60 protein-coding genes (2 of these 60 cut by a window edge) are annotated in these 55,721 nt (G+C 54.8%); 32 read left to right on the plus strand and 28 right to left on the minus strand.

The annotated features are described in order from the left end of the window. Positions 1–212, plus strand: the end of a protein-coding gene (gene gmk, locus GGE09_RS04455; RefSeq protein ID WP_309744253.1) for a guanylate kinase. Its footprint begins 436 nt before the window's first position; the window shows 212 of its 648 coding nt (coding positions 437–648); the start codon falls outside the window, past its left edge; it ends in the stop codon at positions 210–212. Further along, positions 209–742, plus strand: a complete 534-nt coding sequence (locus GGE09_RS04460) for a gamma carbonic anhydrase family protein (RefSeq protein ID WP_309744255.1) — start codon at positions 209–211, stop codon at positions 740–742. The genes gmk and GGE09_RS04460 overlap by 4 nt, the downstream gene beginning before the upstream one ends. On the opposite strand, the gene GGE09_RS04465 is transcribed toward GGE09_RS04460, so the two are convergent. Then, positions 739–1,341 (minus strand): histidine phosphotransferase family protein, encoded by a 603-nt coding sequence (locus tag GGE09_RS04465; protein ID WP_309744258.1) that lies wholly within the window; start codon positions 1,339–1,341, stop codon positions 739–741. The genes GGE09_RS04460 and GGE09_RS04465 overlap by 4 nt on opposite strands. Positions 1,342–1,374: 33 nt before the next feature. Here GGE09_RS04465 and GGE09_RS04470 point away from each other — a divergent pair, with 33 nt between their 5' ends. The 3 genes from GGE09_RS04470 (at position 1,375) to GGE09_RS04480 (ending at position 3,244) form a co-directional block, all read left to right on the plus strand. Further along, positions 1,375–1,539 carry a DUF3553 domain-containing protein gene (locus tag GGE09_RS04470; protein WP_309744260.1) on the plus strand — a complete coding sequence of 55 codons (165 nt, stop codon included), beginning with the start codon at positions 1,375–1,377 and terminating at the stop codon, positions 1,537–1,539. A 128-nt stretch (positions 1,540–1,667) separates the two neighbouring features. Then, positions 1,668–2,444, plus strand: a complete 777-nt coding sequence (locus GGE09_RS04475) for a GNAT family N-acyltransferase (RefSeq protein WP_309744262.1) — start codon at positions 1,668–1,670, stop codon at positions 2,442–2,444. Next, positions 2,441–3,244, plus strand: coding sequence for a lysophospholipid acyltransferase family protein (locus GGE09_RS04480; protein ID WP_309744264.1), 804 nt, complete (start codon positions 2,441–2,443; stop codon positions 3,242–3,244). Before GGE09_RS04475 ends, GGE09_RS04480 begins: the two co-directional genes overlap by 4 nt. Here the strand turns inward: GGE09_RS04480 and GGE09_RS04485 are convergent. The 6 genes from GGE09_RS04485 to GGE09_RS04510 all read right to left on the minus strand — a co-directional run bounded on the left by GGE09_RS04485 (position 3,227) and on the right by GGE09_RS04510 (position 8,527). Further along, positions 3,227–3,850, minus strand: a complete 624-nt coding sequence (locus GGE09_RS04485; protein WP_309744266.1) for a thiamine phosphate synthase — start codon at positions 3,848–3,850, stop codon at positions 3,227–3,229. The genes GGE09_RS04480 and GGE09_RS04485 overlap by 18 nt on opposite strands. Before the next feature lie 119 nt (positions 3,851–3,969). Continuing rightward, positions 3,970–5,484 carry a DUF2235 domain-containing protein gene (locus tag GGE09_RS04490; RefSeq protein ID WP_309744268.1) on the minus strand — a complete coding sequence of 505 codons (1,515 nt, stop codon included), beginning with the start codon at positions 5,482–5,484 and terminating at the stop codon, positions 3,970–3,972. 104 nt (positions 5,485–5,588) lie between these two features. Continuing rightward, entirely contained in the window at positions 5,589–5,807 is a 219-nt protein-coding gene (locus GGE09_RS04495; protein ID WP_309744270.1) for a DUF6500 family protein, read from the minus strand. 54 nt (positions 5,808–5,861) lie between these two features. Next, positions 5,862–7,139 (minus strand): phosphopyruvate hydratase, encoded by a 1,278-nt coding sequence (gene eno / locus GGE09_RS04500; RefSeq protein ID WP_309744272.1) that lies wholly within the window; start codon positions 7,137–7,139, stop codon positions 5,862–5,864. Positions 7,140–7,175: 36 nt separating this feature from the next. Further along, positions 7,176–8,111: a DMT family transporter gene (locus tag GGE09_RS04505; RefSeq protein WP_309744273.1), complete on the minus strand. Its 936-nt coding sequence runs from the start codon at positions 8,109–8,111 to the stop codon at positions 7,176–7,178. Then, positions 8,108–8,527, minus strand: coding sequence for a Fur family transcriptional regulator (locus GGE09_RS04510; protein ID WP_309744275.1), 420 nt, complete (start codon positions 8,525–8,527; stop codon positions 8,108–8,110). Before GGE09_RS04510 ends, GGE09_RS04505 begins: the two co-directional genes overlap by 4 nt. Before the next feature lie 218 nt (positions 8,528–8,745). On the opposite strand from GGE09_RS04510, the gene GGE09_RS04515 reads away from it, so the two are divergent. Continuing rightward, on the plus strand, positions 8,746–9,300 hold the full coding sequence (locus tag GGE09_RS04515) for a manganese efflux pump MntP family protein (protein ID WP_309744277.1): 555 nt from the start codon (positions 8,746–8,748) through the stop codon (positions 9,298–9,300). A 41-nt stretch (positions 9,301–9,341) separates the two neighbouring features. On the opposite strand, the gene GGE09_RS04520 is transcribed toward GGE09_RS04515, so the two are convergent. The 3 genes from GGE09_RS04520 to GGE09_RS04530 form a co-directional block, all read right to left on the minus strand. Beyond that, entirely contained in the window at positions 9,342–10,592 is a 1,251-nt protein-coding gene (locus GGE09_RS04520) for a sodium:proton antiporter (protein ID WP_309744279.1), read from the minus strand. 465 nt (positions 10,593–11,057) lie between these two features. Next, positions 11,058–11,303 carry a DUF1127 domain-containing protein gene (locus GGE09_RS04525; RefSeq protein WP_309744281.1) on the minus strand — a complete coding sequence of 82 codons (246 nt, stop codon included), beginning with the start codon at positions 11,301–11,303 and terminating at the stop codon, positions 11,058–11,060. A gap of 4 nt (positions 11,304–11,307) precedes the next feature. Further along, positions 11,308–11,538 (minus strand): DUF1127 domain-containing protein, encoded by a 231-nt coding sequence (locus GGE09_RS04530; protein WP_309744282.1) that lies wholly within the window; start codon positions 11,536–11,538, stop codon positions 11,308–11,310. A gap of 377 nt (positions 11,539–11,915) precedes the next feature. Between GGE09_RS04530 and GGE09_RS04535 the strand changes: the two genes are divergently transcribed. Further along, entirely contained in the window at positions 11,916–12,815 is a 900-nt protein-coding gene (locus GGE09_RS04535) for a DMT family transporter (protein ID WP_309744284.1), read from the plus strand. A 32-nt stretch (positions 12,816–12,847) separates the two neighbouring features. On the opposite strand, the gene GGE09_RS04540 is transcribed toward GGE09_RS04535, so the two are convergent. Next, positions 12,848–13,777 carry a nucleoside hydrolase gene (locus tag GGE09_RS04540; protein ID WP_309744286.1) on the minus strand — a complete coding sequence of 310 codons (930 nt, stop codon included), beginning with the start codon at positions 13,775–13,777 and terminating at the stop codon, positions 12,848–12,850. Between the two features lie 334 nt (positions 13,778–14,111). On the opposite strand from GGE09_RS04540, the gene GGE09_RS04545 reads away from it, so the two are divergent. Then, a complete protein-coding gene (locus tag GGE09_RS04545) occupies positions 14,112–14,588 on the plus strand; it encodes a hypothetical protein (protein ID WP_309744288.1) in 477 nt (158 codons plus the stop codon). A gap of 216 nt (positions 14,589–14,804) precedes the next feature. Here GGE09_RS04545 and GGE09_RS04550 read toward each other — a convergent pair whose 3' ends face one another. After that, complete coding sequence (locus GGE09_RS04550) at positions 14,805–15,809, minus strand: Fe(3+) ABC transporter substrate-binding protein (protein WP_309744290.1); 1,005 nt, start codon at positions 15,807–15,809, stop codon at positions 14,805–14,807. A gap of 160 nt (positions 15,810–15,969) precedes the next feature. Here GGE09_RS04550 and GGE09_RS04555 point away from each other — a divergent pair, with 160 nt between their 5' ends. Continuing rightward, positions 15,970–16,716 carry a sulfite exporter TauE/SafE family protein gene (locus GGE09_RS04555; RefSeq protein ID WP_309744292.1) on the plus strand — a complete coding sequence of 249 codons (747 nt, stop codon included), beginning with the start codon at positions 15,970–15,972 and terminating at the stop codon, positions 16,714–16,716. Between the two features lie 24 nt (positions 16,717–16,740). Here the strand turns inward: GGE09_RS04555 and mazG are convergent, their stop codons facing one another. Beyond that, the gene (gene mazG / locus GGE09_RS04560) at positions 16,741–17,583 is read right to left on the minus strand and encodes a nucleoside triphosphate pyrophosphohydrolase (RefSeq protein WP_309744294.1); all 843 of its coding nucleotides are present in this window, start codon (positions 17,581–17,583) and stop codon (positions 16,741–16,743) included. A gap of 44 nt (positions 17,584–17,627) precedes the next feature. Between mazG and GGE09_RS04565 the strand changes: the two genes are divergently transcribed. The 6 genes from GGE09_RS04565 to GGE09_RS04590 all read left to right on the plus strand — a co-directional run bounded on the left by GGE09_RS04565 (position 17,628) and on the right by GGE09_RS04590 (position 22,547). Beyond that, positions 17,628–18,797, plus strand: coding sequence for a M20 aminoacylase family protein (locus GGE09_RS04565; RefSeq protein WP_309744296.1), 1,170 nt, complete (start codon positions 17,628–17,630; stop codon positions 18,795–18,797). 169 nt (positions 18,798–18,966) lie between these two features. Further along, positions 18,967–19,842: a glutathione-dependent disulfide-bond oxidoreductase gene (yghU, locus tag GGE09_RS04570; protein WP_309744298.1), complete on the plus strand. Its 876-nt coding sequence runs from the start codon at positions 18,967–18,969 to the stop codon at positions 19,840–19,842. Positions 19,843–19,927: 85 nt separating this feature from the next. Then, complete coding sequence (msrA, locus tag GGE09_RS04575; protein ID WP_309744299.1) at positions 19,928–20,575, plus strand: peptide-methionine (S)-S-oxide reductase MsrA; 648 nt, start codon at positions 19,928–19,930, stop codon at positions 20,573–20,575. Further along, positions 20,562–21,137 (plus strand): AAA family ATPase, encoded by a 576-nt coding sequence (locus GGE09_RS04580; RefSeq protein ID WP_309744301.1) that lies wholly within the window; start codon positions 20,562–20,564, stop codon positions 21,135–21,137. The genes msrA and GGE09_RS04580 overlap by 14 nt, the downstream gene beginning before the upstream one ends. 28 nt (positions 21,138–21,165) lie before the next feature. Further along, complete coding sequence (locus GGE09_RS04585; RefSeq protein WP_309744303.1) at positions 21,166–22,038, plus strand: 50S ribosomal protein L11 methyltransferase; 873 nt, start codon at positions 21,166–21,168, stop codon at positions 22,036–22,038. Between the two features lie 191 nt (positions 22,039–22,229). Next, on the plus strand, positions 22,230–22,547 hold the full coding sequence (locus tag GGE09_RS04590; RefSeq protein WP_309744305.1) for a hypothetical protein: 318 nt from the start codon (positions 22,230–22,232) through the stop codon (positions 22,545–22,547). A 134-nt stretch (positions 22,548–22,681) separates the two neighbouring features. Here GGE09_RS04590 and GGE09_RS04595 read toward each other — a convergent pair whose 3' ends face one another. Next, positions 22,682–22,891 (minus strand): DUF1127 domain-containing protein, encoded by a 210-nt coding sequence (locus GGE09_RS04595; protein WP_309744307.1) that lies wholly within the window; start codon positions 22,889–22,891, stop codon positions 22,682–22,684. A 464-nt stretch (positions 22,892–23,355) separates the two neighbouring features. On the opposite strand from GGE09_RS04595, the gene ruvC reads away from it, so the two are divergent. The 16 genes from ruvC to folD all read left to right on the plus strand — a co-directional run bounded on the left by ruvC (position 23,356) and on the right by folD (position 39,056). Then, the gene (ruvC, locus tag GGE09_RS04600) at positions 23,356–23,880 is read left to right on the plus strand and encodes a crossover junction endodeoxyribonuclease RuvC (protein WP_309744309.1); all 525 of its coding nucleotides are present in this window, start codon (positions 23,356–23,358) and stop codon (positions 23,878–23,880) included. After that, positions 23,877–24,563, plus strand: a complete 687-nt coding sequence (ruvA, locus tag GGE09_RS04605) for a Holliday junction branch migration protein RuvA (RefSeq protein ID WP_309744311.1) — start codon at positions 23,877–23,879, stop codon at positions 24,561–24,563. The genes ruvC and ruvA overlap by 4 nt, the downstream gene beginning before the upstream one ends. A gap of 84 nt (positions 24,564–24,647) precedes the next feature. Continuing rightward, positions 24,648–25,676, plus strand: a complete 1,029-nt coding sequence (gene ruvB, locus GGE09_RS04610; protein WP_309744313.1) for a Holliday junction branch migration DNA helicase RuvB — start codon at positions 24,648–24,650, stop codon at positions 25,674–25,676. Between the two features lie 69 nt (positions 25,677–25,745). Further along, on the plus strand, positions 25,746–26,402 hold the full coding sequence (locus tag GGE09_RS04615; protein WP_309744315.1) for a hypothetical protein: 657 nt from the start codon (positions 25,746–25,748) through the stop codon (positions 26,400–26,402). Then, positions 26,392–26,784: a tol-pal system-associated acyl-CoA thioesterase gene (gene ybgC / locus GGE09_RS04620; protein WP_309744317.1), complete on the plus strand. Its 393-nt coding sequence runs from the start codon at positions 26,392–26,394 to the stop codon at positions 26,782–26,784. The genes GGE09_RS04615 and ybgC overlap by 11 nt, the downstream gene beginning before the upstream one ends. A gap of 140 nt (positions 26,785–26,924) precedes the next feature. Then, positions 26,925–27,620 (plus strand): protein TolQ, encoded by a 696-nt coding sequence (gene tolQ / locus GGE09_RS04625; RefSeq protein ID WP_309744319.1) that lies wholly within the window; start codon positions 26,925–26,927, stop codon positions 27,618–27,620. A 2-nt stretch (positions 27,621–27,622) separates the two neighbouring features. Continuing rightward, complete coding sequence (gene tolR, locus GGE09_RS04630) at positions 27,623–28,108, plus strand: protein TolR (RefSeq protein ID WP_309744321.1); 486 nt, start codon at positions 27,623–27,625, stop codon at positions 28,106–28,108. A gap of 12 nt (positions 28,109–28,120) precedes the next feature. Beyond that, entirely contained in the window at positions 28,121–29,362 is a 1,242-nt protein-coding gene (locus GGE09_RS04635) for a hypothetical protein (protein ID WP_309744322.1), read from the plus strand. Beyond that, positions 29,362–30,684 (plus strand): Tol-Pal system beta propeller repeat protein TolB, encoded by a 1,323-nt coding sequence (tolB, locus tag GGE09_RS04640; RefSeq protein ID WP_405048524.1) that lies wholly within the window; start codon positions 29,362–29,364, stop codon positions 30,682–30,684. Before GGE09_RS04635 ends, tolB begins: the two co-directional genes overlap by 1 nt. A gap of 102 nt (positions 30,685–30,786) precedes the next feature. After that, positions 30,787–31,302 carry a peptidoglycan-associated lipoprotein Pal gene (gene pal, locus GGE09_RS04645; RefSeq protein WP_405048525.1) on the plus strand — a complete coding sequence of 172 codons (516 nt, stop codon included), beginning with the start codon at positions 30,787–30,789 and terminating at the stop codon, positions 31,300–31,302. A gap of 86 nt (positions 31,303–31,388) precedes the next feature. Next, positions 31,389–32,225, plus strand: a complete 837-nt coding sequence (ybgF, locus tag GGE09_RS04650; protein ID WP_309744324.1) for a tol-pal system protein YbgF — start codon at positions 31,389–31,391, stop codon at positions 32,223–32,225. A gap of 16 nt (positions 32,226–32,241) precedes the next feature. Further along, positions 32,242–33,468, plus strand: coding sequence for a tRNA lysidine(34) synthetase TilS (tilS, locus tag GGE09_RS04655; RefSeq protein WP_309744326.1), 1,227 nt, complete (start codon positions 32,242–32,244; stop codon positions 33,466–33,468). 80 nt (positions 33,469–33,548) lie between these two features. Next, positions 33,549–35,480 carry an ATP-dependent zinc metalloprotease FtsH gene (ftsH, locus tag GGE09_RS04660; RefSeq protein ID WP_309744328.1) on the plus strand — a complete coding sequence of 644 codons (1,932 nt, stop codon included), beginning with the start codon at positions 33,549–33,551 and terminating at the stop codon, positions 35,478–35,480. Positions 35,481–35,630: 150 nt separating this feature from the next. Continuing rightward, positions 35,631–36,212, plus strand: a complete 582-nt coding sequence (locus GGE09_RS04665) for an MOSC domain-containing protein (RefSeq protein WP_309744330.1) — start codon at positions 35,631–35,633, stop codon at positions 36,210–36,212. A gap of 160 nt (positions 36,213–36,372) precedes the next feature. Continuing rightward, positions 36,373–38,049 (plus strand): formate--tetrahydrofolate ligase, encoded by a 1,677-nt coding sequence (locus tag GGE09_RS04670; RefSeq protein ID WP_309744332.1) that lies wholly within the window; start codon positions 36,373–36,375, stop codon positions 38,047–38,049. 107 nt (positions 38,050–38,156) lie between these two features. Next, positions 38,157–39,056, plus strand: coding sequence for a bifunctional methylenetetrahydrofolate dehydrogenase/methenyltetrahydrofolate cyclohydrolase FolD (folD, locus tag GGE09_RS04675; protein WP_309744334.1), 900 nt, complete (start codon positions 38,157–38,159; stop codon positions 39,054–39,056). Positions 39,057–39,263: 207 nt separating this feature from the next. On the opposite strand, the gene pdeM is transcribed toward folD, so the two are convergent. The 4 genes from pdeM to GGE09_RS04695 all read right to left on the minus strand — a co-directional run bounded on the left by pdeM (position 39,264) and on the right by GGE09_RS04695 (position 44,572). Continuing rightward, entirely contained in the window at positions 39,264–39,929 is a 666-nt protein-coding gene (gene pdeM, locus GGE09_RS04680; protein WP_309744336.1) for a ligase-associated DNA damage response endonuclease PdeM, read from the minus strand. Positions 39,930–39,965: 36 nt separating this feature from the next. After that, complete coding sequence (locus GGE09_RS04685) at positions 39,966–42,365, minus strand: ligase-associated DNA damage response DEXH box helicase (protein ID WP_309744338.1); 2,400 nt, start codon at positions 42,363–42,365, stop codon at positions 39,966–39,968. Positions 42,366–42,462: 97 nt separating this feature from the next. Beyond that, positions 42,463–43,287, minus strand: coding sequence for an NAD(P)-binding domain-containing protein (locus GGE09_RS04690; RefSeq protein ID WP_309744340.1), 825 nt, complete (start codon positions 43,285–43,287; stop codon positions 42,463–42,465). Further along, a complete protein-coding gene (locus tag GGE09_RS04695) occupies positions 43,274–44,572 on the minus strand; it encodes an ATPase (protein ID WP_309744841.1) in 1,299 nt (432 codons plus the stop codon). The genes GGE09_RS04690 and GGE09_RS04695 overlap by 14 nt, the downstream gene beginning before the upstream one ends. A gap of 148 nt (positions 44,573–44,720) precedes the next feature. Here GGE09_RS04695 and GGE09_RS04700 point away from each other — a divergent pair, with 148 nt between their 5' ends. Continuing rightward, complete coding sequence (locus GGE09_RS04700) at positions 44,721–46,322, plus strand: hypothetical protein (RefSeq protein WP_309744342.1); 1,602 nt, start codon at positions 44,721–44,723, stop codon at positions 46,320–46,322. A gap of 40 nt (positions 46,323–46,362) precedes the next feature. Here the strand turns inward: GGE09_RS04700 and GGE09_RS04705 are convergent, their stop codons facing one another. The 10 genes from GGE09_RS04705 to cpaB form a co-directional block, all read right to left on the minus strand. After that, positions 46,363–46,860, minus strand: coding sequence for a prepilin peptidase (locus GGE09_RS04705; RefSeq protein WP_309744344.1), 498 nt, complete (start codon positions 46,858–46,860; stop codon positions 46,363–46,365). Next, positions 46,860–47,717 carry a tetratricopeptide repeat protein gene (locus tag GGE09_RS04710; RefSeq protein WP_309744346.1) on the minus strand — a complete coding sequence of 286 codons (858 nt, stop codon included), beginning with the start codon at positions 47,715–47,717 and terminating at the stop codon, positions 46,860–46,862. The genes GGE09_RS04705 and GGE09_RS04710 overlap by 1 nt, the downstream gene beginning before the upstream one ends. 25 nt (positions 47,718–47,742) lie before the next feature. Then, the gene (locus GGE09_RS04715; protein WP_309744348.1) at positions 47,743–48,204 is read right to left on the minus strand and encodes a tetratricopeptide repeat protein; all 462 of its coding nucleotides are present in this window, start codon (positions 48,202–48,204) and stop codon (positions 47,743–47,745) included. Between the two features lie 127 nt (positions 48,205–48,331). Beyond that, a complete protein-coding gene (locus GGE09_RS04720) occupies positions 48,332–49,315 on the minus strand; it encodes a type II secretion system F family protein (RefSeq protein ID WP_309744350.1) in 984 nt (327 codons plus the stop codon). Positions 49,316–49,325: 10 nt separating this feature from the next. Next, on the minus strand, positions 49,326–50,288 hold the full coding sequence (locus GGE09_RS04725; RefSeq protein ID WP_309744352.1) for a type II secretion system F family protein: 963 nt from the start codon (positions 50,286–50,288) through the stop codon (positions 49,326–49,328). Between the two features lie 12 nt (positions 50,289–50,300). Beyond that, complete coding sequence (locus GGE09_RS04730; protein ID WP_309744354.1) at positions 50,301–51,773, minus strand: CpaF family protein; 1,473 nt, start codon at positions 51,771–51,773, stop codon at positions 50,301–50,303. A 13-nt stretch (positions 51,774–51,786) separates the two neighbouring features. Then, the gene (locus tag GGE09_RS04735) at positions 51,787–53,019 is read right to left on the minus strand and encodes an AAA family ATPase (protein WP_309744355.1); all 1,233 of its coding nucleotides are present in this window, start codon (positions 53,017–53,019) and stop codon (positions 51,787–51,789) included. A 156-nt stretch (positions 53,020–53,175) separates the two neighbouring features. Then, on the minus strand, positions 53,176–53,820 hold the full coding sequence (locus GGE09_RS04740) for an OmpA family protein (protein WP_309744357.1): 645 nt from the start codon (positions 53,818–53,820) through the stop codon (positions 53,176–53,178). 5 nt (positions 53,821–53,825) lie between these two features. Further along, complete coding sequence (locus GGE09_RS04745) at positions 53,826–55,235, minus strand: type II and III secretion system protein family protein (RefSeq protein ID WP_309744359.1); 1,410 nt, start codon at positions 55,233–55,235, stop codon at positions 53,826–53,828. A gap of 238 nt (positions 55,236–55,473) precedes the next feature. Then, positions 55,474–55,721 carry the end of a Flp pilus assembly protein CpaB gene (gene cpaB / locus GGE09_RS04750; RefSeq protein ID WP_309744361.1) on the minus strand. 586 nt of this gene lie beyond the right edge of the window, so only the last 248 of its 834 coding nucleotides appear in the window; its start codon lies off the right edge, out of view — the gene reads right to left on this strand; it ends in the stop codon at positions 55,474–55,476.

Consider the following 55,721-nt stretch of genomic DNA (forward strand, 5'->3'; position numbering starts at 1 on the left):
GCGCCGAAGTTGTGGCGAACCGTATGGCCAAAGCCCGCGATGAAATCAGCCATTGGCCGGAATACGATTATGTTTTGGTGAACGCGGATTTAGAGACCTGCGAATCCCAACTGCGTGCTATCGTCACCGCAGAACGTTTGCGGCGTGATCGCCAGCCTGGCTTGGTAGAACGGGTTCGCAAATTGAATTCTGAATGTGAGGCAATGTTATGATTTATGCACTCGATGGTGTGACACCGGAACTGGCGGCAGACGGGGACTATTGGATTGCGCCAAACGCGCAACTAATGGGCCGCGTGCGGCTGGAAAGCGGGGCGTCGGTGTGGTTCGGGGCCGTTTTACGTGGTGACAACGAACTGATTCTAGTGGGTGAGGGTTCTAATATTCAAGAAAACTCGGTCCTGCATACGGATATCGGGTTTCCCTTAACAATCGGAAAAAACTGTACCATTGGCCATAAGGCCATGCTGCACGGTTGTACCATCGGGAATAATTCGCTGATTGGTATGGGGGCGACTGTGCTGAACGGGGCGGTTATTGGCGACAACTGTTTGATTGGTGCCAATGCGTTAATTACAGAGGGAAAAGTCATTCCAGACGGCTCTCTTGTCATGGGCGCACCGGGGAAGGTCGTTCGCGAACTGGATGATGCCGCGAAACTGGGTTTGCAAAAGTCTGCCGAAGGGTATCAGATGAATATGCGCCGTTTCCGCAAAGGTCTTGTTGCGATCGAAGTGGGCTAAACCACACTTATGTCGAGCGTTGTTTCGCTGGCGCGCACTTCAATCTTACGCTTTAGGCGCGTGGCTTGTTGGCGGGCCAGTTCGAAATGCACCTGTGCAGAGGTCATATCAACTGGCATGGCATCGTTTGACAGGCAGGCCCAAAGCGTTGGGTCATGGCGCACTGCCTTTGCATTCGTGTGAATATCGTATTTTCCGTTTCTTTCGGTAATATCCACCTCTCCGCCGTAGGGGAGGGCGGTTTCCACGGATTGCACCAGTAAAAACAACAGCTTGATCATTGGTTTTGGTGTTTCTTGCGACACCCGCCATTGGACCATGATTTTCTTTTCTGAAAAATTCCCCGCAAGTATCTTTTGCGCTTTGGATGCGCCAACCATTGTTGTCATCTGCGCCGAACCATAGGCCATACGGATAAACGCCATTCGGGCCGTGGCGGCAGTGACACTATCCGCCAGCAAGATCGATTCGGGGGTATCCGCCATTCCCGACAGCTCTAACAATTCCACCCCATTTGCGATGGCGCCCAGCGGGCTGGCCAGATCATGGCAAATTCTAGCGCTGATAAGGGCTGTAATATCGGGCGAATTATCATACATAAGCGTCACCTGCAGTCGAACAAAAGGCACCTTATGATTGAATTTCTGACACCCGGTCAGTTGGTTCGCAACCCTGCACACCCCGAATGGGGTGTGGGGCAGGTTCAATCAGTTGTGCGCGGAAAAATTACCGTTAATTTTGAAGAGGTCGGAAAAATAGTTATTAATGGAGACCAAGTGGTCTTGGAATTGGTGTAGCTGGCGTGTTGTCCTTTGAGTATGCTACTTTCAGTTGAGTTTTCAAGGTTAAATCCAGATGGGCCGGATATTTCCATTTTTCCGCTTATTGGATTAATATTCTCTTAACTGGCAGGCGAGACTCTCTGATGATCCTGAATAAAAGTCATTTCACTCTAAAACTCGCTGAATCCGAGGCAGAGTTGGCGGCGGCCCAGCGGCTGCGGTATCGGGTGTTTGTGCAGGAATTGGGGGCGCGGCCCGCTTATGGCGGGGCTGCGGACCATCGTGAAATTGATGCTTTTGACCCGTATTTCGACCACTTGATCCTGAAAGATACCCGCATTTGCGATGACGCAAACAATGTGATCGGCGCATATCGCTTGATGCGCAGTGAAACAGCCCAAACAGGGCCCGGTTTCTACGGTGCGGGCGAATATGATCTGGGCGCGATCACCCGCTCCGGCCGCCCCGCGGTAGAGCTTGGCCGCAGCTGTGTTGATGCCGCCTATCGCAATGGAATTGCGCTGCATCTTCTTTGGCAGGGTGTGGCTGATTATGTTCTGCGCAACAAGATACAGCTGTTGTTCGGCGTTGCGTCCTTTAACGGAACCGATCCGAAAATCTATGCGGACGGCTTGTCCTTTTTGCATCACAATCATCTGGCCCCCAAGGATCTGCGCGTCCAAGCACGAGCTGGCGGAAGCGTTCCGATGGCACTGAAACCCTGTGAGGACATTGATCGTACCGTCGCGGTGCGCCAAATTCCCGCGCTGATAAAAAGTTACATTCGATTGGGTGGCTGGGTCGGTGAGGGCGCATTTATTGATTGGGATTTTAATACGATAGATGTGTGTCTGGTTCTGGATCAGGCCAATATTCCGCAAAAACAGCGGGCGCAACTGGCTCAGGGTCTGGCTGCATGATCCCCTGGGATGATGGCACCCGCATCGCTGGCGCGCCTTTCGGATTTGCCGGTTGGACCCGCTGTGTCATGCGCGTTCTGGCAATGGCGGCGATCATTTTCGGGCTGATGGGGCCGATGGTTCTACTGCGGCTGACAGGGTTCAAGGCCGCGGCGCAATGGGTTGTGCGACTGGCCTGCCGCGCCGTCCTACGGGTGATGTCATTGCCGATCACCTGTTCTGGGTCGCCAATGTCTTACCCTGGTGCTGTGGTGGCAAACCATTGTTCTTGGCTGGATATTTTCTCTCTTAACGCCGTGCAGCGGGTTCTGTTCGTCGCTAAGGCCGAGGTGCAGGCCTGGCCTTTGATCGGTCTGATTGCGCGCTCTGTCGGGACCGTGTTCATTGAACGCCGCGCCAGCCTTGCCGTGAAACATCGCAACGTGGTTTTAGGCTACATCGCGAAAGGGCAGCGCTTGCTGTTTTTTCCCGAAGGCACCAGCACTGACGGGCAGCGGGTTTTGCCGTTCCGCTCTACTTTGTTTGCAGCATTCCTTGAACCCGAAGTGCGCGAGTCCGTTTGGGTACAGCCGGTGACGCTAAACTATGTGGCACCCGCTGGCGCCGATCCGCGGTTTTATGGGTGGTGGGGGGATACCGATTTCGCGCCAGACCTGTTTCGGGTTCTGGCGCAACCGGTTCAAGGCCGGATTGAGGTGGTGTTTCACCCCCCGATCAAGGCAACCGATGTGGCGAGCCGTAAAGACATGGCGCGGCGTTGCGAACAGGCCGTGCGCAGTGGCTTACTGGATACGCTCTAGATAGGCTTTCAACGCGGCGGCTGGGCCATTTTCCGCCCCCCAAAGTTCTGGCCCAAAAGCGAAGAAGTCGGTGGCAGGGGAAAATTGTTCTGCCAACTCCAACGAGATAGCCCCCTCTGCCACCACAGGCACCTCAATCACTTCGGACCACCACTGGAAGGTGTCAAATTCGGCAGGTTGCGTCGTGGACAGCGGGTTTTCGGCAAGCGGGCCAAAGGAAACGTAATCCGCGCCAGCTTCGCCTGCGGCCATGCCTGTATGGCGGGAGTCTTCGCAGAAAGCACCGATGATGGCATCTGCACCCAACAATTCACGCATGTAGCGAATTTGCCGTGCGCCGTCTGTCAAATGAACTCCGTCCAACCCGTGCAATGCGGCGATTTTGCCGTGGTTTTCTACGACCAGCGGCACATCGCGGGCATGGCAGACTTCGCGCAGGTTGTCAGCGGCGCGGCCGATATCCTCGGCAGCTTCAGAAGCACAGCGCAGGCGCACGCAAGCGATAGCGAAATTATCCAGCATTTGGCTAAGTTCGGTTGAAAACGCGGAAAGCTCAAACTGAGGCGGCGTGATCAGATAAATTTGCGGAGTTTCTTGATCGGCCATGATTGCCCCCTTTGACAAGATTCAGAGTGTCTAACCTCTGGCACAGATGCCGTCCAGTGCAACAGTAATTTAACGAAACTTAGTCTGCGCGGGATTATGTCTGTGGGATTAACGTTGGCTTAACCCGTTAGGGTGATAGTCAGGTCCATTGATCCGGCATTATTGCGGTAATGGTGCCATGCGTCATTGGGATAACAGTATAAAAACCCGTCTTGTTTCGGGGTGTGGGTGCAGCCTGTGCCGATCAGAAAGGATTCGTGCTGGTGTACCTCTTGCGACGGGCTGTTTGCCCCGCCGCCATTGGCAATGCAGCCCACAAGGGCAAACCACGGCATATCATTGTGCCGCCGTGTGATAGGGTAGTCCACAGTTGGCAGTTTGCGTTGGATCCAGCGTTCGCGGGTTTCCAAAAGCTCGATGAATACTGCTATGGGGGCAGAAAAATGTGCAAAATTTGATGCATTCCCCTCAGGCCCGCATTCAATGTTTTTGTCTTTCCACTGGCCTTGCGCGGCAAAACTATAGGTCACGCCCTTTTTCAGAAAAAGACCCGTTGGGCACCATCTTTTGCGTGCGTGAACCCGCACATCCATCGGAGTGTTCGGGGCGATGGCACGGGTGTCCCAATATTCCGGCTGGGCGAGTGGGGGAAACTCCTGCCGGTTGCGGGCGGCTCCGTGGACTGTGCGGGCGTGCTGGGGATCGTTGAAATTCGGCACGGCGCGGGGCCTCAGACGCATTCTGCGAAAGACGGATGTGACGCTTTCATGCACCAACCCCTGTTCGTCGCCTGTGATTTGTTCCAGAAAACCCTTCTCAAAGGCCAATCCACGTTTCTGCGACTCTCCTATCATCCAGTCGAGCGTGATATTCCCCAAACGGCAGTCGGAATAGCCGCCGCCCACGTCTGCGTGGACACCGGGAAACCAGATCTGCTCCACGTCTTGTCCGGCAGCATATTCCGTCCAAAGAGTGGGTTCAAAAATTTGACGGCGTTCGTCTATGGCAAGGGCTTGGCGGGCGATGCGCACGTTTTTAGACAGTTTCGTGTCGTAGAACCGGTATTTTGTGCGGTCCTCTTTGCCCCAAAGCCAGCGAAACTCCTCGGGTACGCCCAAGGCGCCGACCGTATCCCAGACGCCCAAAAACTCGATGGGCGGGTTTTCGTGCAGTGGCACGCCTGACAGCGGCACCTGGCTTTCGGGGTTTTGATACAATTCAAACGCGCGGTGGATGATATCCCAGCGTTTGCCCTCGGGGATGTCGCTGTTGGCAAAGGCAGGCAGGTGGCAGCGGGTGATCAATCCTGACAGGCTGCGGGCGGCAAATGCCCCGCGAGAAAAGCCGATCAAATAGACTTTATCGCCCGGTTCATAGCGGTCGGCCAAGGCTTTGTAGCCGGATTCGATATCGTGACGGATGCCGTCACCAAAGCCGCCGCCCTGAAACCGTTCAATCCATTTGCCCGTGGTGCCCACCCCCGCACGGTAGAATTTCTTTTGCGGTGTGCCATCAGCGTCAGCCTTGGCGAGAGATTTGTAGAACTTGTAAACATTGGTCGGGGCAGGCAAATCGCCGTCTTTATTATCGGGCGTGTTCCACGTGCCATCACAACAAATAACCAGATTGGCCATGATCAAACTCTCCTGAAAAATTCGGGCGCGCGGAAATAGGATGCGCTACTTATAATGGAGCAGAGTTTAACAAATTTATGATGAGTTGAATAGGGCGGGGCTGTCTATTGCCCTGCACGGACCATGTCGCGAATTTTGACGGCTTTTTCAAAATGGTCGAGTTGGTGTGTTTTTATCCACCATTCCGCCGCTTCCATCAAAAGCGTAGGGTCCGTGTTTCTATTGGCGAAAAACGCGTAAAACGACAGGCCAACGCCCTCGCCCTTTTGTGCAATTTTCGCATCGCAAACGGAGATGATTTTGTCCCGCAGGCATTGGCGCATCAGGGTATCCGTATTGGAAGGGATCGGGCAGACACTCCGCCCGATCCGTTAAAGTCAGCCGCGCAGGACGGATTTTCCGGCATACAGCGCCACGTCGCCCAGCATTTCCTCAATCCGGATCAACTGGTTGTATTTCGCGAGCCGGTCAGACCGCGCCAAAGATCCTGTTTTGATCTGGCCGCAGTTTGTGGCAACCGCCAGATCGGCGATGGTCGCATCTTCGGTTTCGCCCGAACGGTGGGACATCACCGAAGTGAACCCGTTGCGTGTGGCCATATCCACAGCTTCCAGCGTTTCAGTCAGCGTGCCGATCTGGTTCACCTTCACAAGGATCGAGTTGGCGCAGCCCTTGTCTATGCCTTGGGACAGGCGCTTGGTGTTGGTTACGAACAGGTCGTCGCCCACCAACTGGCAGCGGTCACCGATTTTGTCTGTCAGTGTTTTCCAGCCGTCCCAATCGTCTTCGTCCATACCATCCTCGATCGAAATGATCGGGTATTGGTTTACCAGGTTTTCAAGGTATTCGGCATTTTCACCAGAAGACAGCTTTTTGCCTTCGCCTTTGAAGTTGTAAAGCCCGTCTTCGTAATATTCGGACGCCGCACAATCCAGTGCAAGGTAGATGTCTTCGCCCGGGCGGTAGCCTGCTTTTTCGACCGACTTCATAATGAAATCCAGCGCATCCGTGGTGGAGCTCAGGTTCGGTGCAAAGCCGCCTTCATCGCCGACACCTGTGTTGTGACCCGCTGCGGACAGCTCTTTTTTCAGTGTGTGGAACACTTCGGCGCCCATGCGGATCGCTTCACGCACATTGGGCGCAGACACTGGCATGATCATGAATTCTTGAATGTCGATCGGGTTGTCCGCATGTTCGCCGCCGTTGATGATATTCATCATCGGAACGGGCAACCAGCGCGCAGAGGTGCCGCCGATATAGCGGTACAGGGATTGGTTCAGGGTTTGCGCTGCCGCTTTGGCCACAGCCATGGACACGCCCAGAATGGCGTTGGCACCAAGGCGGGATTTGTTTTCGGTGCCGTCCAGATCAATCATGATATTGTCGATCACCAACTGACGTGTGGCATCCACGCCCAGCAAAGCCTCGGCGATTTCACCGTTTACGGCTTCGACGGCTTTCAGAACACCTTTGCCCTGATAGCGGCCCGCATCGCCGTCACGCAATTCAACCGCTTCGTGCGCGCCGGTAGAGGCACCCGAGGGCACAGCCGCGCGGCCCCATGTGCCGTCTTCTAGCAGAATGTCTACTTCGACGGTAGGGTTGCCCCGGCTGTCGAGAATTTCGCGTCCGGTGATTTCGATAATAGCGGTCATGTTAAAGTCCTCTTTTCGATTTCGTGTCGTGAAGGGTCACGGGATAATACCCGTTGTGGTTACAGGTTGGCGCGGCTTGGTCATTTTGCGCTCGCGCAGCCAGACGTACAGGCCTGCGGTGACGATAACAGCAGCCCCAACAAGGGTTTGCGCGGTCAGGGTTTCGCCAAATACCACCACAGACAGGGTGAAGGCAAAAATGATACGGGAATAGCGGAAGGGGGCTACGGCGGAAACATCCCCCATGCGCATGGCTGATGTGATGCAGAAATAGCCGATGCCTGCAAATCCGACCAAACCAAAGATTTCAGCAATGGTGACAAGATCGGGTTTGACCCAAGGGGTGCCAAACAACGACAGGATGACGCCCGCCATCGCTACGGTGGTAAAGCCCCAAGTGGACGCCTGCATTGTTGGCACGTCTTTGGGAATGAACCGAGTGGCCAGATCCCGCCCTGCCAGCCCAAAAACGCCGATAATCGCCAGCAATGATCCTGCCGAGAAAAAGGCGGGGTGGTCGGCTGTGGTGCTGGCAAAAGGGTTGAGGATGATCAAGACACCGCTAAGCCCGACAAAAACCGCGCTCCAGCGGCGCCAGCTAACGGATTCGCGCAGGAACAGCGCCGCGCCAAGGGTCACCAGCAACGGTGTGACCTGCAAAATGGACGAGGCGGTGGAAAACGGCAGCAGGGTCAGCGCCATCAGAAAACCGCAGGTGGCGACGATTTCGGCCACGCCACGGCACAGGATTGCGGGATGAAAGATACGGCGGGACAAGACAGGCGTGCCGCCAGCTTTGGTCAATGCGCCGAACAAAAGGGTGCCGCCAACCCCCATGGAAAACAGCACTTGTGAGGCGGGCAGGGTATAGGACGCCAGCTTGACGAACATATCCGTCGTCGCAAAAGCTGCCATTGACAGGATCATCAACAGGATCGCGCGTAACGTATCACTGGCGGGTGGTTTGTTCACTTTTTCGCCTTGGTGGGCACGCCGTACAGTTCCAGCTTGTGACCCCGCAGGTCATAGCCCAACTTGGCCGCGATACGTTCTTGCAATTCTTCTATTTCGGGGTCAACGAATTCGATAACCTCTCCGGAATGCAGGTCAATCAAATGGTCGTGGTGGTCCCGTTCTGCATCCTCGTACCGAGCGCGGCCATCGCCGAATTCCAGCCGTTCCAGAATGCCGGATTCTTCGAATAGTTTCACCGTGCGATAAACCGTAGCGATGGAAATTCCCGCATCCACAGCCGAAGCGCGGGCGTAGAGTTCTTCCACATCGGGGTGGTCTTCAGAGGCTTGCAAGACACGTGCAATCACGCGACGTTGTTCCGTCATGCGCAAGCCCGCAGATTCGCACCGTTCGATGATTGTGGGTGATGTCATAGCCGAGTCCCCTTGGTTGAGAGCGGTTTTAGCGGCCCTCACGTTTGGTGCAACCCTGATAACGTGTGTTGTTAGCGTTAAAGGGTCGCGCAATGGGCGCAATTGAGCGGATATCAGATAAGCTGTAGTTGCGTATCATTCTCATATGCAACTGTTTTTATTGACTTATTTTGCGATTCTTATATGCGGAGGGTCAGAAGCCTGTTGAAGGAATGATTATGACCCCTGTTGCACTTGGATTGTTGGCGATTGGCCTTTCGGCAGATGCTTTTGTGGTTTCTCTGGGTCAGGGCGCTGCGGCGCGGCAGCGGGGATTTGCGGCGGCGCTTGGGGTCGGGATGATCTTTGGCCTGATCGAAGCGGCCACGCCGATCATCGGCTGGGCCATCGGTCTGGCGGCGGCGAAACATGTGGCGGCTTTTGATCACTGGATTGCATTCGTGCTGCTGGGGGGCGTTGGTATTCGCATGGCCTTGCACGCGTTGCGCCGTAAAGACGAGGTGGCCACCGCCCGCAGTGGGTGGGGCGTGATCCTTGCGGCGATCGGAACCTCTATCGACGCGATGGTGGTTGGTGTGTCTTTGGCAGTGCTAAACGTGAATATCGTGCTGGTGGCTATCGCGGTGGGGCTTACAACCACAGCGGCATCAACAGCGGGCATGATGCTGGGCCACGTGCTCGGCGCAAAGTTTGGCCGCGCCGCCGAGGTTTGTGCGGGTGTGGCATTGCTTGGGTTGGGCGTTGCGATATTGGCGGAACATCTGGGCGGCTAGGCGAAAAGATGACGCCTAGCCTGCGGGTGAATATCTAAAGTTTACAGTAAATCCGGTGTGCGGCCCAAACGCCGCGCCAGTGGTGCGATTGTCAGGCCTTGGACGATAATACTGAACAGCACAACCACATAGGTCATGGTCAACAACAGCGGTTTCCATTCGCTGTCGGGCAAAGTCAAAACCAAAGCGACGGAAATCCCGCCCTTCAGCCCGCCCCAAGTCATGATCGGAATCACATCGCGGGGGAAGGACTGGAAGGGTTTGATCATCAGGATCGGCACAGAAACTGCCACCAACCGGCCAAACAGCGCCACCACAATGGCCAAAACCCCGCCCCACAGCGCGTCGATGCTGAAAGCAACGGCAAAGACTTCGACGCCGATCAGCAGGAACAGGATGGCGTTCAGGATTTCGTCAATCAGCGACCAGAACGCATCCAGATATTTGCGGGTGATTTCGGACATGCCATATTTTACGCCCACATCGCCGATGAACAGGCCAGCCACTACGGCGAAGATCGGGCCGGACAGATGGAAATACGTGGCCAGTTGATAGCCGCCGAACGCCAGGCCAAGGGACAACAGAACCTCTAGCGGGTAATCGTCGATGCGGCGCATCACGGCAAAGGTGACATAGCCTAAGATCCCGCCCAGAGCCGCGCCGCCAAAGGCCTCTTGCCCGAACAGCAGGAAAGCATCGCTTAGGCTGGAGCCATGGGTGTCGTGCCCTGATGGAAAGGCGATTCCCACAAGAATCAGGAAAACCACATAGGCCACGCCGTCGTTAAACAGGCTTTCCCCTGCGATCTTGGTTTCCAGTTCCTTGCGCAGGTTTGCTTCGCGCAACACACCCAGTACAGCTACGGGATCGGTGGGCGAAATCAGCGCCCCGAACACCAGCGCAATCATCAACGGAACCCCAAGCGCAAAGGCAATGGTGCTGCCGACAATGGCCGTGGACAGACCAACGCCGATGGTCGCCATCAGCACCACAATCCACGCTTGTTGCCGCAAATCCCCCAGTTTTACATGTAGCGCGCCCGCAAACAGCAGAAGGCCCAACATGCCTTCCAGCAGGGCAGAAGAAAACTCCAGATCAATCACAAAGCCGCGCACTGTCTCGCGCACGCCAAAGGCGGGGTAAAATGCATCTGCCGCCATGATGGCGATTGAGGCCAATAAGGCGACAACCAGAATGCCGATGGCAGAGGGCAGTTTGAAAACCAGATAGTTTATCGAACCGAATACGCCCGCAAGGACGATTAAAAGGGATGCAATCTGGAGTTCGTTCATAATGCCTGTTCCTGCTGGTATTCAGGGGGGATGTAGCATTAGCGGGGCAAGGAAGGAAGATGCTAACACCCCTGGGAGGAGGTAGGGGTGTTAGCATTTGTACAAAACGGGATCTGGGAGGAACGACCGTTCAGTATTCTTAATTCTGGAATGCCAGCACCTCTGGGAGGAGGTAGAGGTGCTGGCATTTGTACGAAACGGGATCTGGGAGGAACGACCGTTCAGTATTCTTATTTCTGGAACGCCAGCACCTCTGGGAGGAGGTAGAGGTGCTGGCATTTGTACAAAACGGGATCTGGGAGGAACGACCGTTCGGTATTCTTAATTCTGGAATGCCAACACCTCTGGGAGGAGGTAGAGGTGTTGGCATCTGTACAAAACGGGATCTGGGAGGAACGACCGTTTAGTATTAGCGGGTTATCATAGGACCCCGCTAATTTCTGCAGCAGAGATGGAGGTCCCTGCTTATTCTTCTGCAATCAGCTTTTCAGCATGTGCGCGGATGTCCGCACGTGCCAGGCCGATCAGATCAAGCTGCTCATCGCTCATGGATTGCAGGGCAGTGACCATGCGGGCGGTTTGCAAGCGTTTGATCGCCGTTGCTGATTTTGTTTTAAAGCCAGTCCAACCGGATGACAGTGTTTCAAAGGCCCATACACGTGTTTGTGTAAAAGGAGCTGCGGAGTGAGTATCGTAGGAAATAGTTTTCATTTGATTAAGCCAATTCTGCCGCTTCACGGGCAATGCGTCGGATGTCACCGCGGCTAAAGCCGAGGTCTGCAAGTTCGCGGGTCGTCAGACCTGCAAGCTCGGTGAATGTTGTGTTGTACACACGGCGTTTGCGTTTGTACGTGGACAGGCTCTCGGACGTTGCGATGAACGCAGAGGCGATTTTGTGCTTCAGGTCGCCGAGTGCTGTGATGTTTTGTGTTGTTGAGATCGACATTTTCGACTTTCCTTTTTTATGCTGCAGCGCAGAATTTCTTGCTGCAATGCAACAATATGAATGATCCTAGCTGGTTACAACGCTTCTCTGCGCAAAGGGGGTATGCATAAATGGAAAGTCACTTTGGGTGGAAATAAGCGGTTTTATGCATTTAGCGCCGTATTTACGGGCTAATTTACGGCATTCTGCCTGTCGATTCATCAGGTTTTGAATGGGCTCTCATTTTAGTGATCACAAATCGGGCATTTTGTGATCACACGGCCTTCGGCGCGTTAACCGATATTCCCTGACAATAGGATTCGGCACAGCAGTGATTTGCGAATTGCCAACCGAGTCATTGCGTGATGTGGTGCGCCACAAACGGGGGGCTTCTACATATGGAACAGAAAGATCGGGTTGATGCCCTTGGGGCCAGCCTGCTGGTGACAGTGTCTTTGCTACTGGGCTTGAATCAGGTTCTGGTGAAAATCGTCGCGGTTGGCATGCACCCCGCCTTGCAAGCCGGATTGCGCAGCGCCATTGCCGTGCTGCCGGTTCTAATTCTGGCGCTGCTGTTCAAACGCAAACTCACCATCCGCGATGGCAGTCTGGGCTGGGGCATCTTTGCGGGCGTTCTGTTTGCGATCGAATTCCTGATGTTGTTTTTGGCAATTGATTATTCATCCGTCGCCCGGGTTTCGGTGCTGTTTTATACAATGCCGGTCTGGATGACGCTGGGCGCGCATTTCCTGATCCCCGTAGAACGCCTGACCCGCAACAAGATCATTGGCTTGGCGCTGGCGGTGGGCGGTGTGATCGTTGCCATGTGGGGACGGGATGGCGGCCAGAATGAGCTGTTGGGCGACATCTATTGCATTGCGGGTGCGATGTTATGGGCGGCGGTCGGGCTGGTGGCCCGCGTCACGCCGATGAAACGCGCAGTGCCTGAAATGCAGTTGTTGTATCAACTTGTGGTGTCGGCCATCGTGCTGATCCCTGCCGCCTATCTGATCGGCGATCAAATCCGGGATCTGCAACCGGTCCACTGGGGGATTTTACTGTTTCAGGCAATTGTCGTGGTGGGCTTTGGCTTTTCCACATGGTTTTGGGTTTTGTCGAAATACCCTGCCTCGGAAATGGCCAGTTTCGGGTTTCTGGCGCCGCTGTTCGGCGTGTTGCTGGGCTGGCTGATATTGGGCGAGGTGATTACCATCTGGATCATCGGCGCGCTGGTGCTGGTCAGCGCGGGGATTGTTCTGATCAACCACAAACCAAGCGCGAAGACCTTACCGCGCTGACCCGCCGAAAGCCGATTCTAGGGTGGTTCGGGTCAGAGCGTGGCAATCCGCTCGATTAGCAGATCAAAAAAGCCATCCGCATCCAGACTGCGCACAAAGGTGACGTTCGGGGCGCGGTCTGTAACCCGCCACCAATCCGCAACCGTCGCGCCCAGCGTCAGGGGGGATTGGGTTTCCACCGTCACATTGATCAGGCGGCTGTGAAACAGGTCAGGGCGCAGCAGATAGGCGATCACACAAGGATCATGCAGCGGCGCGCCATCTGATCCGTATTTTTCTTTGTCAAAACGTTCAAAGAAATCGGTTAGTTCAGCCACCGCAGGGCCAGCACGGTTGGTCATGGCGCGAAAGGCAGCGATGCGGGGCGCTGTGGTTAGGGCCTGATGGGTGCAATCGAGCGGGATCATCGTCACAGCCACGCCCGAACGCAGCACAATATCCGCCGCCGTTGGGTCAACATAGACGTTGAATTCCGCCGCAGGGGTAATATTGCCGCCTTCAAAATAGCCGCCCCCCATCAAAACGATTTCACGGATGTTGGCTTTGATGTCGGGCGCACGGGTCAGGGCGGTGGCGATATTGGTCAGCGGTCCCAGCGGGCACAGCGTAACATCAGGCGTATTTCGCAAGGTCTCTATTATATAGTCGACGCCGTGCTGTTCCTGCAGGGCTATCTGCGGATCAGGCAGGTCTGGCCCGTCCAGCCCCGTGCGCCCATGTACGTGTTCGGCGGTAACCAACGGGCGGTCCATCGGACCATCGCAGCCCGCATAGACGGGAATATCAGGCCGCCCGGCCAGTTCCAGAACCTTACGTGTGTTCAATTCGGTCAGCGCCAGCGGCACATTACCAGCCACAGCGGTGATGCCCAGAACCTGCAGTTCAGGGCTGGCGAGCGCCAAGAGGATCGCAACAGCGTCGTCTTGGCCGGGATCTGTGTCGATGATGATTTTACGTGTCATAGCAAAGCTCTAGCGCAACGACTGCAAAATAAAAAGCGCCCCGTGACAAACAGGGACATTCCGTTCGGTCGGACATAGGCCTTTGAGCCCTTTCGGCTGGCAAGCTGGCAGATTTTTGAATCTACGCCCGAATTGCAACGATATCCTTCTTCCTAAGAAACAAACAGACAGGGCGTTTGAACATTCATTGAATGGCGGCTTTTGGAACATAAAATCGGGGGGCGTGCGTATTGTGTTGGTCTGTTATGGGGAACTAAGCTGCCGTTCCTTGGCTTGTTGTTAGAGATTTTCTCCTATTATAATGTAATCTGTCGATTGATGGGATTTTTTGATCATGAGCGATGACAGGCTTCTAGTTCCGCAGGACCTCGATTATTTTCATGCAATTGGATTAGCTGCCGTCGCCTTCGCGCGGCTCGAATGGAACGCGGTGTGGTGCTGTCATAGATTGCAGACGAATTACATTCAGACTATTGAGCCGGCAAGAATGACTGCGGGCACTATTGCAAAGGACCTTATGTTATTGTTTTTGCGGATTTTGGACGAAAATCTTCGCGCAAAAGCTCTCTCGTTTGCAGACGAGTTTAAAGCAATTGTTCCTGACCGAAACGCCAAAATGCACGGAAAGCCGGGGACTGCAACAAACGGAGATCAGCGCCTGTTTAGGCATGGCTGCGAATTAACCATCAATGACGTCAATGACTTCTCAGATCGCTGCGTAACAGCAGGAAGGCAGCTAAATGACCTTCTGCACAATGACCTTCTGCACAATGAACTAGCTGAAACATGCACTGTGGTACTCACGCCATAATTCATACGACACTTTGGGCTCGGACCAGACATTTGACTTCAGCATTTTGACGCAACTGATGGCATTTCATCAGCGGGCCGAAACCCACTTACATGCCGTGTAATCATCTTAAAAAAACGGGCGGTGAGAAAACTCTCCGCCCGTGTCTTAAACTTGGAATGGCTCCGTGATGTGCGGGGCGCTATTCTGTAGTCGTCTATCTTAGTTCGCGCGGGCTTAGCCGTCGAAATCAACCGATTCCATCAGTTTCAACGAGGCAGGGCGCAGTTTGGCGATTTCACCCAGCGGTTTGTTGTCCGGTGTGAATGTGCCCCAACCTTTGACCAGATCAGAGGCCTCGGTGCCCTCTTTCAACGGGTATTCGCCGTTTACTTGCGCATAGATTTCTTGGGCTTCCTCAGACGAAAGCCATTCCATCAACTGGATCGCTTGCTCTTTGTTTGGTGCGGCTTTGGTCAACGCAACGCCAGACAGGTTCACGTGGGTCCCACCTTCCTCAAATACAGGGAATACGATCCGCACGGAATCGGCCCAAGCAACTTGATCGGGGTCTTCCAGCATTTGTTTCATGTAATAAGTGTTGCCCAAGGAAATATCACATTCCCCCGCGTGGATCGCTTTAACCTGACTGCGATCATTGCCCGAAGGTTTGCGCGCAAGGTTGGATTTCAACCCTTCAAGCCAGGTTTTTGCACCCTCTTCGCCGTGATGTGCGATCATCGCAGAAGCCAGCGCAAGGTTATAGGCATTGGTGCCAGAGCGGATACAAATACGCCCTTTCCACTTGTCCGAGGCAAGGTCTTCGTAGGTGGTGACGTCGCCGTCTTTCACACGATCTTTGGACGCATAAACAATCCGCGCACGCGACGTCAGGCCGAACCATTGGCCGTCTGCATTGCGGAATTCTGCGGGGATATTGGCGTTCAGAGTTTCAGACACCACAGGCTGGGTCACACCCGCATCCACCAGCGCTTGCAGGCGGGAAATATCAACGGTCATCACCAGATCAGCAGGGGAACGGTCGCCCTCGGCCTGAAGTTTTTCGATCATACCTTTGTTCAGGAAGACCAGATTTGTTTCAATTCCGGTTTCTTTGCTGAAAGCGTCCAACAGCGGCGACACCAGTTCTGGCTGGCGATAGGAATAGACGGTGATGTCGGCAAAAGCGGGGGCGCTCGCCAAAGTCGCAGCAGAAACTGCGAGGGCGCTGATGAATTTCATAGGTACGAATCCTGTCTGAGTTTCGGTAGCGCTTTTTAATATGACTAATTTAGTCGGGTCAATAGATGAGCGAAAAGCTCGGAATAATGGCAACCTGTCGCGTATTGAGCGTGCACAATAGAGTATGGCAAGCCTGCGCTGTTGCCGCTAAGGGAGGGGTATGACTGACTATATCCTTTTGATCGTGGCCGCCTTCGGGGCTGGCGTATTGAACACTATTGCTGGCGGGGGCACGTTCCTGACCTTTCCCGCGCTGGTTTTCACCGGCATTCCGCCGGTGGTGGGCAATGCCACCTCTGCGGTTGCAGTTTTTCCGGGGTATCTGGCGGGGGCCGTTGGGTTTGGGGCTGAACTGAAAGCCTTTGATCGCCGCAAAATGGTGCGCCTGACGCTGGTCACTTTGGCGGGCGGATTGGTTGGGGCCTTGCTGCTGGTTGTATCCTCAAACGAGGCATTTGCCGTTGTCGTACCCTTCCTGCTGCTGGCTGCCACTTTGGCCTTTTGGTTCGGCGATCAAATCCGCGACTGGGCTGCACAGAAATCCCGCGCGGTCACGCCGTTTGGCACGGCCGGGCTGTTCTTTGTCAGTATTTATGGCGGCTATTTTAACGGCGGTTTGGGGATCGTCTTGCTGGCGCTGTTTTCCCTGTGGGGGATGACCAATATTCACGAAATGAATGGGCTGAAGAACGGTCTGTCCTTTGCGCTATCGGCGATTTCTGTGGCGGCTTTTGCAATCAGCGGTTTGGTGGAATGGCCCCAAGCGGTGATTATGATGGTAGCGGCGACGCTTGGTGGTTACGCAGGCGCGCCCGTGGCCCGCGTGCTGCCGAAATCAGCGGTGCGGGCCATTGTGATCGTGGTTGGATTAACCATGAGCGCGGTGTTTTTTGCAAAGTTGTTTTAGGTATTTAGGCTCTAAAGAGGCCTGTCAGGGTTTAGATTTTTCTGCAAGTTTCGCCTGATCCCATAGCCCGTCCATTTCTGTCAGATTGGATTGGGCCGGGGTTTTGCCGCGCTTTTCCAGCGCATCTTCGATGTATTCAAAGCGACGGGTAAACTTGCGGTTGGCGGCACGCAGGGCCTCTTCGGGGTCGATGTTCAGGTGGCGGCCAAGGTTGGCCATTACAAACATCAGATCGCCGAATTCCTCCACTTGTTTGTCATGGGGCAGGGTGTCTGCGGCCTCGATCAATTCAGCGGATTCTTCCTTGATTTTATCCAGAACCTGCGTGGTTTCAGGCCAGTCAAACCCGACCCTTGCAGCGCGTTTTTGCAGTTTTACGGCGCGGGTCAGGGCCGGCAAATTGCGGGCCACCCCGTCCAACGTGCGGGGTTTGGTTTGCCCTTTTGCAGCGCGTTCAGCTGCTTTGATCTTTTCCCAGTCGGCGGTTTGTTGCTGTGCAGATTTATCCCGCGATTCTGCGCCAAATACATGGGGATGGCGGTGGATCATCTTATCGGCGATGGCTTTGGTGACGGTTTCAAAGGTGAAATGTCCGTCCTCACCCCCCATCTGCGTGTAATAGACCACCTGCAACAGCAGATCGCCCAACTCGCCTTCCAACTCGGCCATGTCGCCCTGTTCGATAGCATCGGCGACCTCGTAGGCCTCTTCGATCGTATAGGGCACAATCGTGGTGTAATTCTGTTCAATATCCCACGGGCAGCCGGTTTCTGGATCACGCAACCGTGCCATGATTTCCAGCAAACGGGGCAATCCGCCGTTTGGATCAAGACAAAGAGATTGCGAGGCGGTTTGGTCTTTACTCATAGGGCTGGGTTCCTGATAGTCTGGCCAAAAGGAGACCAGAAACCATGGCCGTTATCAACCGTATTGCAGAGTATTTTGAAGAGATGAAGGAATGGCGGCAACATATTCACGCCAATCCGGAACTGGATATGGAATGTCATAACACAGCGGCCTTTGTGGTGGAAAAACTGCGGGCTTTCGGGGTGGATGAAATCCACGAAAAAATCGGTGTCAGTGGTGTGGTCGGGATCATCAACGGGCAGGGGGATGGGCCGACAATCGGCCTGCGCGCGGATATGGATGCGCTGCCCATGCCCGAAGAAACCGGCTTGCCCTATGCCAGCACGGTTGACGGGTTGATGCACGCTTGTGGCCATGACGGACATACGACCATGCTGCTGGGCGCTGCGAAATATCTGGCAGAGACCCGCAACTTTGCAGGTCGCGTTGCCCTGATCTTTCAACCGGGCGAAGAGGGCTCTGGCGGCGGGCGTTTTATGGCCGAAGAGGGAATGTTCGAGCGGTTCAATATTTCACAGGTCTATGGTCAACATTCACTGCCCAAATCCCCCCTTGGTAATATCGAAACCTGCAAAGGCCCGTTGATGGCTGCCGCGGATGATTTTGAAATCCACATCACAGGCGCTGGTGGCCATGCCGCCAGCCCCCATGAATCCGTCGATCCAGTGATGATTGCTGTAAACATGTACCAGAATCTGCAATCCATCGTGACTCGCAACGTAGACCCGATCAAAACCGTGGTCCTGTCCCTGACACAGATCCACTCGGGAACCACCCACAACGTGGTGCCTGAAACCGCAATGCTGGCAGGAACCGTGCGCACATTTGACAAGGATGTACAAACCTTGGTTGTCGATCGAATGAAAGCCATCATCAAAGGCACCGCAGAAATGATGGGTGGCAGTGCGGAACTGGTTTACAACTACGGATATCCGGCCACCATCAACGATGATGCAAAAACCGAATTCGCCTGCACCGTCGCCGCTGAAGTGGTGGGTGAAAGCCGCGTGGATGGCGCCATCGCCCCAACTATGGGCGCCGAGGATTTCTCGTATATGCTAGAAAAAGTGCCCGGTGCCTATTTCTACATCGGCAACGGAGACAGCGCTTATCTGCATCATACCAAATATGATTTCAACGACGAAGCTAGCCCCATAGGTGCCTCGGTCTTTGCCCGTATCGTGGAACGCGCGCAACCGCTCGGGGGCAGTTAAAACAGAACAATCCGCCTCTTTTTGGGGCAAATATCCCCGCGCGGAGCGCTTTTAAATTTCCGTGCGGGGGGATCCGTTTAAAGAAACGCTTTAGGCTGAAATTGATCTTTGCCCTTCCCGACAAGCCGCACTAGGTTAATCGCCAACATGACATTGAAGGAGTTGGACTATGTCCGAAGAATATGTACCGCCGAAAGTCTGGACTTGGGATGCGGAAAGCGGCGGTAAATTCGCCAGCATCAATCGCCCGATTGCTGGGCCGACCCATGATAAAGAGCTTGAGGTGGGCAAGCACCCGTTGCAGCTTTATTCACTGGCCACGCCCAATGGCGTCAAGGTTACCATCATGCTCGAAGAACTTCTGGCAGCGGGGCACACGGGTGCTGAATATGATGCTTGGCTGATCAACATCGGCGAAGGCAATCAATTTGGCAGCGGCTTTGTTGACGTGAACCCGAACTCTAAAATTCCAGCCCTGATGGATCATTCCACCGACAAACCCACACGTGTGTTTGAAAGCGGGTCAATCCTGCTGTATCTGGCTGAAAAATTCGGGGCCTTCCTGCCCAAAGACCCAACGGCCCGCACCGAGGCGCTGTCCTGGTTGTTCTGGCAAATGGGCTCTGCCCCGTATCTGGGCGGTGGTTTTGGCCATTTCTACGCCTATGCACCGGAAAAATTCGAATACCCGATCAACCGCTTTGCCATGGAAGTAAAACGCGAACTGGACGTGCTGGATCGCCGCTTGGCCGAGGTTGAGTATTTCGCAGGCGATGAATATTCTATCGCGGATATGGCAATCTGGGCGTGGTACGGTGTGCTGGCACAGGGCAAAATCTATGACGCGGGCGAATTCCTTGACGTCGAAAGCTATAAAAACGTGCAACGTTGGCAAAAAGCTGTGGCGGCCCGTCCAGCCGTGATCCGCGGCCGCATGGTTAACCGCGCCTTTGGTCCGCTTGAAGAGCAATTGCGCGAACGTCATGATGCGTCTGATTTTGATCTGCGCACCCAAGACAAACTGGAACCTGCTGAAGCCGAGTAGGTTAAACTTCACAGAACTGTGCAGGCGGGTGGTAAATGCGTCTGCACAGTCTTATATTTTTGCAGACCTTTTCAGGAGATTTGTAATGTTGTTTTCATCCAAACCCGCGACCATCCCCACTGCAGCCGAAGCCTTACCAGGGCGCAGCATGGAACTGCCCACCGCTGAAATGCACTTTACCAACGGACGCCCGTTAAAAGGACCGATCCCGGACGGCTTTGAACAGGCCATTTTTGGCATGGGCTGCTTTTGGGGCGTGGAACGGATGTTCTGGAAACTGGACGGCGTCTGGGTGACCATGGTGGGCTATGCGGGCGGATCAACCCCGAACGCCACCTACCAAGAGGTGTGCACCGGCCAAACAGGGCACAACGAAGTTGTCCGCGTGATCTATGATCCGTCAGTGATCAGTTACGAACAATTGTTAACTGTGTTTTGGGAAGGCCACGATCCGACCCAAGGCATGGCGCAGGGCAATGATCGCGGCACCCAGTACCGCAGCGGGATTTATACGTTCTCGGATGACCAAAAGGCACTGGCAGAATCAACCAGAGCGGCCTTCCAGCCCCGTCTTCGGGACAAGGGCTATGGACCGATCACCACCGAAATCCTGCCCGCCCCAACCTTCTATTATGCCGAGGATTACCACCAGCAATATCTGGCCAAGAACCCCTCGGGCTATTGCGGGATCGGGGGAACAGGTGTGACCTGCCCGATTGGTGTTGGTGCTTAGCGCCGCACCCTTTCGTGTTTTAATCACCGGTGCAAGCGGGAGCGGAACCTCCTCGCTTGCCCGCACTTTGGCCAGCGCGTTATCCAGCCAGGTCTTTGATGCAGATGATATTTTCTGGTGCCCAAGCGACCCGCCTTTTGTCACCAAACGCCTTGTCGCCGACCGTTTAAAGCTGATGGAAGCCCTGTTTCTACCGCGCCGCGACTGGATTTTTGCAGGGTCGGTAATGGGGTGGGGACACAGCATAACCCCTCGCCTGACACATGCTATTTTCCTGACGCTGGACGCAGACACCCGCATGGCCCGCTTACGCGAACGGGAACGCCAGCGCATGGGGGATCTTTCCCGATTGTCCAACTTTGAAGCAGCGGCCCATCAGGGATTTATGGACTGGGCCGCTTCATATGATGATCCTGACTTCGCGGGGCGTAACCGAACACACCATGATGCATTTCTGGCGGGGCTGCCGTGCCCTGTGATCCATCTGGACAGCGCCATTCCCGAACCCGATTTACTGGCGCAGGCCATCGCCGCGCTTGACGCTGGCGGTCGGTCCACCTAATCGGAACACAACGATTGGAGCCAGAAACATGCCAACTTTTACAGCCCTGACCACCCTGAAAGACAAATCCAAAGCCGAAGCCCTTGCTGAGGCCTGCGAAACGCTGATCCCCGAACCCACAGGTGTTGGCGTGTTTGAGGTCGAGGACGGCTCTGGCACATTTGAAGTCGGGGTTTACTTTATTGAAGCGCCGGACGAAATCGCGCTGGCCTTGCTGGCGGCGATGAATGGCGCGCGCCCCTTTGCGGTATCGGAATTGCCCGAAACCGATTGGGTCGCCCATGTGCGCCGCGAATTGGCCCCGATCCGCGCTGGTCGTTTCTTTCTATATGGCAGCCACGATGCCGACTCTGTGCCAGAAGATTGTGTGCCCCTGTTGATCGAGGCTGCGATGGCCTTTGGCACAGGACACCACGGCACAACGCAAGGCTGCTTGCAGGCGCTGCACGATCTGGATGTGCGCGGCTTTCAAGGCAAAAATGTGGTGGATATCGGCTGCGGAACGGCCGTTCTGGCCATGGGTGCCGCCAAAATATGGCCGGGTGTTGTACTGGCCAGCGACATTGACGAAGTGGCCACCGACACCGCTGCGGCCAACGTGAACTGTAACGACCTGGCTGGACGCGTGGATATTGTTACCTGTGCGGGATTTGATCATGAAACACTGCGCGCCAAGGCACCTTACGATCTGATCCTCGCTAACATATTGAAAGGCCCTCTGATTTCGCTGGCCCCGGATATGGGCGCAAGTGTTACCAAAGATGGTTATGTCATTTTGTCAGGGCTTTTGAACGAACAGGCCGAAGACGTGAAAGCCGCCTATGTGGCCGAGGGTTTCGGCTTGGTTGATCATCTGATTGTTGGCGAATGGTCAACGCTTTGTTTACAAATGCAGCCTTAAACTGCCCAGATTTTGCCCCAATTCGTTTCTAATTTTATCTAAGCAGTTTGCACCCCCGAGAGGAGACGAAAGCGTCTCTGGTTCCTGTCGATTAGCGTATTTTGCCTGTGTGTGTTTACAGGCGTGTAGTGATCTCGGGGTGCAGGCTGCACGAGTTTTTAGATAAAGTAACGCGTAGTTGGGAATTCAGTATGTCGATCGAAGATAAAAAAAGCTTTGAGAAGCGCGTGGCCCGCGTTGATCCGGATTTCAAACCGACACTCTGGCGTAAATGGCGCCGTGCTCCACGCCGCAAGATCCACATTCCCTTTGCCAAAACCGCCCTGTGTATGGCGTTGTTTTATGGCACCATGACTGTGACAAAAGTTGTGATGATTCAGGAATTGGGCCAGCAGGGCTATGACGCGAAAGTAGCACAACTGGCTGCGGGCAGTGACACATCACGGGTTGCCGCGAAACTGTTGTGGAAAGATCCGGTAATGACCTATGTGCAGGGCAAAATCCTGTAGGAAGTCAGTCAAAATCGAAAGAATAAAAAAAGACCGCTGTGGGAGGACAGCGGTCTTTTTCCTGTGCGATACAATGACCGCTGAAACCGGTGCTTTACAGGGAGGGGAAAAGCACCGGCCTATGTGTGACGCGCTTAGAAACGTGTCGGGATATTGTCCAGATCGCCGCGGATCAGGCCGATGTCGGCCAGTTCACGATCAGACAGTTGGGACAAGATTTTTGTGGTCTTACGCTTTGTGTTCCACTCTACCAAAGCAGAAAATACTGCTTCAACGCGTGTAACGACAGTGTAAGTTGCGATGGCCCCAAAAGGTGCCAGACGGGTGTTCGAAGCCAGGGCCATGGTACAATTCCTAAGTTAGTGTGTGACGTGTTGTGTCTGTTTGTAGGCCCCACATAGGTGGGGTTTTTCAGGCTTTCAAATGCTGAAAATGCATAGCGGAGGTGCCTGTTTTGCATAGCTGAATCGCCATGTCGTTTTTGAATTATTTGCTGCGAAAATCGGGTGATTTCCCAGCGAAAATGTCGCTTTTAGAACAGTCGATTTTTTGTGAATTTTTCGCGTCCTTTTTGTAAATCTTTGGAAATCTGTTCTGGCGCATAGTTTGTTGCTTTCACGCCACATATTTTCCCGTGACACGAGGCTATCGAAGCGGCGAAATGGCTGCCAGAGCGGCAAACCAGGCCTTTCCGGACGATTAACCAGAATCAATAGCCCTAAGCCTCAACACGCGGCAGTCCGTATTCTACTTGGCGGATGTTCTTGTTTCGTGCTACGCTTAAGAAAATAAACAGAGCAGGGCAGCTATGCGCGTTATTGGCATTGATCCAGGACTACGTAATCTGGGTTGGGGAATCGTGGATGTTGCAGGGGCGAAAATCGCCCATGTGGCGAATGGTATTTGTAAAACAACCACTGGCGGGCCGCTGGCGCAGCGGTTGCTTAGCTTGCATGCGCAACTGGATGCGGTTCTGCGCCAGTATAAGCCCACAACTTCGGCGGTCGAGAATACATTTGTGAACAAAGACGGCGCGGGGACTCTGAAGTTGGGTCAAGCACGGGGGATTTGTTTGCTGGTGCCGGCGCAATTCGGGCTGGATGTGGCAGAATACGCGCCCAATGCGGTTAAAAAGGTCGTAGTCGGTGTGGGTCATGCTGATAAAGCGCAGGTGCTGCATATGGTTAAGATGCAGTTAAACGGGGTGATCCCTGTAGGGCCGGATGCGGCGGATGCTTTGGCGATTGCCTTGTGTCACGCCCATCACGCCCAGTTTTCGGGACGGTTGGATGCTGCATTGGCCAAAGCCGAAGCGCAAAAGGGGGCTGCATGATCGGTAAGATAACAGGGCGGGTGGATTACCGCAGCACGGACCATCTGTTGGTAGACGTGCAGGGCGTGGGCTATTTGGTCTATTGTTCCGAGCGGACGTTATCCTCGGTTCCGCCTAAGGGGGGGATTGTTGCACTTTATACCGACCTGCTGGTGCGTGAGGATAACTTGCAATTGTTCGGTTTTCTGACCTTGGCGGAAAAAGAATGGCACCGCTTGTTGACCAGTGTTCAGGGGGTCGGGGCCAAGGTTGGCCTGGCGATCGCAGGGACGTTGGGCGTGGACGGTGTCAGCCGGGCGATCACCCTAGGGGATGTAGCCGCAATCAAGGCCGCCCCCGGTGTAGGGCCGAAACTGGCGCAGCGCATTGTGGTCGAGTTGAAAGACAAGGCCGCCAGCGTCATTGCGATGGGCGCACAGGGGGCTGAGCAGGTACAGGCAGATGATTCCATGGTGATCGAGGCGCCCTTGGCCGCCCCCGTATCCAAGGCTCCTGCTGTGTCTTCTTCTGTTGGTGCCGCCTCGGCAGGGGCGCAGGCGGATGCTTTGTCGGCTTTGGTTAATCTGGGCTATGGTCACGGCGATGCTGCGGTTGCTGTGGCGCAGGCGGCTGGCGAGGCGCCAGATGCTGACAGCGGTGCATTGATCAAAGCCGCATTGCGGTTGCTGGCACCAAAGAGTTAAAGGTGTGGTTCAAACAAACAGGGGCCTCCGGCGGGGATATTTCTGGAAAATGGAAGCGATGGCTATGGAACGGCAGGCGGTCTTGTGAGCGAGCCTGATCCCACTTTGCGCGCTGATGTGCGCCCCGAGGATATGGACCGCGCCTTGCGGCCCCAGACGCTTGACGAATTTACCGGCCAGTCCGAGGCACGGGCCAATCTGAAGGTCTTTATCGAAAGTGCCAAGATGCGCGGGCAGGCGATGGATCATACGTTGTTCTATGGGCCGCCTGGTTTGGGCAAAACCACGCTGGCACAGATTATCAGCCGAGAGTTGGGTGTGAACTTTCGCATGACCAGCGGGCCTGTTCTGGCCAAGGCGGGGGATCTGGCGGCGATCCTGACCAATCTGGATGCGCGGGACGTTTTGTTTATTGATGAAATCCATCGCTTGAATCCTGTGGTTGAAGAAATCCTTTATCCTGCGCTGGAAGATTTCGAACTGGATTTGGTGATCGGTGAAGGTCCAGCCGCGCGCACCGTGCGGATTGATTTGCAGCCTTTCACATTGGTCGGGGCGACCACGCGGCTGGGGTTGTTAACCACGCCGCTGCGCGATCGTTTCGGGATTCCCACGCGGTTGGAGTTTTATACAGTGCCAGAGTTGTGTTCGATCGTAGAGCGGGGCGCGCGTTTGATGGGGGCAACGGCCACACCGGACGGGGCGATGGAGATTGCCAAACGGGCACGGGGCACGCCGCGGATTGCTGGGCGTTTGTTGCGCCGTGTGGTGGATTTTGCGGTGGTCGAAAGTGACGGGACCGTGACGCAGGGCTTGGCGGATCGCTCGCTGACACGGCTTGGGGTGGATCATCTTGGGCTGGACAGTGCGGACCGGCGTTATTTACGAATGATTGCCGAGAATTTCGCGGGTGGGCCTGTGGGGGTGGAAACCATGTGTGCGGCCCTGAGCGAGGCGCGGGATGCGGTGGAAGAAGTGATCGAACCCTATCTGTTGCAGCAGGGCTTGATCCAGCGCACGCCGCGCGGTCGGATGCTGGCGGCAAAGGCCTGGGCCCATTTGGGGCTGGATGCGCCCCGGCGTGGACCGCAAGGGGATATGTTTGACGGGTAAGTTGGACTTGAGTATTTTTGGAACATTGAAGGGGTGCAGCCCGTTTGGTTTTTCGATAAGAGAGGCCCCATGAACGCGATCACACAAAACCCCGCCCCGTTGTTTACTGCCACTGACACCACCTATCGGTTTGCCCGTTGGGGGCGGCCTTTGGCACCTGTGGTTTTTGGTGTGGGGGATGAAAGTCTGCCCCATCTGAAAGACGCGATTGCGCAGGCGGTGGCGATTACCGGTGGTGTTTTGGCCGAAACAGACCCTGAACTTGGCGCGAATTTCATGTGGTTCTTTTGTCGGGAGTGGTCGGATCTTGCAGCGGTGCCCAATCTGGACAAGCTGTTGCCGAATTTCGAGCGGATAATTGCGGCACTGACAGAGCAAGGGGCCAGTCGTTATAGGTCTTTCGGGTTTGATCGGGACGGGTCTATCAAGCTGTGTGTGGTGTTGATCCGTGTAGATGCCGCAACCGAGGCGCTGTCGTTGCAGACTTTGGGCACCAGTGAAACTTTCCAGTCTTTGTTAACCTGGAGCGAGGGGGCCTTTGCAGAAACCTCGCCCATTGCCATGATCAAATCCAATAACATCTGTATCGTGAAGCCTGAGTTTGCCGCCATTGTGCGTGCGGCCTATGATCCGTTATTGCCTGCGGCCACCGAAGACCCGAGCCATGCGCTGCGTCTGTCTGCGCGGGCCAGTAAACTGGTGCAGGATATTGAAGATGGTGCATGAATTTCCGGTTCGGGTCTATTATGAAGACACCGATCTGGCGGGGATTGTCTATTACGCCAACTATCTGAAATTCATCGAGCGGGCGCGATCCACCCTTGTGCGCGAAGCCGGGATTGATCAGGGCGATTTGAAAGAGGCTGCGGGGCTGGTCTTTGCCGTGCGTCATGTGGATGCAACCTATCTGCGGCCCGCCAAACTGGATGATGCGCTGACAATTGCTACAAAACTGCAACAATTGTCCGGTGCGAAACTGCAGTTTGAACAAGATGTGCTGCGGGGCGATGAACTGCTGTTTTCTTCAAAAATTACAGTGATTTGTATGAACGCCGCAGGTCGTGTTGTACGGCTTCCGGCAGAAATTCGCGCAAAATTGGCCATTTGACGTACAATTGACCGCCGATGCAGCAATGAAACATGGATTTTCCTCTGCCCGAGGGCTATGTTCGGTGCAATAATCAAGCCTCTGGCAAACAGGGGCATCAGGCAGTCTTTGAATGAGACATAAAATAGTCGGGCGGACACATGGAAACTGAAACACTCGCCGCAGTGCAGGAGATCGATTTTTCGATGCTTGCGCTGTTCCTTCGTGCTACTTTGGTGGTGAAGATCGTGATGCTGATCTTGATCTTTGCCAGCGTTTGGAGCTGGGGAATCATCATCCAGAAATTCATCAACTATCGTATCGCCCGTAAGGACGCCGAACAATTTGATCGGGCCTTCTGGTCGGGTGATCCGTTGGATGAGCTGTTTGACAGGCTGGGCGCAGACCCCACTGGGGCGGCCGAGCGGATTTTTGCGGCGGGGATGGTTGAATGGCGACGATCCCATCGCAGTGACGGCAATTTGATTGCAGGCGCACAGGCGCGGATTGATCGCAGCATGGATGTGGCGATTAACCGGGAAAGCGAAAAGCTGAACAACGGGTTGACCTTTCTGGCCACGGTCGGCGCGATTGCGCCGTTTGTGGGGCTGTTTGGTACGGTTTGGGGCATCAAAAGTGCCTTTGAAGAAATTGCCATCCAGCAAAACACCAATCTGGCCGTTGTGGCCCCTGGCATTGCCGAGGCTTTGATGGCCACGGCGCTGGGCCTTGTGGCCGCGATCCCTGCGGTTATCTTTTACAATAAACTCAGCACGGATTCAGACCGGATCATCAGCGGCTTTGACAGTTTTGCCGATGAATTTGCCACGATCCTGTCCCGTCAGTTGGACAGCTGATCATGGGTGCAGGTGTTGTAGACCGAGGTGGCGGAGGCGGTCGTAAGGGCCGCCGCAGCCACGGGAAAAGCCGGCCAATGGCGGAAATCAACGTCACGCCTTTTGTGGATGTGATGCTGGTGCTGCTGATTATCTTTATGGTGGCAGCGCCCTTGTTGACCGTGGGCGTTCCCATTGAACTGCCTAAAACCGCAGCCCAGCCGCTTCCGACGGAAGAAGAAGAACCGCTGGCATTAGCTATTTCTGCGGATGGCGTTTTGATGTTGCAAAACACTGAAATCGACCGCGCGACCTTGGTGCCTAAAATGCGCGCCATCGCGGCAGAGCGGCAGGACGACAAGGTGTTTTTACGCGCGGACGGGGCGGTTCCCTATTCCACTGTGATGGAAATCATGGGCGCGCTGAATGCGGGCGGCTTTCGCAATATCGGACTGGTGACAGATGCGGGTGGGCCACGGCTCGACGGGTCTGATGTCTCTGGGAATTAGGTAGGCTAGGGCGTGGACACCGGCACCAAAATATCCATTGGCCTGCATGGCGTTATACTGGGGCTTGCCGCTTTTGGCGGGCCCTTGTTTGACAGCGATGAAAGCAAGGCGATTCAGGTTTCCGAGGTGTCGATCATCACCAGTACGGAATTTGACGGTATGATGTCGCGCGCACCAGCGCCCGAATTGCAGGAACCCCAGCAACCCCAATCCACAGCAGAGACCGAAACCGCGCAGCCCCCTGTTGTGGAACAGCCCGTGGTCGAGCAACCTGCGCCTGAACCGCAGACCCCTGCGGTGGTGGAAACAGCCCCCGATGTGACGGATATGGCTGAAGCGGCACAGCCTGACAACCCGCCTGACATCCCTGTGGAAAGCCCCGAAATCGCCGAACAGACGCAGGAAGCTACGGGCAGCACCTTGGTGTCGCCAGATGCACAAGTGGCCCAGGAAGACAGCAGCGGCCAAGTCGCGCCGGATCAACTGGCCTTGTTGCGGCCCAAACCGCGCCCCGCGCCCCGTGTCAGCGATCAGGTTGCACCTGAACCGCCAACCGATGCAGAGACCGCAAAAGAGGCGGTCGAATCCACCACGCCCAGCGAAACCCCTGCGGAACAGACTGAAACCAAAGAAGAAGTCGCGCCTAAAGAATCTACCACTGAAATTGTGACCGAGGCAGAAGAAGACCCGAATTCACTGGCACCAGTGAAATCTTCGCGGCCAAAAGGGCGGCCGTCAGATATTGTGGCACGGGCGCAGGCGGTGAAGGATGCCGCTGCCAAAGCGGCCACGCAGGCCGCAAACGAAAAAGCTGCGGCGGATAAAGCGAAATCTGACACAGCCGAAGCCGACAGGCTTGCCGCTGCCAAAGACGCGCAAGCCAAAGCGATTGAGGCGGCGATGAAGGCCGCAACATCCGAGACAGCGCAATCGGTTGGTCCCCCGCTAACGGGCAGCGAAAAAGGTGCTTTGGTTCTGGCGGTCCAACAGTGTTGGGCCCCGCCTGTTGGCGTGCAGGACGCGGCAAATCTGGTGGTAACCCTGTCTGTAGAATTGACACCGGACGGAAAATTGATGGGAAGCCCGAAACTTGTGGAACCTTCTGGCACGCCGCAGGGTTTGGTTCAGCAGGCCTATGAAGCAGGGCGACGGGCGCTGATCCGCTGTGCGCCTTATAATTTGCCTAAAGATAAATACGAACAGTGGCGACGCATCGAAGTCGTCTTTAACCCCCAAAACATGGTGGTCAGATAATGAACTTATTTTTGAAACTTTGCATTGCAATGGCTGTGGTCAGTGGACCCGTGGCCGTACACGCCCAAAGTGACGGACCCTTGCGGATTGAAATTACAGAAGGCATCATTGAACCGATGCCCATAGCGGTTCCTGTCTTTGTGGCCGAAAATGCAGGGGCAGAGGCTTTTGCCCAGCAGTTGACTGATGTCATTACCAGCGATCTGGTGGGCACAGGTCTGTTTCGGGCCATCCCTGCAAGCGCACATATCGGAACGATCACCAACTTTAACGCGCCTGCACAATATTCAGACTGGAAGGCGATTAATGCGCAGGGGTTGGTGACGGGGGCTGTAAGCCTTGCGGCGAACAACCAGATGGTCGTGAAGTTCCGCCTTTTTGATGTGTTTGGTCAGGAACAGCTTGAAGGTGTGCAATTCGCCGCCAGCAGCCAAAGTTGGCGCCGGATGAGCCATAAGGTGGCGGATGTAGTCTATAGTCGTTTGACTGGCGAAGACCCGTATTTCGACAGTCGCGTGGCCTACATCGCCGAAGAAGGCCCCAAAAACGACCGCAAGAAACGGGTTGCCGTAATGGATTATGACGGGGCCAATGTGCGCTATTTGACGGGCAGCGAAGACATCGTGCTGGCCCCGCGCTTTTCGCCAAATGCGCGTGAAATTATCTATACCACCTATGAAACCGGTGTGCCGCAGGTGTTTTTGATGAATGTGGACACATTATCGCGCCGCGCCCTTGATTCCGATAAAAACATGACCTTTGCGCCGCGCTTTAGTCCGGACGGGCGTCATGTGATCATGTCGCTGAGCAACGGTGGGAATTCGGATCTGTACACCTTTGATATTGCCACTGGGGCCAAGACCCAGTTGACCAATTCACCCGCCATTGAAACCGCGCCCAGTTACAGCCCTGACGGAACCCAAGTGGTGTTTGAAAGTGACCGTGGGGGCGGACAGCAAATCTATGTGATGCCAGCAACGGGCGGCGAGGCGAAGCGGATCAGCTTTGGCCCTGGGCGCTATGGCACGCCAGTCTGGTCGCCGCGCGGTGATCTGATCGCCTTTACCAATATCAGCGGCGGGCGGTTTCACATTGGCGTGATGCAAACCGATGGCAGTCGGGAAAGACTGTTGACGGGGTCGTTTCTGGACGAAGGTCCAACATGGTCTCCCAATGGCCGTGTAATTATGTTTTTCCGTGAAACACAAGGGGAAGCCGGGGCGCCGGGGTTGTATTCCATGGATGTGACAGGACAGAACCTTCGCAGGATAACGACACCGACTTATGCCTCTGATCCGGCGTGGTCAGGGTTATTAGAGTAAGCGAGAGGCCGTTTCCCATAACGGGAAATAGCTGTTATAGAGGGGGCCAGTATAGAGTGGTTCCAAAGCGCCCAAGACGCCAGAGAGCGAAAGGATGAGCAGATGAAAATTTACAAAATAGGTCTAATGCTGACCTGTGTAGCAGCCCTTGCTGCCTGTGACATGCGCCCCAAAACTGGGGATGACATGGACGGGATGAACGGCAGTGGCATGAACAATGGCATCGGCAGTGGCGGGGTGAATGACCCTGCATCGGTGGCCTATTTCAACCAGACCATCGGGGACCGCGTGCTGTTTCTGGTCGATCAGCACACGCTGACACCTGTGGGCATGCAGACGCTGGACGCTCAGGCGAACTGGTTGCAGGAATATGGCACTTACACCGTCACGATTGAAGGCCACGCGGATGAAACCGGTACGCGGGAATACAACCTTGCGCTGGGCGCACGTCGTGCCAATTCGGTGCGTGACTATCTGGTCAGCCGCGGGGTTGCGGGCAACCGTATCAACACTGTGACTTATGGTAAGGAACGCCCGTTGGCGATTTGTTCGAACGAGGAATGTTGGTCAAAGAACCGTCGTGCGGTGACTTTGGTGGCCACAGGGCTGACCAGTTAATGCTGGCCGGCTGACACAGTATTAAACAGGCGTCGTTTGCACATGGTGCGAACGGCGCGTTTGTGAGTATTTGGGGAACATTGAAGATGCGGTTAGTGCGGGCACTTTTGGTAGCGGCGGTTATTGCGCCGTTTGGCGCGCAGGCGCAGGCACAAGACGGGCAGACACTGGCGGATTTTCGTCAGGAGCTGGAGTTCTTATATTCGGATATCGTGTCTTTGAAACGAGAGTTGTCCACCACGGGGGGGGCGACCCAGCAAAGCAGCAATGGGCCAGCCTTGCAGCGGATTGACACATTAGAAGCCGAAATGCGGCGTCTGACGGGTGAAATTGAGGAAAAACAGTTCTGGATCGAAAGCATCGTTGGCGATGGCACCAACCGCATTGGCGATCTGGAGTTTCGCTTGTGCGAATTGGAAGCGGGCTGTGATGTGACCAAATTGGATCGCACTGCACCGCTAGGGGGTAAGGTCTCAGCACGCCCTCGGACGCCTTTGACATCGGGGAATGCCGGTCAAACGGATGTGTCAGGTAGCACCACGAATATGGAACAAAACACCTTTCAACGGGCGATGGCCGCCTATGAAGCTGCGGATTACGGCAATGCCGCCACCCAGTTTGATACGTTGATCGCCAATTTTCCAGGTGGGCCTTTAACCGGAGAGGCGCATTACTGGAAAGGTGCCTCTCTTGCGGCGCAAAATGATTGGAACGGCGCAGCGCGCAGTTTCCTTGAAAGTTTCAGCGGTGCGCCAGAGGGCACAAAAGCCCCGGATGCGCTGTATCGTTTGGGGCTTTCGTTGAACGAATTAGGGCAGCATGAAGAGGCTTGTTTGATGTTGGCCGAGGTTCCCGTGCGTTATCCCGCCGCTGCAATTGTCGGCGAGGCACAGTCCCGTCAATCCGCGCTTGGGTGTTCCTAAGCCTGCGATTTCGGGCATGAAAACAGCATTTCCGAACTTTATGGACTGTGTTCCTGACGGCACGTTGGGCGTGGCTGTTTCTGGTGGCGGTGATTCGATTGCTTTGCTGGTGCTGATGGCCGATTGGGCGCAAGAAACCGGTCGCAGTTTGCGCGTTGTCACTGTGGATCACGGCTTGCGCAGCGGGTCCGCCGACGAAGCCGCAGGTGTTGCCGTTTTATGTACCGATCTGGGGCTGCCTCATGATACGTTGCTCTGGCAGGAGCATCCCGAAACAGGAAACCTTCAAGACAATGCGCGACAGGCGCGGCAAAATCTGATTTCGGACTGGGCCGTTGCGCATGGCATTGCCGCCGTCACCACAGGCCACACCCGCGACGATCAGGCGGAGACCTTTCTGTTGCGCCTTAAACGGGGCAGCGGTGTTGACGGTTTGTCAGGCATGGCCGCACAGGTGACGAAAGACGGTCTGATCTGGTTGCGCCCGCTGTTGGATATTAAGCGCCAAACCCTGCGTGATTTTCTGCGCCAAAGGCAGATCAGTTGGGTTGAAGATCCGAGTAATGATGATCTGCGTTTTGATCGTGTGAAAATGCGTAAAGCGCTGAATATACTGGGTGAAATTGGCCTGAATGCAGATGTTTTAGCCGATACTGCCGCGCGGATGCAGACTGCGCGGGGGGCCTTGGAAAGCTACAGCAAAGAGGTGTTGGGCAAGGTCGCGCAGCCACGGGACATCGGGTCTGTCCGACTGGATACCGAGGCTTTGACACAGCATCCGATGGACATTCAATTGCGTGTGCTCGCCCATTGTCTGCGCTGGGTTTCCGGCGGGCCATATCGTCCCCGATTAAAAGCACTGCATCAGGCTTTGGCACACAGTTTTAGCGGAACGGGGCACAGTCTGTCAGGGTGTCTGCTCACCCCGATCCGCGACGAAGGGATTGAAATCACCCGCGAAGTTTCCGCTATGGTTCCAAGTGACGCTAGCACCTGTATTTTTGACGGTCGCTGGCACTGTGAACCCGCCCAAGGGCAGTGGCGTCCGCTTGGCTCTGACGGGATTTTGCAGCGCCCAGAGTGGCGTGATACTGCCGAAACCAGAAATGCAATCCTCGCATCGCCGTCTTTATGGTATAATAACGAATTGAAGTCGGTCCCCTTTGTCGATAAAAACCCGGCTTGCGGGTGTTGGCTGCGGGATGGGACCGAAAGTTTTTATGCAACCATTGTGACGCATTGAAACCACTGCGCGGAAACCTATGTTCCACGTAACACTTTGTTAAGATATCCGGCGCGTAATGTGCCTTAAGGAGAACCGCTTTGGGAAATACCAAAAATCTGGCGTTTTGGGTCGTGTTGTTTCTGCTGATCGTGGCGCTGTTCAATATGTTCAGCAACGGGCAACGGTCCGGTAACGAGAATCAGATAACCTATTCCGAATTCATTCAATCTGTTGGAAAAGGCAACGTGTCCGAAGTTCAGATGGATGGCGAGTTGATCACCATCGTAAACAAGGATGGCAGTCGTTTTGAAACGATCCAGCCCCGCTCTGCGATGGAAACCGACGATCTGACCAACCAGATGATCGACGCTGGCGTCAATGTGAACGTCAAAGCGCAGGAACAGTCGGGCTTTTTGTCGGCCATGTCCCTGTGGCTTCCGTTTCTGGTGCTGATCGGCGTTTGGATCTTCTTTATGAACCGCATGCAGGGCGGTGGCCGCGGCGGGGCGATGGGCTTTGGTAAATCCAAGGCGAAACTGCTGAACGAACGCCACGGGCGCATCACTTTTGATGATGTGGCTGGCATTGACGAGGCTAAGGACGAGCTGGAAGAGATCGTTGAATTCTTGCGCGACCCGCAAAAATTCAGCCGTCTTGGCGGTAAAATCCCAAAAGGCGCGTTGCTGGTGGGCCCTCCCGGGACAGGTAAAACCCTTTTGGCGCGGGCGATCGCAGGCGAAGCAGGCGTGCCGTTCTTCACAATTTCCGGCTCTGACTTTGTGGAAATGTTCGTGGGTGTCGGCGCCAGCCGCGTGCGCGATATGTTTGAGCAGGCCAAAAAGAACGCACCATGCATCGTGTTTATCGACGAGATCGACGCTGTTGGCCGCCATCGTGGCGCTGGCTACGGCGGCGGTAATGACGAGCGGGAACAGACGCTGAACCAGTTGCTGGTGGAAATGGACGGGTTCGAAGCCAACGAAGGCGTGATCCTTCTGGCTGCAACCAACCGTCCTGACGTTCTGGACCCTGCGCTGCTGCGTCCGGGCCGGTTTGACCGTCAGGTACAAGTACCAAATCCTGATATTAACGGCCGCAAGAAAATTCTCGAAGTTCATGCGCGCAAAACGCCGCTGGGCCCCGATGTTGATCTGCGCATCATTGCGCGGGGTACGCCCGGGTTTTCCGGTGCGGATCTGGCAAACCTTGTCAATGAATCCGCGCTTATGGCAGCTCGTACCGGCAAACGCTATTTGACGATGGAAGACTTTGAAAACGCCAAAGACAAAGTGATGATGGGCGCGGAACGCCGGTCTATGGTTATGTCCGAGGACGAGAAGAAGTTGACAGCTTACCATGAAGCGGGCCACGCCATTGTGGGGCTGAACGTGCCGCAGCATGATCCGATCCACAAGGCAACCATCATCCCGCGCGGTCGTGCGCTGGGTCTGGTGCTGTCTTTGCCAGAGCGGGATCAACTGTCTGTCACCAAGACCAAATACAAGTCCCAAATCGCCATGGCGATGGGCGGTAAAGTGGCCGAGGAACTGATCTTTGGCGAAGAGAATGTCACCTCTGGCGCGTCTTCGGATATTCAACAGGTCACGCGGATCGCGCGGGCAATGGTCACCCAGTTCGGCATGTCCGAAAAACTGGGCAATATCGACTATGCAAACCGCCAGGACACATATCTTGGTCCACAAAGCGGTGGTGTGAATGCTGGTCCGGACACCCAGGAAATCATCGACGCCGAAGTGCGTAAACTGGTGGACGAGGGCTATGCGCGGGCCAAACAGATTTTGACGGATCATGCGGATCAGTTGGAAAACATGGCACAAGGCCTGTTGGAATATGAAACGCTGACAGGGGCCGAGATCAAGAAAGTGATCGCGGGTGAGCCCCTGAACCGCGGCTCGGATGATGATGATGACACAGATACAGGTGGCAACGCCCCAAGTGTTGCGGCGGTTCCAAAAACCAAAAAGCCGAAATCCACACCAAAAGGCGACATGGAACCCGATCCCGTGTAAGGACGCTGATCACATTTGGTGATCTACAAGGTAACATTTTGTAAAGACCCGTGCATGGCGCGGGTCTTTTCTTTTGGTGGCTGTGCGGTTTAACTGTGATGTGTCGCCACAGGTGACAGTTTTAACGTGATTGCCTGGAAAGCCCCTGTCATGCCTGCTTTGATCCCCACAGACTACACCTGCGAAATTGTCTATCTAGGCATTGTACCAGACCGCGAAGTTGCCTTGGCTTCTGATCCCGAAACTGAAGTTTTTGCCAGTTTCGCAGGGGTTGCGGGGGAATGCCACGGTGGCTTGACCCGCCCGTCCTGTTCCCGCGTGTCTTCGCAATTTTCCCGAGGCACCGAAATCCGCAATGTGCGGCAGTTTTCTATCATCAGCGCCGAGGAAATGGCAGCGGTGGCCGAAACCATCGGCATCGACGCGGTGCTGCCAGAATGGATGGGTGCCAGCATAATGGTGCGCGGCTTGCCGGATTTCACCTTCATTCCACCATCATCCCGCTTGCAAACCCAAAGCGGGACCACGCTTGTAGTTGATATGGAAAACCGCCCCTGCATGTTCCCAGGTAAGGAAGAACTGGAACCCCGCCATCCCGGTAAAGGCAAGTTGTTGAAAACCGCCGCGAACGGAAAACGGGGTGTCACTGCTTGGGTCGAACGCGAGGGGATATTGCGGATCGGTGATCGCTTTACACTGCATATTCCCGACCAGCGCGCTTGGGCGCCGTAAGCCAAATACCTTGTTACACCACAGCCATCAGATGATTCATGTGATGGGCGGCGATAACGGCTTGGAATATGTCGTATTTGCTTAGGGTCGGTTCGGTCGTTTTTGCGCATAAATTGCCTAAGAAACGATCACAAGCCAACTCCAACAGGGAATTTTGCGAATGGCCTATAAGACAGATATTGAAATTGCGCGCGAAGCCAAGAAACGTCCGATTCAGGAAGTCGGTGAAAAGCTGGGCATCGACAGTGACAATTTGCTGCCCTACGGCCATGATAAAGCCAAGGTCAGCCAGTCGTTCATCGACTCGGTTCAAGGGAATAAAAACGGCAAGCTGGTGCTGGTAACGGCGATCAATCCAACCCCTGCTGGCGAAGGTAAAACCACCACAACTGTGGGTCTGGGGGACGGTCTGAACCGCATTGGCAAGAACGCCTGCGTGTGTATCCGTGAAGCCTCGCTCGGGCCAAACTTTGGCATGAAGGGCGGCGCTGCGGGGGGCGGTTATGCGCAGATCGTGCCGATGGAGGACATGAACCTGCATTTCACAGGGGATTTCCACGCCATCACCTCGGCGCATTCGCTGTTGTCCGCGATGATTGACAATCACATCTACTGGGGCAACGAGCTGGAAATCGACGTGCGCCGCGTTGTCTGGCGCCGCGTTGTTGACATGAACGACCGCGCCCTGCGCCAGATCACGGCCTCATTGGGGGGCGTGTCCAACGGCTTTCCACGGGAAACAGGTTTTGACATCACTGTAGCCTCTGAAGTGATGGCTATCCTGTGTCTGTCGCTTAATCTGGAAGATCTGCAAAAACGTCTGGGTGACATGATTGTGGCCTATCGCCGTGACCGCACACCGGTTTATTGCCGCGATATTAAGGCGGACGGCGCAATGACCGTTCTGCTGAAAGACGCGATGCAACCCAATCTGGTGCAAACGCTGGAAAACAACCCCGCTTTTGTACACGGCGGCCCGTTCGCCAATATCGCCCATGGCTGTAATTCGGTTATTGCCACAAAAACCGCGCTGAAGCTGGCGGATTTTGTGGTGACAGAGGCTGGGTTTGGCGCCGATTTAGGGGCTGAAAAATTCCTGAACATCAAATGCCGCAAGGCAGGGCTGGCACCGGACTGCGTCGTTCTGGTCGCAACAGTTCGCGCGATGAAAATGAACGGTGGCGTGGCCAAAGCGGATTTAGGTGCGGAAAATGTAGCGGCTGTGAACGCAGGTTGCCCGAACTTGGGCCGCCATATCAGCAACCTTAAAAGTTTCGGCGTGCCTGTTGTCGTGGCGATCAACCACTTTGTCACAGACACCGAAGCCGAGGTCCAGGCAGTAAAGGATTATGTGGCGGGACAGGGATCGGAAGCGATTGTTTCCCAGCACTGGGAATTCGGCTCAAAGGGCTCTGAAGCGCTGGCAACCCGAGTAGCCGAAATTGCGGAAAGCGGGGCGTCACAATTCGCACCACTGTATCCTGATGAAATGTCGCTGTTCGAAAAAATCGAAACCATCTGCAAACGCATTTACCACGCGGATGAGGTTCTGGCTGACAAGAAAATCCGCGACCAACTGCGTCTGTGGGAAGAACAGGGCTATGGCAATCTGCCAGTTTGTATGGCGAAAACCCAGTATTCCTTTTCCACCGATCCAAACCTGCGCGGGGCACCTACGGGCCATTCCGTTCCAGTCCGCGAAGTGCGCCTTAGTGCGGGGGCGGGGTTTGTTGTGGTGGTCTGCGGCGAGATCATGACCATGCCGGGTCTGCCAAGGGTGCCAAGTGCGGAAAATATCTGCCTGAACGCGACGGGGCAGATTGAAGGCTTGTTTTAAAACAGCCATTTGCAAGGGCGCGCAATCGCCTTACAAGCGGGGGGCTTGCTGCGGCAAGCCCTGATGCCTCTGGCAGAGGTGTTTGAACGACAAAGAAAGGCGATTGTGTGACTGCTAAAATTATTGACGGGAAAGAGTTTGCGGCAACCGTGCGGGCCAAAGTAGGCACCCATGTTGCGCGATTAAAGGCGGATCATGGCATCACGCCCGGCTTGGCTGTGGTGCTTGTGGGCGAAGATCCCGCATCCGAGGTTTACGTGCGCAACAAGGGCAAATCCACGCTGGAAGTGGGGATGAACTCTTACGAGCATAAACTGCCTGCGGATACATCTGAAGCCGATCTACTGGCCCTGATAGAGCAGTTGAACAACGATCCCGCAGTGCATGGTATCCTGTGCCAACTGCCCCTGCCTGACCATCTGAACGAAGAATTGGTGATCAATTCCATCATTCCGGAAAAAGATGTGGACGGGTTTCATATTTCCAACGTCGGGCTGCTAAGCACGGGGCAGAAATCTATGGTTCCCTGCACACCGCTTGGCTGTTTGATGATGTTGCGCGACCATCACGGCAGCCTGTCTGGTCTGAATGCTGTGGTTGTGGGGCGGTCCAACATTGTGGGAAAACCTATGGCAAATCTGCTTTTGAAAGACAGTTGCACTGTCACAATCGCCCATTCCCGCACCAAAAACATCGAGGCCCTGTGCCGGGGTGCGGATATTGTTGTGGCAGCTGTCGGGCGTCCTGAAATGATCACGGGCGAGTGGATCGGCGAAGGCGCAACCGTCATCGACGTGGGCATCAACCGCATTCCCCACCCTGAAAAAGAGGGTAAATCCAAGCTGGTTGGCGACGTTCATTTTGCATCTGCTGTGGAAAAAGCCGGCGCGATTACCCCGGTTCCGGGCGGCGTTGGCCCAATGACAATCGCCTGTCTGTTGGCCAATACCGTTACCGCCTGTTCGCGCGCCAACGGATTGGAAGAGCCCGAAGGTCTGACCGCCTAAGACGGCAATACAAAAACGAGGCGCCGGAGCAGATCCAGCGCCTCGCCTACCAATACTCAAATAATCATTACATCGGGCGCAGTTGCGCATATTCGGCGCTTACATACTCTGGAACAGGGCCGTCACCCGACCGGCAGCATGTGTCCGGCCTGCAAAAGCTAGGACGGTGTTCGCGGGGTGCAAGGATGGTGCGGCACCGTGGCACGGTTATGATCTGGGCATCGGGATCGGCAGCACTTGTGCCCCCGTCAGGACCGCCACTGCACGATCGGACATCAGAGGTGCAAAAACAGGATCACTGCTGCGCATCCCCCCCGTATACGCGCCAAATGCCGGTAGAATGACACGGGTGTCATCAATCAAAAAGCAAGGTCGCGACAGGGTGCCTGCCTTAAGGCGCAGGCTGGCTTTGGGATGATAGTGGCCCGATATTTCAGAACCGGCATCAGGGTCAGCGATATGGCGGAACGCCAGCGGGCCGGTTTTATATTCAGCCATATGGGTGCCGCCCAGATCGACAGGGCCGGGATCATGGTTACCCTCTATCCAAATCCAGCGCCGACCAGCCATCAAAGTGGTCAGTTGGGTATGTTCAGCCTCGCTTAGGGCGTGCTGTCCCGCGCTATCGTCAAAACTATCCCCCAGACAAATCACGCTCAACGGATCAAGCGCGCCAACGGCCTGCGTTAAACGATCCAGTGTTTCGCGGTTTTCATAGGGCGGCAGCAAAGCCCCACCCCGCCGCGCCATGCGATCCGATTTGCCAAGGTGCAGGTCTGATACACAAAGCAAGCGCCGTTCCTGCCACCAAAGCAAGCCAGAGGCGAGGGCCGTAAGGTTGGCCTGATCGAGCGTGAAGGAATAGCCGTTCATTGCGCGGACATGCCGTCAACGGAGCAGGGAATCAAGCTATTTCAACCCCGCCTCGCGCATCAAGTCGGCAGCGAGACTCTCGGCTGCACGTTCCAGTGCCGCGCCATGGATCGGAACCTTGCCCACCTCAAGCAACATTGGCGCGCTTAGCGGGGTCACATGGGGGGCTTGAACGTGGTCAATGCGACCCTGCACACGCCGTAACATTTCCTCGATCCGACCGAAATCCACCAACCCGCGCATGGCTTCTTCGCGGGTGATTTGCAGCAATAAATGGTCCGGGTCATATTTCAGCAGGGTGTCATACAAAATGTCGGATGAAAATGTGGCCTGACGTCCTGTTTTGCGTTTCCCGGGAAGGTGCTTTTCAATCAAGCCCGAAATGGTTGCGACAGTTCTAAAGCTGCGTTTCATAACTGCATTCCCCGCAAGCCATCCGTCCAACCCGTCCCGTAAATCCTCGGGTGACAACAGGGTAGCAGGGTCGTTTACGGCGGTTAATCCCCAGATCAGCAAGGCGTAATCGGTCGCAACAAATCCTATGGGGTTCAGGTCGGCCAATTCCATCCGGCTGGTCAGCAACAACCCCAGCGTTTGCAAAGCATTGCGCCCAGCGAACCCGTAAAAACAAGTATAGGCGGTGGTGTCGCGCCAATAGCTTTCCACCAACATCCGGTCCGGCCTTGGCAGTGCGGAAATCTGGCGTTGCGTGTCGAGCCAGCTTTGCGTGTGATCCGGCAACGCAGACCAATCACCGCTGTTGATCAGTTCGATGACGCGGGTGGACAGCAGTGTAGAGGTGGCGAATTTCGTGCCGGAAAAAGCCGCAATGCGGGGTTTCTTGCGGCCTTTGGACACCTGAACCGTCATTTCGCGCAGACCTTCGTATTGCACCACTTGGCCGCCAATTAAAAACGTGTCGCCTTGGGTTAAAGTGGCTGCGAAATTTTCCTCGATCTCGCCCAAGGGCTCACCGCCGCGACCACGCCAGCGCACTTTCAAGGTTTCAGTGTCAACGATTGTACCCACATTCATACGAATGCGTTGCGCAGCGCGGGGATCGCGCAATTGCCAAAGCCCTTGCGGGTTTAACATCAGACGCTGCCACCTGTCATAGGTGCGCAGGGCATAGCCACCTGTGGCGCAAAAGTTCAGGCAGGCGTCAAATCCCACGCGGGTCAGGTTGCGGTAAGGACCAGCTTGACAGACCTCGGCGAACAACGTGTCGGCGCTGAACGGCCCAGCACAAGCGCGGATCAAAATGTGCTGGCACAGAACATCGCGCGGGCAATCGCCACGGGGCTCGCCGTCTAGGGTATGGTCTTTTACCGCTTCAAGCGCGGCCTGTGCCTCAAGCACTTCAAACCGGTTCGAGGGGACAATCACGGCGCGGGAGGGCGCATTGTAACGGTGATTAGAGCGCCCGATCCGCTGCACCAGACGTTTGATATTCTTCGGGGCACCGATCTGGATGACTAAATCCACATCCCCCCAATCAATCCCCAAATCCAGCGTGCCGGTACATACAACCGCCCGCAGACTGCCTGTGACCATGGCGGCTTCGACCTTATCCCGCGCTTCGCGCGACAATGAGCCGTGATGAAGCGCGATGGGCAGCGCAGCTTCGTTGGCGGTCCAGATTGCGCGAAAATAGATTTCGGCCTGCGCACGGGTGTTGATAAAAATCAGGGTGGTTTTTGCGGTTTCGACCAGTTTCAAAACCTCGGGAACCGAATAAACCGCGCCAGCACCGGACCATGGCGGCGGTGTTTGCGTGTGTAAAATGCGGATGTCGGGGTCTGGTCCCGGCGCGGCCAGCAGGACATTGCACGGATCAGGATGATTGGCCAGAAAACCGGCGAGGGCGGGTGGATCTTCGACTGTAGCAGATAGACCCACACGGCGCAGATCAGGGGCGAGTGCCTGTAGCCGCGACAGGCACAGCATAAGTTGATCGCCCCGTTTGCTTTCTGCGAGGGCGTGAATTTCATCGACCACAACCCGTTTCAGCCCTTTGAAAACCTTGGGGGCATCTTCGTAAGACAATAGAATAGCGAGAGATTCCGGCGTAGTCAGCAGGATGTGCGGTGGATCAGCCCGCTGGCGTTTGCGCCTGCTTTGCGGCGTATCCCCTGTGCGGTCTTCAACCCGAACCGGTAAATTCAGCGCCTCTATCGGGGTCTGTAAGTTGCGGCGAATGTCAGACGCCAGTGCTTTTAGTGGCGAGATGTAAAGCGTGTGCAGACCGTCCTGCGGGTTTTCAGCCAATTTTACCAGACTGGGCAGGAAACCCGCCAATGTTTTGCCACCGCCCGTAGGGGCGATCAGCAGGGTTGCGGGATCGTCCGCGCGCTCTAGCAACTGTTGTTGATGGGGGTGAACCTGCCAGCCACGGGCGTCAAACCAGTCTTTGAATTTTTGCGGCAGCTTGGTCATGTTTTAGACGTAGCCTGTGGCGGTGGCGTTGCAAAGGGGGCTGGCTGCCCCCTAAACCCCCCCGCGGATATTTTAGGAAAGAAGAAGCGGGGTGGGGCTAGTTTTTTGCTGGGCGCGGGGTTAGGGCGGTGATTTGGCGGATGACTGTTTCTGGCAGGCTGGTATCAGCGCCAAGCGGGGCGGCATCCAGCGCGCTTTCCACGTCCTTTTTGAGAATGCCGATTGTGTTGTCTAAGGCAAAACCGTCCCGGGCAAATTCGATGTCATTAAAGCCGGAAGCGAGCCAGTTTTGGCCGGATGACGTGTGGATCAGGTCAAGCAGTTTCTGTTCGTCGATATTGGCGGCGTCGGCCCAGTCGAGGATCAGGCGCGTGGTTGCCGTATTTGTGGCGGCCAGTAGATTGTTCAAGACCTTGGCTGCCATTCCAGCGCCGGTGTCACCCATGTGATGAAAATGTGCACCCATCGCGGAAAAAAGCGGCATGAGGTGCTGGATGTCTGTTTTAGGGCCACCAAGCATGAAAGAAAGACGCGCCTGTTCCGCAGCGATTGCAGCGCCGGACATAGGCGCGTCGATCAATGTGCAGGGGACGCGGGATTGCAGATCGGCGATGTAGCGGGGGGATACGGTGGAACTGACCACAAGATGGGTCAGGGCTGGCAATTGTCGTAAAAGGTTTTGCGCCCCGAATAACAGAGATTCTGTTTGCGGGATGTCGCGTACCACAGTGATCAGGACGGTCGTGTTCGTTGGTATGTCGCTGGTTTTATTGGTAATATAGTCGCCGATTGGCCCGTAGCTGATGGGATCGCGTAGATCAAAGCCGCTGGCAGGGAAATCCGCCTTGCGCAAGGCGGCCAGCATAGGTTCCCCCATGCGGCCACAGCCTGCGACAACAGTGTTCAGCTTAGTGTTCGACAACGGATTCTGCCACGAACAAGTTGGCCCAAGCCCGTTCAATCAGGTCAATTGCCATTGTATGCGGGCGGCCTTCATAATCGCAGATGGATTTCATCTGGGTGATCAGGAAAGGTGCATGATAGGCCGCATAGGTGTTGTCAACTTGTGGGTAAAGCTTTGAAAACAGGTGGATAAGAACCTTTTCATCCAATGGCATCTTCATCGCTTTGGACACCAATGCGTAAATCTGGATCATCTGGTCGCGGGTCGGGCGATCCACCAGAACCTTATAATAAATCCGACGCAGGGCTGCGCCGTCAAAGATTTCGGCGGGATGGAAGTTGGTCGAAAAGATCACCAATGTATCAAACGGCACTAGGAATTTTTCACCTGATTGCAGTGAAAGGATGTCTTCGCCGCCTTCCATAGGAACAATCCAACGGTTGATCAACGCCTGTGGCGGTTCGGACTGGCGGCCAAGGTCATCTACAATAAAGACGCCGCCCGTTGCCTTTAGCTGCAAAGGTGCCTGATAGGTTTTTGAGCTGGGATTGTAGTTCAGTTCCAGCATCCCAAGGGTCAATTCCCCCCCCGTGATCACCGATGGACGGTTGCACAGCACATAGCGGCTGTCGAATTGCACGCCTGTCCGCCGCAAGGCATTCGGGTCGACGACGCTTTCTTGTGCCATACCATGCACAATCGGGTCGTAAACCGAGATCACCTGACCCGAATATTCCAGCACTTTTGGCACAAAAATCCGGTCCCCAAGGGCGTCACGAATGCCATTAGAAATGGAGGATTTCCCGTTGCCCGGAGGGCCGTACATCAGGATGGATTTCCCCGAGTTCACCGCAGGCCCCAATTGGGTCAGTAAACCATCAGGGATAATCAGATGCCCCATTGAGTTTTCAAGTGCTTCTTGCGTGATGCCTACATCGGCCACAGATTGCAGCTTAACCTGTTCGCGGTAATGGGCCAGCGGGATGGGAAGCGCGCCGAAATATTCGGATTGCGCCAAGGCATCAAGCGCGCGGGATTTACCGCTTTCAGACATTTGATACCGCAGTTCCGTGCCAGTTTTACCCGTGACTTCAAGCATGTTCTGGCTGCGGGCCATTTCAATCAGTTCAAGCGCGACAGGCGTAGAACAACAAAGCGTTTTTTCCACCTCACCCGGGGTTGAAACGTTTTTACGAAACATGGTTTTAATTAAAATATCCCGTGCAAACACGGGGTTCAAACCCGTTGCCGCAATAGACATCGGAATTTGGGGATAGTGCAGAGTGCGCGCCTGCATATTCATTGTCATACCACTGCTTTTTATGTTTTGTATTTTATAGTCGAAGCCTACTCTTTCTATCTTCTACTGGTAAATAAAAACTGCATTTGATTTTGCGGATTGCGACGGTTTGATTTAACTTGTTTGAAACAGGCAACAGCCGGGGGCGGACGTGCGGCAATTATTTTGGTTTTGGTACGCATTGTTCCTGATTGGGCTGTTGGCCGTGCTGGCGATGATGCGTTCAAACAGCGGTGCTGTGCTGATCATGAGCTTTGACGGCGATGCGATTCACATGGCGCAGATCGTGTTGCGGATGCAGGCAGGGCAAGTGCCCCATCTGGATTTCTTGACCCCGCTCGGCGCCATGGCGTTTCTTCCGATTGTCTGGTTGATGGATCTGGGGTTTGGCGTCGGTGGGGCCTTTGCCTATGCGCCTGTGATGATCACCTTAGTCATGCTGCCCGCGCTTTACTGGGTGGGGCTATCGCGCTTTGCCCCCAGCGGCGCATTGGCCCTTGGTGCGGTCTTTTTAGTGCAGATGTTGGCGTTGGTTCACGGCGGCGTCGCGCCGACTGTGACCGCCTCAATGTACTATAACAACTGGTGCTGGGCAGTCGGGGCACTGCTTGTGGCTTTGGCTGTGGTGCCGTCCCGTTTGAACAATCGTTGGACCCTTTTGGCAGAGCCTATGATCCTCGGGGTTGGAGTCGGCTTTTTACTGCTGACAAAGGCCACCTTCGCGGTGTTTTTGCTGCCTGCGCTTATCCTTGCTTTGCTGATCGGCCGGCAGTTCAAAATGCTGGCCTTCTCTGTGCTGTGGTCGATGGTGTTTCTGACCTGTATTACGCTGCCCCTTGGGGGGCTGACCTATTGGCAGGGGTATGTTCAGGACCTGATGTTCGTGGCAAATTCTGCAGCGCGCGGGCAGCCGGGGGCGCCGTTGGTTTTGATGCTACTGGCACCGGCGCAAATCGTCGGAGTTTTGGCGGTTCTGACGGGCATTGTGTTCCTGCGTCAGGCGCGCAAATCGGGGTCAGCTTTGGTGTTGCTGGCATTGGTGGCGGGGTGGGTGTTGATCACCCATCAGAACTGGCAAAATGACCCTCATTGGCTTATCCCCGCAGGGGTGCTGGTGTTGGCACTGGCCCGCGATGTAGAGCTGTACAACCGCTTTGGCTGGCCCTTGAAAAGGGCGTTGCAGATCGTGTCGGTTATGTTGATGACCCTTGGAATGCCTTTGCTGGTGACACAAATTCAGTCTTTGTTGATCCACAACAGCCTGCGCCCAGATAGATTTGCCGCTGTGTTTCGATCACCTGCCAATAACGATTTGCGGTTTCGCGGCGCGAAGGATGGGGATTACCGCATAGACCGTCCGTTTACCGCTCTGGCCTCCAGCGGAGCGAAGCCCACTGTTTTGGCTGGGGAAACGCTGCCAGATTGCCAAAAATCCACCGGGCTGGTTGCGGAATTGATTGAAACGGGGAAACGGCTTGATCAAATGTCGCAGGCCAAAGGGGCGCAAACCCTTTATGCGGATTGGATCAACGGCTTGTGGCTGTTTTCTGATACTGCGCCCTTAACTGGCGGGGCACCGTGGTATTATGGGGGAACGCCGGGTTTTGCAGCGGCGGAATTCGTGGTGGTTCCGCTTTGCCCGATGGGGCAAGACGTGCGTCGTATGGTGCTGAGTGAAATCGAACAAGACCCTGCCCTGTCCTTTAGTGAGGTGTTGCGCAATGATTTGTTCATCCTGCTAAAACAGGATTAAGCCCGATACGATTGGGCGGTGGTCTGCGGAAATGGCCCTTTTAAAAGGCAAAAGAGGTTTGCATCACCAGATAACAGGCCAGCGACGCGCTAAGCGTGACGCCATAGGGGAATTTTCCGCCTACTTGCCAGGACTTCCAGCCCTTTAGGTAGGGTTTAAGGGGGGCAATCGCGCCAATCCCGCGGTGCAATGCGACCGTTAGCAGGGATAAAGCGGCCAATAACATCAAGAACATGGTCGCATCCCCAAGGGCAATGAATGGTGCCATTGCGGCAATGAATTTGCTGTCACCACCGCCCATATAGCCAAAAGCTGTTAACAAAAAACCAACCGCCAGCATCAAAGCCGCCTGCGCCAGACGCAATGCATAGAGGTCTAGCGGGAACAACAAAAGCCCCACTGCGGCAAATGCCAAAAACAGGCCCAGTGTGGTTTTATTGTATATTTTCATGTGCCGCAGATCGCTGATCGCAGCCCAGATACAAAAGGGCAGGGCGATCAGTAAAAGAACCAGCGTTGGGTCCAATCCCGTGATCATCAGCTTTTGATCGTACGTTTCAACGCTTCAAGGCTGCGCACCGCTTCTTCGAAATGGCGCGGATGGGTATCAATTGCATCTTCAAGCAGACCGCGCCCGACATCCGTGTCGCCCTGTTTGACCGCCGACAGACCCGCCGTGTACAGCATCTGTGCCTTTTCGGTTTCGGTCATCGGCACCACAGGCAATGCATAGTTTTTCTGCGCAGCGCGGGCCAGAACCAGATTGTTTTTGGCGGTGAACAGTTTGCGATCATAGGTTATTGCCTGAACAAACAGCTTTTCCGCACCCTTATAGTCACCGCGGGCCATTTTCGAATAGCCCCAGTTGTTCATCACATTGGATGGTTTGGTGGTCAGGCCAGACGCGATTTCGTAAAAACTGTCAGCTTTCTTCCACTTTTTCTGACTGTCCGCGATCATCGCTTCCAGACGGTAACGTTTGTAAGTTTCGACCGTTGGCGGGACTTTATTCAACTGGGCTTCGGCACCTGCCCAGTCATTGGTGCGGATCAGCGCATCCGCATAATCGATTCGGTCCTGATCCGTGCTTTTCGGGTCCTCAATCAGTTTTTCAAAGATCGGTACAGATTCTGTCGCCCGTTTGGCACGAACCAGAGATTGCGCCAACCCGCGACGAAAATCGGTTCGTTTGGGGTCTTTGGTCAGGGAGGATCGAAAGTATTCAACGGCCTCATTCGGATCGGCCACTGTCAACATGATGTCGTTCAAATCTGTCGCATCAACAACGCTTGTGGGATCGAGATCCGCTGCTTTGGATGCGTCGCCGTTTTCTGCACATGCGCCAAGAGCCAGCAAGCCAGCGATTGCGAGTGTGCCCATTAGTGGATTGCCCATGGGTCTGTTCCTGTACTGCTCGTTTTTATCCCGAGTTTGATGTGGATAGCAGCATGTAATTGCCGTTACCCCGCCTCACCAACTCGAATTCATTATTGTCATTAGGGGTAGAATAAACCGACTTGTCCATAATTGCGATAACTTTGGTCAAATTCTTGCGGATTTCTTCAGAATTTCCGTTATCAAGCCCATATGCGAGCTGAAAGACACGCTTTGCCTCTGGATATTCGCCTTGGGACTGTAAAACCACGCCCAGATTGTTCCATGCTGGCACAAATTCGGGGTCTTTATTGACCGCCAGTTCTAGCAATTCACGGGCATGGTGCAGCCGGCCAAGGTGTAAATTGGCAGAGCCAAGGGCGCTGAGCACATCTGCGTTCAATCCGATATTACCTGCAGCGCGGGTATACGCTTTTAAGGCAAGCTCATATTCGCCCGAGGCCATTAACCGGTGACCGACGGTAAGGCCGTCTACGGATTCGGTCACTTTTTCTGTACCGGGCGGGGCTTTGACGCCTTCATGAACCTCGGCCAGGGAACGCGAATTAACCGCAGGGTTCAGGGAACATGCCGTCAGAAAACCGCAGGCTAAGACTGCCGCTGCAATAGCTGATTTATTTTTGCACCATGTGAACATAGATATCAAAGACCGAAGGCCCCACCATAATTACGAGAAGAGGAGGCACCGTGAACATCATGGTGCAGAGTGTCATTTTTGTGGGCAGCTTGTTGGCTTTTTCTTCGGCGCGGGTCACACGTTTATCCCGCATTTCCGAGGCATAGACGCGCAATGCCTCGCCCAGGGATGTACCAAAGGTGGCGGACTGGATCATCACGGTGACAAATGCAGAAATGTCCTGACAATCGCAGCGTTCGGCCATGTCGCGCAGCACGACGGGCCGTTCTTTACCGGCGCGCATTTCATTGGCGACGATGGTGAATTCTTCGGAGAGGGCAGGGGCCGACGGAGCAATTTCTTTGGACACACGCTGTACAGCTTGGTCAAGGGACTGGCCCGCTTCGATACAGACCAGCATAAGGTCGAGCGCGTCCGGAAAGCCGTTCAGGATTTCTTCTTGGCGGGTGGCACGGCGTTTTTCGACCCAATAGATCGGGGCGTAGTATCCCACAAAACCCGGGCCTAAGGTTTGCGCAGCCAGCCATTTCAGATCGGACGGGGCACCCGTCAAAATGAATGTATAGACGGTGCCGATCAACAAACCTGCAAGGCCAAGAACCAGTTGCATAAAGTGGAATGTCCGTACCGCACCTTTGGTACGATAGCCCGCTTGGATCAATTTCAAACGGCGATCGGAAAATTCCTGTTGGTCTTGCGGTTCCAGATAGGCCGCGAATTTATCGAGGTTCGGGCCTTTCTGTTTTTCGCGCAATTCCAGTTTGGGTTGGTTGCCGGCACCGCGCGAAGGCGTTGGATTACGCACACCTGAACCGGCAAGCCGATCAAACGGATCTTCTTTTTTGGTCAGCAGGAAGGGGAGAGTCATGACGATGAAGAACACGCCAAGCACGCCCATAGCGATCAACGGCCCGGCTGGGCCCAGAATTTCTACAAGGTAGGTGTTGATCTGTTCGAACATCTGATGGCTCCTATACCTTGATATTGACCATATGGCGCATTACCAAAACGTTAATGGCAAGGGCGACAAAAACGCCAATCGCTGCGGGCATGTAATATTCAGTCGGTTTTACGGCATCATAATAGGTTGGGTTCATCAGGTTTACGCCGCCAAGTGCTGCCAATGGAAAGCCAGACAAGAACATGCCGGACCATTTCGCCTCGGCGGTGATGGCATTAACGCGGCGGAACAGTTTGAAACGGGACCGGATCACCTTGGACAGACCGTCCAGAACTTCGGCCAGGTTACCACCCGCTTTAGCCTGGATCGCAACAGCCACAGTCAGGAAGCGCAGGTCGGGCACGTCGATCCGCTCTGCCATATTGTTCAGGGCCGAGGCAATATCAGCGCCGTAAGCGGTTTCATCGACGATCATACCGAATTCAGAGCCGATCGGGTCTGGCATTTCATTGGCTACGATGTTGATTGCATTAGAGAAAGGGTGACCAACACGCAGTGAACGCACGATCAGATCAACGGCATCCGGCAGTTGCTCTTCAAAGGCGGCCATGCGTTTTTTCGCCTTGCCGTTAAGCCAGAAATAAACGCCACCCCCACCGATCAGAACAGACAGGATGCAGCGCAGTGTCAGGCCGGTTTCAGTGAAATAGGTCAGGCCGCCAAAGCTAAGTACAGCGACAAAGCCCATCACCATAATCAGCGCGGTTGGTGAAAACGCAATGTTTGCTTGCTGCGCTTTGTTGCTAAGGATCGACATGATCGGCAGTTTCAGCCCCGAAAGGTGCTGATCCCGCTCTTTGCGCAGGGCTTCAAACACTTCTTCCTGGGCTTTGCCGGTTTCCATCAGGGCCAGCCTGCGGTTCACGCGGCTGTTAAGTTTGATGGATTTGCCAAAGGTCACAAGATAGATACCCTCGACAATCAGCACGACGCCGACGAAGATCAAAAGATAGATGACTGCTTGCGTACCCATAATATTGTTTCCTTATTGCGCTGCGGTTTGGCGGCGCGGAGAATAAATGCTGGAGGGCAGATCAAAGCCCCACTGTTTGAAGCGATCAGAGTAGAGCGAGCGCAGGCCTGTTGGGGTAAAGTCACCAATCAGTTTGCCGTCTTTGCCTGTGCCTTCGATTTCGTATTTAAAGATTTCCTGCAAGGAGATCACATCGCCTTCCATGCCGGCCACTTCGGTAATGGACACCATACGACGAGACCCGTCTTGCAGACGTTTAACCTGAACGATCAGGTTGACAGCCGATGCGATTTGCGAGCGCATGGCGCGCAGGGGCATTTCAACACCGGTCATGGCGATCATGTTTTCCAGTCGGGCAACCGCATCACGGGCCGAGTTGGCGTGAATTGTGGTCATGGACCCGTCGTGGCCTGTGTTCATGGCCTGCAACATGTCGATAACCTCGTCGCCGCGAGTTTCCCCAACGATAATCCGGTCAGGACGCATCCGCAGGGCGTTTTTCAGACAGGCACGGGCGTCTACTTCGCCTTTGCCTTCCACGTTTGGCGGACGGGTTTCCATCCGCGCCAGGTGAATCTGTTGCAGTTGCAGCTCGGCGGTGTCTTCGATTGTGGCCACACGTTCGTCATTGGCAATGAAACTGGACAAAGCGTTCAGCGTGGTGGTTTTACCAGACCCTGTACCGCCGGACACGATAATGTTCAGACGGCAGGCCACGGCGGCCTGCAAATAGGCGGCCATTTCATCGGTAAAGGCCCCGAATTTCACCAGATCGTCGATACCGAGTTTGTCTTTTTTGAATTTCCGAATGGACACAAGGGCACCATCAATCGCGATGGGTGGGACCATGGCGTTGAAACGGGAACCGTCCAGCAAACGCGCATCCACGTAAGGGTTTGATTCATCGACACGACGACCAACAGCCGACACGATTTTATCAATCACCCGCAACAGGTGCTTGTCATCGCGAAACACCACTTTAGACAGAGACAGCTTACCGCTTTTTTCAATGAAGATCTGTTTGGGACCATTGATCAGAATATCGGCGATGTCTTCGTCTTTCAGAAGCGGTTCCAACGGGCCAAGACCCGTGACTTCGTCAAACATTTCGCTGTTCAGGTTGGTGCGTTCTTCTTTTGACAGAACCAGACCCATTTCCTGAAGACCATCCGAACAGATAGCCGCAATTTCACGGCGCAAGTCAGCCTCTGACGCGGATTCAATCGCACCGAGGTTCAAGTTTTCCAAAAGACGGTTGTGCATGTCCAGACGGACATCCATCAGCTTTTGCGCCCGACGTTCTTCACGGCTGAGGTTATCTGCCTTGGTCTTTGCCGCGGCTGGCACAGCCTTAGGGGCCGCTTTCGGAGCTGCTGCGGCCGGTGCTGCAACAGCTTCAGGCGCGGTTTCGACCACAGCGACCGGAGCTTCCGGTGCTATATCTGCCGCAGGTTTGGAGTCTGATTTTTTATATCTTTTAAACATTCGTTACTCCCCTTTATTGCGCGTCGTCTTTTACAAGTTCCGATATTGTCTTAGCGATCTTTAGAATCTCTTTACGAAGCGGATTTTTTGCTGCGAGTTCGGCCAACGGGATGCCTTCATCGCCGGAATTGGCCACTGGTTTGCCGCCATCTGGCAGCGAATAGCGGAAATCAATTTCCAGGCTTTCAGCCATCCGCTTGACCCGGGCCTTGCCGGACATGTCGGTAAATTTGGGTGCACGGTTTAGCGCGAACTGCACTTTTTCAAACGGCAGGTCTTCGGCTTTCAACGTGCGTACGAACCGCAAAGCGTTCTGTGCGCAACGCATATCCAGTTCCAGAATGGCGAAATACAATTGTGCTTCTTCCAGAACGGTTTCAGACCAGCTAACCAACGCCTGAGGAACGTCAATGATTACAAAGTCATAGCTGGATTTTGCCAGCGTGATGATATTTTGGATGCCGTCCGGTTCGACAAATTCCAAAGGCAGGGCGTCGATCGGCGAAGACAGCACATCAAGGCGGTCCTTATACGCTGACATCGCCTGTTTCAAACCCGTTGCATCGGCTGCTGCTGCATCCGAGAGGAATTCAAAAACCGCTTCTGTGCGCGGTACATCAAGATATGTGGACACCGCACCGTACTGAAAATCGAAATCGAGAATACAGACTTTTTTATTCTCATTCTCACCAATTTTCTGAAGCTCCCAAGCCAGATTGGCTGCGAATGTGGTGGCGCCAACGCCGCCACCCAGGCCGTAGACGGGTAAAACGATTCCGCTGCGACTGGTATCAGCGGGGGTAACCGGGGTTGCCGGGGTGGCTACGACGGGCACATCTGGCACTTTGGAGATACGTTCAATCGCATCATGCAGCGCGCCTTCGGGCAGGGGGTAGGGGGCGAAATCATCACAGCCCATGCGCATCAACTGATGCAGGGCAACGGTGTTCAACTCGTTCGGAACGAGGATCACGCGAATGTCTCTTTCACGGGCGGTGCGGATCGCATTCGCCACTAGTGTCAGGTCTTGCTCGTCGTTTTTATCCACGGCAACTGTGACCAGTTTCAGGTCTTTGCCAATGTCGGAATTTAACGCAGCCTCAGCAGCTTCAAAGGTTAAGGCGCCCCAATTTTCATCAAATTCGGCTTCCATATCTTCAATCAGAAGATCAAACGCTTCGATATCCCGTGCAATCGCACAAGCGATCACTTTTCCCGCGTCTTTGGTGTCTGTATCGGCGCTCATAACCTCGGTCCATCCAGATACGGGATTGATCCCGCTTGTTTTTTTAGCGCGGTATGCGCCTGCTCATATGGTCGGAAATATATTAGGAATGTGGTAATTTTTAGATTGATGCGGGCAATTTTAAGAATTTTTGCCCGCATCAAGCTTGGGAGAAGCTTATTCTTTTTTGTCTTCAACAGTGTAGGTCGTGCTAATATACTGATCATACACATATTTTGCGTATTTCCCGTCCAGATCAGAGGCCTGACCTTTGCGGGCGAACCCTGATACTTCGGTCACAGTCCGGCGGTTCTCACGATTGGCAGCTTCTGTCAGAACCACAGGCTGGGTTTCCCCGAATGAGGCGACCGCTTGCAGTTTTTTGCGGCTGACGCCCTGACTGACAAGGAAGTTCACCGCAGCAACAGCCCGTTGTTTGCCCAGACGGCGGTTGTAGGCGTCAGAGCCGACTTTATCCGTATGGCCATAGACGCGGAATACGATCTGCGGGTGTGCTTTGATCCACTGCGCCTGCTGGCGCAACATGCTTTGTGCGGTTGCATCAAGCGCTGCCGAGTTAAAGGCAAAAGTGATGCGGGCAGGGGCCTCGGCTGCGAATTTGCGCGTCAGATTTGCGGCCATTGATCCAGCCAGATCGCCCGATTGCACCGCGACGTTATTGGCCGTGGCAACCCCCAGGCTGCTGTCTGTGATTTCATAGCCAGCTTCAGGGCCGAGGTAGGCAAAGGTGCTGTCGGTGGCCGAACACCCTGCCAAAGCAAGTGCGAAGACGGCGGTGGACGTGATTGAAAGCGTTTTCATGTGTCTTACTCCATCACATAGCCGTAGGACCCGGTGAAGTCCTGCGACGATACTGTTCCGGTGGCACCTTTTACGGCTTTACCCTTGCGATTACCGCTCACGTTCCCCAGCAAAAACAATTCGCTTTCGTTCGGGATCTTAATACGGTCGGTTGGCAGGCTCAGGCTGTCGCTGTCTACCGGGGTCACCAGATGAGGCGTGACAATCACAACCAGCTCGCTTTGGTCACGGGCATAGTTTGCACTGCGGAACAAGGCGCCCAGAATGGGAACGTCGCCAAGCCAAGGCACTTGAGAAGCCGCATCGGTGAAGTTGTCTTGTAACAGACCCGCAATCGACATGCTTTGCCCGTCGCGCATTTCCACAACCGTTGTGGCTTCGCGCTTGGAGAAAGCGGGGATGACAGAGCCGCTGACGGTGATCGACTGTGTCGGGTCCAGTTCGGACACCGCACTTTCGATGGTCAGGTTGATCAGGTCGCCGTCTACAACAATCGGTTTGAACTTAAGTTGGATACCGAAAGGTTTGTATTCGATTTTAACGCCGTCGCCGTCTGCAACTGGGACGGGGAATTCACCGCCTGCCAGAAACGCCGCTTCGTTGCCTGAAATCGCAACAAGGTTGGGTTCCGCCAATGTGCGCACCAAGCCTTTGGTTTCCAAGGCTTCCAACATCAGGTTGATTGCCAAATCACCCGAGGTGAACCCGAGAGAGAAAGCACCCTGTTGGCCTGTTGTCGCTGCCCCCACACCCGTTGTTGTGGGGGTTTGCAGCAAGGACCCTGTCCCGATTTGTGCAATCGGGCTGTTGCCCGTTACGTTTACACCGATACTGGCGGACAGGTTTTTGGCAACACTGCGCTGCATTTCTGCGAAACGGACTTTCAGCATCACTTGCTGTGATCCGCCGACCGTCATCAGGTTGGTCACACGTTCAGGTGCATAGCGTTCCGCCAGATCCAGCGCACGGGCCAGTTTCTGTTTACCCGAGACGCGGCCTGACAGGACGATCCCGTCATTGGCGGTGCGCACTTCAATGGGTTCGCGGGGGAGGATTTCGCGCAGGCGTTCCTTGAACTCGGCCAGATCGGGCGAGACATGGACATCCACGTTGGTGATCAGTTTCCCGTCGGCCCCAAGCAATGTCAGCGTGGTGCGTCCTGGGGATTTACCGAGCACGTAAATTGTCCGATCAGACAGGGTCGCAATATCGGCAATGCCGGGATTGGCCACTGAAAGCTCTGCAAAGGGTTGATCGGATTCCATCACGATGGCCCGGTTAACCGATACTTTGATACTGCTGGTTGTCGCGCCACGCATGATTTTCAGCACGTTTTGTGCCGTTGCGGGGGTCGCAACATAGCTGGTTGCGCATACGCCCAACAAGCCTGCTGTTAACAGGTGTTTCATATTCATGTGATCCTGCCTCTCTGAACCACTACTGCTTTGGTCTGGGTCTTTGATGCCCAATTATTACCGCTCACACTGCGTCAAATGCGTTTTATTATCAAGATTCAATATTTTATAACGGGTCGTGTATGTTGATTCGGGGCAACAGTGTCACACTTTGGTCATGGCTCTACACGGACCAAGACAGCAAAAAGGGCGCCGAAGCGCCCGATTTTCCGAGATTTGTCAAAGATTGGTGTCGAATTTAGTTCGAGCAGGGGATCGGGATTTCGATCACATCGGCACCACGGCGGGTTTTGATGGTGCAGATTTGCTTTTCAACCAGTTTGATTTGTTCCCGTCCCAAAAGATCGTCTTTGGTGATCTCGATCTGTTCAGAAGTGGTTTCGTCGTCGATCCCGCGCAGGGACAACAGCAGTTTGCCGGTGGATTGCGCTTGAACCAATGCAGCGATGGTTTTCACATTCGCGGCAACCGTCACAGTGCGGGCGA

The sequence above is a fragment of the Roseobacter sp. N2S genome (assembly GCF_031454055.1).
Classification (GTDB): domain Bacteria; phylum Pseudomonadota; class Alphaproteobacteria; order Rhodobacterales; family Rhodobacteraceae; genus Amylibacter.

What these genes read in the sequence shown, in the direction of transcription:
- ybgC (WP_309744317.1), top strand. Translation starts at nt 26,392, where the DNA reads ATGGTGCATGAATTTCCGGTTCGGGTCTATTATGAAGACACCGATCTG.
- GGE09_RS04585 (WP_309744303.1), top strand. Translation starts at nt 21,166, where the DNA reads ATGCCAACTTTTACAGCCCTGACCACCCTGAAAGACAAATCCAAAGCC.
- GGE09_RS04460 (WP_309744255.1), top strand. Translation starts at nt 209, where the DNA reads ATGATTTATGCACTCGATGGTGTGACACCGGAACTGGCGGCAGACGGG.
- GGE09_RS04615 (WP_309744315.1), top strand. Translation starts at nt 25,746, where the DNA reads ATGAACGCGATCACACAAAACCCCGCCCCGTTGTTTACTGCCACTGAC.
- GGE09_RS04740 (WP_309744357.1), bottom strand. Translation starts at nt 53,820, where the DNA reads ATGAAAACGCTTTCAATCACGTCCACCGCCGTCTTCGCACTTGCTTTG.
- GGE09_RS04730 (WP_309744354.1), bottom strand. Translation starts at nt 51,773, where the DNA reads ATGTTTAAAAGATATAAAAAATCAGACTCCAAACCTGCGGCAGATATA.
- ruvC (WP_309744309.1), top strand. Translation starts at nt 23,356, where the DNA reads ATGCGCGTTATTGGCATTGATCCAGGACTACGTAATCTGGGTTGGGGA.
- ybgF (WP_309744324.1), top strand. Translation starts at nt 31,389, where the DNA reads ATGCGGTTAGTGCGGGCACTTTTGGTAGCGGCGGTTATTGCGCCGTTT.
- GGE09_RS04720 (WP_309744350.1), bottom strand. Translation starts at nt 49,315, where the DNA reads ATGTTCGAACAGATCAACACCTACCTTGTAGAAATTCTGGGCCCAGCC.
- eno (WP_309744272.1), bottom strand. Translation starts at nt 7,139, where the DNA reads ATGACCGCTATTATCGAAATCACCGGACGCGAAATTCTCGACAGCCGG.
- GGE09_RS04475 (WP_309744262.1), top strand. Translation starts at nt 1,668, where the DNA reads ATGATCCTGAATAAAAGTCATTTCACTCTAAAACTCGCTGAATCCGAG.
- GGE09_RS04515 (WP_309744277.1), top strand. Translation starts at nt 8,746, where the DNA reads ATGACCCCTGTTGCACTTGGATTGTTGGCGATTGGCCTTTCGGCAGAT.
- GGE09_RS04670 (WP_309744332.1), top strand. Translation starts at nt 36,373, where the DNA reads ATGGCCTATAAGACAGATATTGAAATTGCGCGCGAAGCCAAGAAACGT.
- GGE09_RS04695 (WP_309744841.1), bottom strand. Translation starts at nt 44,572, where the DNA reads ATGAATATGCAGGCGCGCACTCTGCACTATCCCCAAATTCCGATGTCT.
- GGE09_RS04545 (WP_309744288.1), top strand. Translation starts at nt 14,112, where the DNA reads ATGAGCGATGACAGGCTTCTAGTTCCGCAGGACCTCGATTATTTTCAT.
- tilS (WP_309744326.1), top strand. Translation starts at nt 32,242, where the DNA reads ATGAAAACAGCATTTCCGAACTTTATGGACTGTGTTCCTGACGGCACG.
- mazG (WP_309744294.1), bottom strand. Translation starts at nt 17,583, where the DNA reads ATGAGTAAAGACCAAACCGCCTCGCAATCTCTTTGTCTTGATCCAAAC.
- GGE09_RS04565 (WP_309744296.1), top strand. Translation starts at nt 17,628, where the DNA reads ATGGCCGTTATCAACCGTATTGCAGAGTATTTTGAAGAGATGAAGGAA.
- GGE09_RS04470 (WP_309744260.1), top strand. Translation starts at nt 1,375, where the DNA reads ATGATTGAATTTCTGACACCCGGTCAGTTGGTTCGCAACCCTGCACAC.
- GGE09_RS04555 (WP_309744292.1), top strand. Translation starts at nt 15,970, where the DNA reads ATGACTGACTATATCCTTTTGATCGTGGCCGCCTTCGGGGCTGGCGTA.
- GGE09_RS04520 (WP_309744279.1), bottom strand. Translation starts at nt 10,592, where the DNA reads ATGAACGAACTCCAGATTGCATCCCTTTTAATCGTCCTTGCGGGCGTA.
- GGE09_RS04710 (WP_309744346.1), bottom strand. Translation starts at nt 47,717, where the DNA reads ATGGGCAATCCACTAATGGGCACACTCGCAATCGCTGGCTTGCTGGCT.
- yghU (WP_309744298.1), top strand. Translation starts at nt 18,967, where the DNA reads ATGTCCGAAGAATATGTACCGCCGAAAGTCTGGACTTGGGATGCGGAA.
- GGE09_RS04490 (WP_309744268.1), bottom strand. Translation starts at nt 5,484, where the DNA reads ATGGCCAATCTGGTTATTTGTTGTGATGGCACGTGGAACACGCCCGAT.
- GGE09_RS04685 (WP_309744338.1), bottom strand. Translation starts at nt 42,365, where the DNA reads ATGACCAAGCTGCCGCAAAAATTCAAAGACTGGTTTGACGCCCGTGGC.
- GGE09_RS04535 (WP_309744284.1), top strand. Translation starts at nt 11,916, where the DNA reads ATGGAACAGAAAGATCGGGTTGATGCCCTTGGGGCCAGCCTGCTGGTG.
- GGE09_RS04530 (WP_309744282.1), bottom strand. Translation starts at nt 11,538, where the DNA reads ATGTCGATCTCAACAACACAAAACATCACAGCACTCGGCGACCTGAAG.
- ruvA (WP_309744311.1), top strand. Translation starts at nt 23,877, where the DNA reads ATGATCGGTAAGATAACAGGGCGGGTGGATTACCGCAGCACGGACCAT.
- GGE09_RS04510 (WP_309744275.1), bottom strand. Translation starts at nt 8,527, where the DNA reads ATGACATCACCCACAATCATCGAACGGTGCGAATCTGCGGGCTTGCGC.
- GGE09_RS04705 (WP_309744344.1), bottom strand. Translation starts at nt 46,860, where the DNA reads ATGATCACGGGATTGGACCCAACGCTGGTTCTTTTACTGATCGCCCTG.
- GGE09_RS04480 (WP_309744264.1), top strand. Translation starts at nt 2,441, where the DNA reads ATGATCCCCTGGGATGATGGCACCCGCATCGCTGGCGCGCCTTTCGGA.
- GGE09_RS04745 (WP_309744359.1), bottom strand. Translation starts at nt 55,235, where the DNA reads ATGAATATGAAACACCTGTTAACAGCAGGCTTGTTGGGCGTATGCGCA.
- msrA (WP_309744299.1), top strand. Translation starts at nt 19,928, where the DNA reads ATGTTGTTTTCATCCAAACCCGCGACCATCCCCACTGCAGCCGAAGCC.
- GGE09_RS04735 (WP_309744355.1), bottom strand. Translation starts at nt 53,019, where the DNA reads ATGAGCGCCGATACAGACACCAAAGACGCGGGAAAAGTGATCGCTTGT.
- pdeM (WP_309744336.1), bottom strand. Translation starts at nt 39,929, where the DNA reads ATGAACGGCTATTCCTTCACGCTCGATCAGGCCAACCTTACGGCCCTC.
- GGE09_RS04725 (WP_309744352.1), bottom strand. Translation starts at nt 50,288, where the DNA reads ATGGGTACGCAAGCAGTCATCTATCTTTTGATCTTCGTCGGCGTCGTG.
- GGE09_RS04540 (WP_309744286.1), bottom strand. Translation starts at nt 13,777, where the DNA reads ATGACACGTAAAATCATCATCGACACAGATCCCGGCCAAGACGACGCT.
- GGE09_RS04465 (WP_309744258.1), bottom strand. Translation starts at nt 1,341, where the DNA reads ATGTATGATAATTCGCCCGATATTACAGCCCTTATCAGCGCTAGAATT.
- pal (WP_405048525.1), top strand. Translation starts at nt 30,787, where the DNA reads ATGAAAATTTACAAAATAGGTCTAATGCTGACCTGTGTAGCAGCCCTT.
- tolQ (WP_309744319.1), top strand. Translation starts at nt 26,925, where the DNA reads ATGGAAACTGAAACACTCGCCGCAGTGCAGGAGATCGATTTTTCGATG.
- GGE09_RS04525 (WP_309744281.1), bottom strand. Translation starts at nt 11,303, where the DNA reads ATGAAAACTATTTCCTACGATACTCACTCCGCAGCTCCTTTTACACAA.
- GGE09_RS04595 (WP_309744307.1), bottom strand. Translation starts at nt 22,891, where the DNA reads ATGGCCCTGGCTTCGAACACCCGTCTGGCACCTTTTGGGGCCATCGCA.
- tolB (WP_405048524.1), top strand. Translation starts at nt 29,362, where the DNA reads ATGAACTTATTTTTGAAACTTTGCATTGCAATGGCTGTGGTCAGTGGA.
- GGE09_RS04665 (WP_309744330.1), top strand. Translation starts at nt 35,631, where the DNA reads ATGCCTGCTTTGATCCCCACAGACTACACCTGCGAAATTGTCTATCTA.
- GGE09_RS04485 (WP_309744266.1), bottom strand. Translation starts at nt 3,850, where the DNA reads ATGGCCGATCAAGAAACTCCGCAAATTTATCTGATCACGCCGCCTCAG.
- tolR (WP_309744321.1), top strand. Translation starts at nt 27,623, where the DNA reads ATGGGTGCAGGTGTTGTAGACCGAGGTGGCGGAGGCGGTCGTAAGGGC.
- GGE09_RS04495 (WP_309744270.1), bottom strand. Translation starts at nt 5,807, where the DNA reads ATGCGCCAATGCCTGCGGGACAAAATCATCTCCGTTTGCGATGCGAAA.
- GGE09_RS04590 (WP_309744305.1), top strand. Translation starts at nt 22,230, where the DNA reads ATGTCGATCGAAGATAAAAAAAGCTTTGAGAAGCGCGTGGCCCGCGTT.
- GGE09_RS04550 (WP_309744290.1), bottom strand. Translation starts at nt 15,809, where the DNA reads ATGAAATTCATCAGCGCCCTCGCAGTTTCTGCTGCGACTTTGGCGAGC.